Genomic DNA, 57,671 nt, shown 5'->3' with positions numbered 1-57,671 from the left:
TGGACGGTGTGGCGGCTGCCCGACGCCGTGATGCACGCCCGCCGCTTCACCGCGCGCACCCTGCGCAACTGGGGTGTGGAGGACGATCTGGACGTGGCCCTGCTGGTCACCTCCGAGCTGGTCACCAACGCCCTGGTGCACACCCGGGGCGAGGTGCGGCTGAGTCTGACGCTGACCGCGGACCGGCTGCGGATCGCGGTGAACGACATGTCGCCCCGCACCCCCGTCAAACCGGCCGCCGTGGACTGGGAGGCCACCGGCGGCCGGGGGCTGCTGCTCATCGAGGCCATGTCGCAGACCTGGGGCTCGGTGCCGCTGAGCGGGGGCAAGCAGGTGTGGGGTGAGATCTCGCTGTCGTCCCCGTGGGAGGAACGGCGGACGGAGGGGGCCACGCGGACCAGGGACAGGAGGACGAGTCGATGAGCCGTTCGTGGACGCACCTCCGGACGCATTCCCGTACGCACCCTTGTACGCCCGCCGATACGCCCGCGCGCATGCGCTCCCGCACGCGCTGCCGCACGAGCTCCCTGACGCGCGATCGCCTCCGTGCGGCCGTCGCCGTCGCGGCGGGTCTTGGGCTGGCCGTGTCCCTCGCCGCCTGCGGCAAGGCCGCCCAGGTCGGCGAGAGGGTCGGCACGGCCGGGACCCATCGCGCGGCCCTGCGGATCGGCCTGCTGCTCCCGGAGAACGAGATAGTGCGTTTCGAGCGGTTCGACAAGCCGCTGATCCAGAAGCGGGTCAAGGAGCTGTGCCCGCGCTGCACGGTGAACTACGCCAGCGCCCAGCACGATCCGGCCGCCCAGCGCTACCAGATCGAAGCGATGATCACGAACGGGGCCGATGTGCTCATTCTGGACGCGGTGGACACCAGGGCCGTCCGCCACTCCGTGATCCAGGCCCGCCGCGCCAACGTCCCCGTCGTCGCCTACGACCGCCTCGCCCAGGGGCCCATCTCCGGCTATGTCTCCTTCGACGGCGCGGAGGTCGGCAGGCTCCAGGGCAAGGCGCTGCTGAAGGCGCTGGGCCCGCATGCCGAGGACCGCCGGATCGTCATGATGAACGGCTCGTCGACCGACCCCAACGCGGGCTGGTTCGAACGGGGCGCGCGGTCCGTCCTCCGCGGCAAGGTCAAGATCGCCAAGTCCTACGAGACCGTCGCCTGGCGGCCGGAGAACGCCAACCGCAACATGACCGCCGCCATCGCCGCCCTCGGCCCCCACGGCATCGACGGCGTCCTCGCCGCCAACGACGGCCTGGCCGCGGGCGCCATCACCGCCATGAAGACGGCCCGGATCCGGCCGCTCCCCCCGGTCACCGGCCAGGACGCCGAGGCCGCGGGCATCCAGCGGATCCTCTCGGGCGAGCAGTACATGACCGTCTACAAGCCGTTCAAGCCCGAGGCGTACACCGCCGCGGAGATGGCCGTCGCGCTGGGGCAGGGCAAATCGCTCAACGGGATCGCGACGCGGCGGGTCGACAACGAGACCGTCCGTGGCATACCCGCGGTGCTGCTCAGGCCGGTGGCCGTGACCGTGCACAACATAAAGAGCACCGTCATCAAGGACCGTCTGTATCGCGTCGATCAGATATGCACCGAGAAGTATGCGGACGACTGCCGCAGGGCCGGGCTCATCGGCCCGGGCGGGTCGTAGTACGACGCGGAACGAATCGCATGACGGAATGAAGGGAGGAGCGGATGGCCCAACCGTCGGCCCCGCCCCTGCTGGCGCTGAGTGGCGTCTTCAAGCGCTTCGGCGCGGTCCAGGCGCTCACGGACGTCGAGCTGGAGATCCACGCCGGTGAGGTCATCGCCCTGGTGGGCGACAACGGCGCGGGAAAGTCCACTCTGGTCAAGGTGATCGCGGGCGTCGAACCGGCCGACACGGGCACCGTCGAATGGCGGGGCCACCCCGTCCATATCGGCCGCCCGCACGACGCCCAGCACCTGGGGATCGCCACCGTCTACCAGGACCTCGCGCTCTGCGACAACCTCGATGTCGTCGGCAATCTCTTCCTCGGCCGCGAGCTCAGCCGGATCGGCGTGCTGGACGAGGTGGAGATGGAGCGCCGTACCCGGGCCCTGCTGGCGACCCTCTCCATCCGCATCCCCGATGTGCGCCGGCCCGTCGTCTCCCTCTCCGGGGGCCAGCGGCAGACCGTCGCCATCTCCCGGGCGCTGCTCGGCGAACCGCGCCTGGTGATGCTGGACGAGCCCACCGCCGCCCTGGGCATCGAACAGACCGTCCAGGTCCTCGATCTGGTGGAGCGGCTCCGTGAGCGCGGGCTCGGGGTGCTGCTGATCAGTCACAACCTGGGCGATGTCAAGGCCGTCGCGGACTGGGTCGCGGTGCTGCGCCTGGGCCGTAACAACGGGTTCTTCGACGTCACCACCACCTCCCAGGAGCAGATCGTCTCCTCCATCACCGGCGCGTCCGACAACGCGGTGACGCGGCGTGTGGCGCGGGAAGGGGAGCTGTGAGCGTACCCGGTGGATCCACGGTGCGGGGGGCCGAGCGCTTCGCCGACGCGTTCGGGCGCAGACTGGGCGGCGGCACGATCGGCTCCGTCCCGGTCGTGCTCGGACTGCTCGCGATCTGGGCCGTCTTCCAGATCCTCAATCCGCACTTCCTCTCCCCGCGCAACCTCTCCAACCTCAGCGTGGACATCGTCGGCACCGGCATGCTCGCGCTCGGCGTGATCTTCGTCCTGCTGGTCGGCGAGATCGATCTGTCGGTGGGCTCGGTGAGCGGTCTGGCCTCCGCCCTGTACGCCGTGCTGAACGTCAACCTCGGCATGGCCGAGCCGCCCGCCATCGTCCTGGGCGTGCTCTGCGGTACGGCGGTCGGCTTCGTCCACGGCTTCTTCACCGCCGTGGTCGGCGTCCCCGCGTTCGTGGTCACCCTCGCCGGACTGCTGGGGTGGTACGGCCTGATGCTCTTCATCATGGGCACCTACGGCACCATCAACCTCAACGATCAGGGCCTGGTCGCCCAGTTGACCAACTACTACTTCTCCGATGTCGCCGCCGCCTACGCACTGGCGGCGCTCGGCACGGCCGGGTACTTCCTGACCGCCTGGCGGGGCGTCAAGCGCCGCCGCGCCGCCGGAGTGCCCACCCGACCCCCGGCCGTGATCGCCCTGCGCACGGGGGCGCTCGCGGTGATCGCCTTCGCCGCCGCGTATGTGCTCAACCGGTTCCAGGGCCTGCCGCTCGCCCTCCTGATCTTCCTGATCTTCCTGGTCGTCCTCGACTACGTCCTGCGCCGTACGACCTACGGGCGGATGATCTTCGCGCTGGGCGGCGGGGTCGAAGCGGCCCGCCGCGCCGGGATCAATGTGGCCTGGGTGCGGACCTCGGCGTTCATGATGTCGAGCACGATGGCCGCCATCGGCGGTCTGTTCCTGGCCTCCCGGATCAACTCGGTCAGCCAGACCTCGGTCACCACCGACCTGCTGATGAACGCCATCGCCGCGGCCGTCATCGGCGGCACCAGCCTCTTCGGCGGCCGCGGCAGCACCTGGTCCGCCCTGCTGGGTGTGCTGGTCATCCAGTCGATCGCCTCGGGTGTGGCGCTGATGGACATCCAGACCGCCGTGCAATTCATGATCACCGGCGGGGTGCTGCTGCTCGCCGTCGTGATCGACTCCCTCTCCCGCCGCGCACAGCGGGCCCACGGCCGGGCCTAGCGGGGACCGCCTGGCGCCCGGGACCGGTCCCGGGCGCCGGCGCGCACCATACGGGTCGGCCCACGTCCGTTCCGCGATGGGAAGCCACCAGGACGCTGGACCGGTCCGCCGACGCCGTACGGCGGACTGCGGGGCGAGTGGCGGCATCCGGGGTCGGGGGCCGAGACCGATCCGGACTGCGAGCCGACGGCCGGGCCCGGTCCGGCCGCCCTCGGGGTGCCCCCTCGGAAATTAGCCCGCGTCAATGTGTGCGTACGCACGTTCGATAATCATCGCCCGGGTCTCCCACGGGCCGGAGATGGGCCGCCGGGCTCGGGCGCGAAACGTCGCGCTCCTGGCGAGCTCATGGGCTGCCGTAAGCGGAATCGATCGGTCCTGGTAACCCGGTGTCCGCCGGCTCGCGGGGGCGCTGTGCCACGCTTGAGGCCGGTTCGCGCGCATGGTGCGGGCCGGTGACGTGAAGTGAGGCCGCGGCGTGCAGAAGCCCCGATGGAAGGTCGTGGGGGGAACCCTGCTGCGGGTGACGGCGGTGTGGGCGGTGTCCACGCTCACGATGCTGGCGCTCGCCGGGATCCTCCCGGACTTCCGCTTGAAGTCAGGCGACGGTGACAGCGCGACGCAGATCGCCATCACGGCGGCCAGCGGCGCGGGCGCCTTCGGTGTGCTCAGCGCGCTGGTGTGGCCGCTGCTCGTACGGGCGTTGCTGCTGATGCCCGCGCTGGTGCTGGGGCTGCTGGTGTTCGTGCTCAACGGCTCGATGCTGCTGCTCGCCCTCAGCCTGATCCCGGACGGGCGCGGTGCCGCCGAACCCGAGACCGCCGTCGTGGTCGCGGCCGTGATGTCCGCCGCGTCATCGGCGACCAGCACCTTCCTGACCGTGCGGGACGACGGCGCCTACCGGCGGCGGCTGGCGCGGCTGGCCGGGCGGCGCAGACGGCGGCTCGGTGAGGATGGGGGGAGCGAACAGCCCCCGGGGACGGTGTTCCTCCAGCTCGACGGGGTGGGGCACGCGGTGCTGAGGGAGGCGCTGCGGGAGCGCGACAACCGGCCCCCGGTGATGCCCGCCGTCGCGGGCTGGATCCGTGGCAGCCACAAGGTCACGCCCTGGCGCACCGACTGGTCCAGCCAGACCGGCGCCAGCCAACTCGGCATCCTGCACGGCTCCAACGAGGACGTGCCCGCCTTCCGCTGGTACGAGAAGAAGACCCGGGAGGTGATGGTGAGCAACCGGCCGACCAGCGCGGCGGTGCTTCAACGCCGCGCGGCCGCCCGGGCGGGACACGAGGGGCTCCTGACGATGGACGGGGCGAGCCGGGGCAACCTGTTCACCGGCGGCGCCGATCAGCTGGCCCTGGTCCTCTCGGTCGCCGCGCGGCGCGGTAAGCACAACCGCTCCCGCTCCGGATACTTCGCGTACTTCTCCGACCCCGCCAACGCGACCCGCACCGCCGTGTCGTTCCTGGCCGAGGTGGTCCGCGAGATCTGCCAGTCCACGCGTGCCAAGCTGCGCCGCGAGACGCCCCGGGTCAAACGGGGCGGGCTGTATCCGTTCATCCGGGCGTTCGCCACCGTCGTGGAGCGGGATGTGGTGGTGACGGCGGTGATGGGCGACATCCTCTCGGGCCGTACCGCGATCTACGCCGACCTGGTGGCGTACGACGAGGTGGCCCACCACTCGGGGCCGCGCAGCCGTGACGCCCGGCAGGTGCTCGCCCGGCTGGACCGCTCCATCGCGCTGATCGCCAAGGTCGCCGAGCACGCACCGCGCGATTACCGCATCGTGCTGCTGTCCGACCATGGGCAGAGCCCCGGCGAGACCTTCGCGGGGGCGTACGGGCTGCGGCTGGAGGACCTGGTGCGGGCCGGCTGCGGGCTGCCCGTCTCGCGGCGCGCCGGGCGGACCCCGAGCGGGGCCGAGGCGCGCGAGGCGGGGCGGGCGGCGCTGCACCGGCCGGAGAAGCCCGGGGCGGACGGGGAGGTGCGGTGCGCCGGACGGGGCGCCGCCGATGTCGTCAGCGCCCACGACACCGCCGTCTCCGTTCCGATCGTGCTCGCGTCCGGAAATCTGGGCCTGGTCTCCTTCCCCGATGTACCGGGGCGGATGAGCCGCGAACAGATCGACGCCCGCCACCCCGCGCTGCTGCGCACGCTCGCCGACCACCCCGGGGTGGGCTTCGTGCTCGTACGGTCCGAGGCGCACGGCGCGGTGGTCCTGGGCCCGCGCGGCGCCGAGCACCGGCTGGACACCGGGGAGGTCCTCGGGACGAGTCCGCTCACGGTCTTCGGCCCCGGTGCGGAGGCCGCCGTACGCCGTACCGCGCACTTCCGGAACGCCCCCGACATCATGGTCAACTCCGCCTATCACCCGGCGCGCGGCACGGTGCACGCCTTCGAGGAGCAGATCGGCTCGCACGGCGGGCTCGGCGGGGAGCAGGGGCACCCCTTTCTGCTGTGGCCCGCCGGGCTGACCCCGCCGGTGGCGGCGGGGGAGGAGCTGGTCGGGGCGGAGCAGGTGCACCGGGTGCTGCGGCGCTGGCTGGAGGAGGCGTACGGGCCCCAGGTGCCGGACAGGGAGACGGCGGCCGCGGGGGAGGCGTACGCATCGGCGGCGGAGGATGCCCCGGCGGCGGAGCAACCAGTGGCGGAGGGCCGGTCGGCGGAGGGGGCGACGGACGCCGAGGTGCCCGTCGACACCGGGCCGTCCAAGGCGTCCGGCGCGGCGCGCACCGTGCCGGATTCCCGGTGGGACGGCGCGCCCGCCGCACCGTTTACCGTGGTCAGCCGGGTGGTGCCGGATAAAACCCGCTGACTTCGACGCGGCACGGGAGCCGGGCGGCGGAGGGCTCGGACGCCGCGTCGTGTGGGCGCGCACCGCGATCATTCCGTGGACGCGGTTTCGGCGCCCGCCCGTATCGGGTGTAAGGAAGAGGTATGCGCGTTCCGCCCGACCTCACCCGTATCGGTGGGGATTCGCGGTCGAGCCGGGCGCTGTTCGCCGTCCCGCTCGTCATGATCCTCGCGGTCACGGTGATCGACCTCCACACACCGCAGAACGTCCACCTCGGCCCCTTTCTGATCGCGGCACCCGCGATCACCGCGTCCTTCGCGGGCGCGGGCGGAACCGCCGCGATCGGCTCCCTCGCGGTGGTGGCCCAGATCATCATCGGTGTGTTCCACGGCGGTCTGGAGACCTCCAACCACCAGGCGCAGATTGTCGCGCTGTTCTTGATATCCGGGCTGGTGACCAGCTTCCGCTATGCCACCGACCGGCACCGACGTCGGCTGAGACAGGTCCGTTCGGTGGCCGTGGCGGCGCAGGAGGTGCTGTTGCGGCCGCTCCCCGAACGGATCGGGGAGCTGAATATCGCCTCGCTGTATCTCGCGTCCGACGAGGAGGCCCAGATCGGCGGTGATCTGTACGCGGCCGTCCGCACCGAGCGGGCGACCCGACTCGTCATCGGGGACGTACGGGGGAAGGGGCTCGCCGCGGTCGGCGACGCCGCCGTGCTGATCGGGGCCTTCCAGGGGTCGGCCTACCACAATCTCTCACTGCCGGGCATCGCCACCCACCTGGGCAGCGCCATGTGCTGGAACTGGCAGCAGACCGGCGGTGACGAGCGGAAGTCCCTGGAGTCCTTCGTGACCGCGGTGATGCTGGACGTCTACGACGACGGCCCGGTGACCGGGATGGTGAACTGCGGACACCCCTCACCCCTGCTGCTCCACAAGGGCGAGATCGCGACGCTGGACGTGCGCGAGCCCGCGGTGCCGCTGGGCATGGAGCCGCCCGAGGAGGGCGACTTCCAGGTCGAGATGTTCCGCTTCGAGTACGGCGACCTTCTGGTGCTGCACACCGACGGCGTCGTGGAGGCCCGGGACGAGAGCGGCACCTTCTATCCGCTGCCCGAACGGCTCGCGTGCTGGAAGGGCGGCAGCCCGCAGTCGCTGGTGGACTATCTCCACGCCGATCTGCTCCGGCACACCGGCGGGGCCGTCAACGACGACGCGGCCATCGTGGTGATCGCCCGGTGTGCCTGGGCGCCGCCCGCTCCTCCTCCCGCTACCCGGTCGACTCGGAGATCTGGACACGCTCGCCGGAAGCCGTGGCGGCCTCCGGCGCCCGGCGGGACCAGCGGCCCGCGATGATCGCGCACACCATCAATTGCAGCTGGTGGAAGAGCATCAGCGGCAGGATCACCGGCCCGGCCGCGGCCCCGAACAGCACCGCGGCCATGGGCAACCCCGTGGCCAGGGATTTGTTGGAGCCGCAGAAGACGATGGTGACGCGGTCCTCCCGGCCGAAGCCCAGCCGCCGTGCGGCGAACGACGTCGTGGTGAGGGCCAGCCCCAGCACCGCCCCGGCCAGCCCCAGCAGCCCGAACAGCCGGGCCGGGGTGATCTGGTTCCAGAGGCCCTCCGTCATGCCCCGGCTGAACGCCGTATAGACCACCAGCAGGATCGAGCCCCGGTCCAGGAGGGCGAGCACCTTCTTGTGGCGGCCGATGAAGGACGCGGTCCAGCGGCGCAGCGCCTGCCCGGCCAGGAAGGGGAGCAGCAGCTGGGTGGCGATGGCCAGCAGCCCGTCGACCGAGAAGCGGACGTCCGAGCCGATCAGCCACGCCGCGAGCAGCGGGGTGACGATCATGCCGAGCAGGCTGGAGTACGTCCCCGCGCAGATGGCGGCCGGGACATTGCCCCGGGCGGTGGAGGTGAGCGCGACCGAGGACTGGACGGTCGAGGGCACGACACACAGGAAGAGCAGACCCGTGTAGAGCCGGTCGGTGAGGAGGAACGGGGCGAGGCCGCCCGCGGCCAGCCCCAGCAGCGGGAAGAGCACGAAGGTGCTCGCGCCCACCACCAGGTGCAGTCTCCACTGCCGCAGTCCGCCCAGCGCCTCACGGGTGGACAGCCGCGAACCGTAGAGGAAGAAGAGCAGCCCGATCGCGATGTCCGCGGCGCTGCCGACGGCCGTGGCCGCCGCCCCGCTCGCGGGCAGCAGCGCCGCCAGCGCGACCGTCCCGAGGAGGGCGGCGACATAGGGGTCCACCGCCCTCCCGAGCCGGCCCGGCCACGACAGTGGCCAGGACTTCCGCCGCATCTCAATCACCGCTTCCGGCCTGCCACGGGGGATGGCCGATCCGCGGCAGCACCCGATCCGCGCCGGCGATGTCGCCGGCCAGGATGTCGATGGCGCCGCCGCCCCCGTCGTGGTCGCTGCCCGCCGTGCCACGGCTCAGCAGCAGGGTGTTGAGGGTGCGGTCGACCTCCAGCCACGAGTCCGCACCGGAGTTGTCGATGACCACCAGACCGCTGTGCGGCCCGGTGACGAGCGCGGGGGTGCGGTCAGGCCCGCAGTCGTCCCGCCGAGTGCCGCCCGCGGGTGGGGTCGTGGCCGTGGCGGGGACCGCTGGGGCCGCGCACAGCAGACCCGCGGCGACCGCGAGGACGAACCCGGCCCTGGACGGGCGGGGCGAGCCGGACGGGCGGGGCGAGCCGGTGTCCTTGCCCGGCTTACGGTGGCGGCCGGGGCCGGGTTCGAGGAATGAGGGCATATCGCGCGGCCTCGGCTCAGACCCTGGCGGGACGAAGGATTCCATGGTGCCTGCTGATGTTCTTCTCCAGCAGCTCCGTGGCGCCCTTGACCCCGATGGATCCGGACTTCCGGGCGTCCGGCAGCCGCCCGTCCGCCGTTTTGAGATCGCTCAGCGCCCCGTCGATCGCCCCATGGGCGGCGAACAGACAGGGTGTGCTGTAGATGGCGACATCCACCCCCAGTTCGGTCAGCTCGGAGAGGGAGAGCCTCGGCGACTTCCCGCCCGCGATCTGGTTGAACAGCAGGGGTTTGTCGCCGATGACCGTGCGGACCTTGCGGATCCACTCCACGCTGCGCACCCCGTCCACGAGGACGACATCCGCTTCGGTCTCCGCCAGCGCGGCCGCCCGGCGCAGGATCTCGGACTCCTCGGTGGCGTCCGTCCGCGCCACCACCACCATGTCCTTCCTGCTGCTCAGCACCAGCTGGAGCTTTTCGAGGTACTCCTCGAGCGGCAGGATCAGCTTGCCGTCCGCGTGGCCGCAGCGGCGCGGGCGCCGCTGGTCCTCCAGGATCACCCCGGAAGCCCCGGTGCGCTCCAGCCGCTGCACCACATGGCAGGCGACCTCGGCGTCCACATAGCCGTCGTCGATGTCCACGAGCAGATGGTGTTCGGGGAAGGCGAGCCGCAGCCGCTCCACGAAGGCGAGCATGTCGGGCCAGGCGATGAAGCCGATATCGGGAAGCCCGTAATGCGATGCGGCGAACCCGAATCCGGATACGAAGAAGCCGTTGTAGTGCTGTGCGGCGATGGAGGCCGAGTACATGTCGTAGATGCCGATGAGAGGAGTAGTGGGAGGCGAACTGACGGCATTTCGGAGGGCATTGCCGTAGCGCATGATGTCCCCTTGAGTTCGGTGCCTTTCGGCATTGCGGCACGGTGTCACGTCTGCGCGGGATAGGTCTGGGGAAGGCCAAGAAACGGTAAAGCAACCCGCCGCGTTTTCCTGAAGATGCCCGGCCCTGCTCGGGCCGGGGTCGAACGTTCCTGGAGCGCCGTGGAGCTCTTTCCGCCCGGAAATGGCACGGCCCAGGTGCTCTCCTCCCTCACCTCCATTACCTGGGCGGTAATCGACCCCCGCGCCCGGCGGCGGCAGGGTTGAGGCATCGGGTTCCGGGCCGGCGCCCTCCGGTCCGGGATCCGATGCCAACCAGGGCATTTCAATGGAGGAGTGACCAGATGACGCAGTACGACACCGCCGTCGCCCGCTACTTCGAGGCATGGAACGCCAGCGGCCCCGAGGCCATCGCCAAGGCCGTCGCCGCGGCCTGGACCGAGGACGGCGGCTACACCGACCCGCTGGCCGAGGCGCGCGGCCATGAGCAGCTGGCCGCCGTCATCGCCGGGGCCCAGAAGCAGTTCCCCGGCTGCGAGTTCCGGCTCACCGGCGCCGTGGACGGCCACCACGACATGGCCCGCTTCAGCTGGGAGCTGGTCTCCACGGCCGACGGCTCCGCGCCGGTCGCCGCGACCGATGTGATCACCCTGGCCGAGGACGGCCGGATCCGCACCGTCCTCGGCTTTCTGGACCGGGTCCCTACGACCGGCTGAACCCGCCCAGGGCGGCGGCGGTCTCCGGGTCGGCCGGGAGGAAGGTCTCGATGGCCAGCTCGGAGACCGTGACGTCCATGGGGGTGTTGAAGGTCGCGATCGTCGAGATGAACGACAGCACCCGCCCGCCGTGCTCGATCATCATCGGCAGGGCGAAGGGCGGGGTGTCACCGGCGGTCGCCGTCTCCCGGCCACCGGTCTCGGGCAGCGGATAGGCGGCCACCTCGTCGTACAGCGCGCGCAGCGGCGAGGAGCGCATCAGCGCCAGCTGCCGGTCCATCTGGTCCAGCAGATGGCCACGCCATTCGCGGAGGTTGCGGATGCGCGGGGCGAGCCCCTCGGGGTGCAGGGTGAGGCGCATCGCGTTCAGCGGGGGTTTCAGCAGATGGTCCGCCACCCCCTCCAGGAGCGCCGCGATACCCCCGTTGGCCGCCAGCACCTGATAGGTGCCGTCCACCACCAGCGCGGGAAACGGCTCATAGCCGGTCAGCAGCCGCTCCAGGGATTCGCGCAGGGCGTTCATCGACGGGTCGTCCACCGACCGCTCCGGATAGTGCGGGGCGTAACCGGCGGCGATCAGCAGGGCGTTGCGCTCGCGGACGGGGACGTCGAGATGGTCGGCGAGCCGGAGCACCATCTCCTGGCTGGGCCGCGACCGGCCGGTCTCGATGAAGCTGATGTGACGTGCGGAGGAGTCGGCGCGCAGCGCGAGCTCCAGCTGGCTGATCCGGCGGCGGTCCCGCCACTCGCGCAGCAGTGTGCCCACCCGGGGCGGCGCGGCAGTCGTCATGAGCCGAAGGTAGCCGACGGCGAGCGGTGCCCATGGCAGGGTGGAGGGGCCACCGGTCACCCGCGACGAAGGGATGTGTCATGGCAGTCCAGCCGCTCACGGACCAGGAGATCCAGCGCCGTCTGGAGGCGCTTCCCGGCTGGTCGTTCGCGGACGACCGGCTCTCACGGACGTATGTCTTCAAGGGCCATCCGCAGGCGGCCGGGCTGGTGGCGGAGATCGCCACGATCCAGGAGGAGCTCGACCACCACTCCGATCTGACCCTCGGCTACAACAAGGTCGGCGTCTCGGTGAACACCCACAGCGTCGGCGGCAAGGTGACCGCGCTCGACTTCGAGCTCGCCGGCCGGATCGAGGAGATCGCCCCGCAGCACGGCGCCCGCGCCGACTGACCGGCCGTACGGACCCCAGAGGTCCGGGCTGACCTCGGAGGTCAGCCCCGGGCGTGCCGGAAGCGGGCCAGCCCCTCCTGGAGGTCCACGATCGGGTCGGGGTAGTCCAGCCGGTCCCGCTCGGCCTTCGGCAGCCGCCAGGGCGTATGGACGCCGGAGCCCGCCACCTCGGCCAGCTCCGGCACCCAGCGCCGCACATACGTGCCGTCCGGGTCGAACCGCCGGGCCTGCGCCAGCGGGTTGAGGACCCGGTTCGGCCGGGTGTCGGTGCCGGTGCCCGCCGCCCACTGCCAGTTCAGCTGGTTGTTGGCCACATCCCCGTCCACCAGCAGGTCCAGGAAGTGCCGGGCGCCGATCCGCCAGTCCTGGTAGAGCGTCTTGGTGAGGAAGCTCGCCACCAGCAGCCGCGCCCGGTTGTGCATCCAGCCCTCGTGGCGCAGCTGCCGCATCCCCGCGTCGACCAGCGGATAGCCGGTGCGCCCGGCCTTCCAGGCCGCGACCTCCGCGGTGTCCTCCCGCCACCGGTCGCCCCGCGGGCGGTAGTCGGCGTGCGCGGCGTCCGGCCGGGCGGCCAGCACCTGATGGTGGAAGTCCCGCCAGGCCAGCTGCCGTACGAAGGCGTCGGCGCCCGGTCCGCCCGCCTCCCGTGCCCGGTGCACCAGCTCCGCCGGGGACAGACAGCCGAAGTGCAGATACGGGGAGAGCCGGGAGGTGGCGTCGCCCGCCAGGTCGTCCTGCCGGTCGGCGTAACTCCTCAAGCCCGACCGCCACCAGGAGCGCATACGGCGGCGGCCCGCCGTCTCCCCGCCCTCGGGCAGCCCGGGGGAGGGGCTGCCCGGGGCGAGCGAGGTGACCGCCGCCACCGGCTCCGAGCGCGCCCCGGACGGCACATCGACCGTGCGCGGCGCGGTGAGCGGCTGCCGGAGCCCGGCCCGCTGCCAGGCGCGGAAGTACGGGGTGAAGACCGCGAAGTGGTCCTTGCCCGCCGGGGTCACCTCGCCCGGTTCGACCGCCGTCACCACCGCGCCGTGCACCCGCAGCCGCCGTCCGTCCGCCTCCAGCGCCTCGCGCAGCCGCCGCTCGCGGCGGGTGGCGTAGCCGCTCACCCCGCCCGCGATATGCACCTCGTCCGCGTCCGTCTGCCGCGCCGCCCGCAGGATCTCGGCCACCGCCTCGCCCTTGCGGACCACCAGCCGCCCACCGCGTCCGCGCAGGCCCGCGTCGAGGTCGGCCAGCGCGTCCGCCAGGAACGCCACCCGGTTGGGGACGGCGAACCCGGTCCCGGCCAGGTCGCGGTCCACGACGAATAGCGGAACGACCCGCTCCGCGGAGCCCGTCGCGCCGCGCAGCACGGGGTTGTCGGACAGCCGCAGATCGGAGGTGAAGACGGAGAGGGACGTGCTCATCCCTCTCCCTTACCTCACGCGGCCCCGCAGATCGGGGCATTTCACCCGATGTCGCCCGCTCGTGCCGAGGGGAACGGCACGCCGGGAGGAACGTCGTGCCGGGAGGAACGGCACGCCGGGGGTGATGTCACGCCGGGGGGAACGTCAACAGGACCAGCGGATCGCTCGTCGGTGCCTTCGACCCTCCGGCCGGTTCGATCGTCACCCCCATCGCCGACGCCTTCCCGACCGCCCCGCTGAGGACCGCCGCCGCGCTCCGGCCCGAGGAGTCCATCAGACCGGCCGGGCGCATGGTGCCGCCGTCGCTGAACCACAGCTGGTAGATCCGCCCGGCGGGCGGCTCGGGCAGCCCCGAGGCGAGGAAGGCCGCCTGGTTCAGCCCGTGCGAGACCACTACCGTGCCGGTCGAGCCGTCCGCCATCCGGCCGCTGCGGCTGCGCGCGTCGGGCGCGGCCAGCACCCGGGTCACCTCCTCCGCCGCGGCCACCCGCCGCTCGGAACGGTCGGCCGTGTCACGGGCGTCGGACGCCTCCCGGTACTGCCACACCGCGGCCCCGCCGAACGCGGCGGCCGCGGCCACACAGGCCGCCAGCGCGAAGCTCATCGCCCGCCGCCCGGTGCGCCGCCGGGGGCCGGCGTGGGACTCCCGGGCCTCCCGCGCCGCCACCCGGGGCGGCTCCTGGCGGACCGTGGCGATCCGCCGCATCACATCGTCCTTCATCGTCGGGGGCGGCGTCAGAGCCGTGGCCACCGCCAGCTTCGCGGCGGTCTCCCGCAGCTCCCGCACCTCCTGACGACAGGCGTCACAGACCGCCAGATGCCGCTCGAACTCGGTCAACTCCCGCCCCGACAGGGCGTACACCGCATACGCCCCGGTCAATGTGTGCAGATCCGCCCTGGTCATGCGCCGACCCCCATGCAGTCCCGGAGCCGGATGAGCCCGTCCCGGAGTCTGGTCTTCACGGTCCCGAGCGGCAGGGACAGCAATTCCGCCACCTCACGGTAGGAACGGCCCCGGTAGTAGGCGAGGGTCACCGACTGACGCTGGAGCTCGGTCAGCGTCCGCATGCACCGCCGCACCTGCTCGCGTTCGAGCCTGGCCTCCACCTGCTCGGTCACCTCTTCGAACGCCGGGGTACGGGAGAGCAGCGCGGCGCGCTCCTCGCGGTCGGAGGCGGCCTGCGCCGAGCGCACCCGGTCCACGGCGCGCCGGTGTGCCACCGTCATGATCCAGGCCATGGCGCTGCCCCGGCCCGGTTCGAACCGCGCCGCGGACCGCCACACCTCGACCAGGACCTCCTGGGTGACCTCCTCGGCCTGGGCCGGGTCGCGCAGCAGACTGCGCGTCAGCCCCAGGACGGGCCCGCTGACGGCGTCGTAGAGGGCTCCGAACGCGTTCTGGTCCCCCCGGGCCACCATCTGGAGCAGCTCTTCGAGGTCCGGTCCGCGCGCGGCCGGTCCGCCGATGTACACGGGTTCTCTCACAAGCCGTCCTTCCGGGAACGATGCGGCGCACACGGGGGTGTCGTACCTCATTCGTCGCCCGGACGGGTCCGGATTGGTCAAGGTGCTCCGAACACATCAAGGTGTGCCGGACACGCGCTACGGGGCTGCGGACACGCGCCGCGGGTGTGCGGACACGCGCGAGGCCACCGGCGGCCCGCTCGGCCGCGGCGGCCTCGGCGCCCCGGCGCCCCGGCGTCAGTCAGTGGTGAGGGTGAGCCCGTAGGTCGTCAGGATCGGGTTCACCGGCTGGTAGTACGTCGTTCCGCCGACGGTGCAGTTGCCGGAGCCGCCGGAGGTGACGCCCTGCGCCTCGCTGCCCGAGATGTACGGGCCGCCGGAGTCACCCGGTTCGGCGCAGACGTTGGTGCGGGTGACGCCCCTGACCGTGCCCTGGGGATACTGCACGCTGGTGTCGTGCTGCTGGATGGTGCCGCAGTGCCAGCCGGTCGTCGAGCCGGAGCGGCAGACGGACGAGCCCACCGGCGCCGCCTGCGAGCCGGTGACGGTGACATTGGCGCCCGCGGGGCCGATCACCCACGGCTGCGGAGTCCAGTCGGCGTTGGTGGACACCCATGCGTAGTCACTGCCGGGGAAGGTGGAGCCCTGGAAGCTGCCCTGGGCCACCCGGTTGAAGCCGGTGGTGGTGTCGCCCGGACTGCCGCAGTGGCCGGCGGTGACAAAGCCGTTCCGCTCGCCCTGGGCCACCGGGAAGCCGATCGAGCAGCGGCCGGCGTCGTTGATGTAGAACGCCTCGCCGCCGCGCAGGTCGTACAGCGGGCCCGGCCGCTCGGCCGACTCCACCACCCGTACGACCTCCCGGTCCGCACCGCTCGCGGCGACGAACGCGGCCGCCTCGTCGGGCTTGGCCGACTGCACCACGACGCTGTTGCTCTTGACGTCGACATACCAGGCGGAGGCGACATCGGCCGCCGGGGGCCGCTCCGAGGCGGCGCGGTCCAGGGCCTCCTTGGCGTCGGTGAGGGCCTTGAGGTTGTGCTTGACGACGGCGGCCTTGGCGCCCCCGGCCGTGATGGTGCCGCTCTGCTGCTCGTCGGTGGTGGCGACGGTGAGCTCGGCGGTGTTGCCGGACACCCACGCGCCGCCGTAGGTGCTGCCCAGGCTCTTGCGCAGGCCCGGTTCGGCGGCCCCGGCCCGGAACTCGTTGGATATCCGCATCCGTGCCTCATCGGCCGTCAGGCCCAGATCGCGCTGCATCGAGGCCAGCATCTCGGGGGGCACCTCCCTCCGGGGCCGGGGGGAGGGTTCACCGGGATCAGCCACCGCGGGTATGCCGTTCCCCAGGAAGAGGGCGGCTATCGCGATGGTGCAACCGGCGGCCAACTCGAGGCCGTGACGGCGTCTGCGGGACATCTTCGGTCTCCTCGGCTAGGGAAGTGGTCACGCTGTGTACCCATCTGGGCGCCAAGCGTAATTGCCGGGGACGTGCCTCGCTCGGTGGGCCGCATCGGCCCCGTATCGGGGGTCATGCGCCCGGGATATGCCACGACGCGGCCGGGGGCGACCGACGTGACCACGGGTCCATCACCGCGACGCGGATACGGGTCCGCCCCGCCGCGGGGCACGCGACGGGGCGGACGGCGGAGCCGGTGGAGCGCTCGGGCGCACCCGGGCGCTCGGGCTCACCCGTTGAAGGTCTCGGGGTCGAAGCCCAGACGGACGCCGGTCCCGAGGGAGTCGATCGCCGCGAGGTCCTCGGAGTCCAGCTGGAAGTCGAAGACGTCGATGTTCTCCTTGATCCGCGACGGGGTCACGGACTTGGGGATCACCACGTTGCCGAGGTCCAGATGCCAGCGCAGCACCACCTGGGCCGGGGACTTCCCGTGCTTCTCGGCGATCGCCGCCAGCTTCGGGTCCTCCAGCAGGCCCTTGCCCTGGCCGAGCGGGGACCACGCCTCGGTGGCGATCTCATGGCGGGCGTTGAAGGCGCGCAGCTCCGCCTGCGGCAGCTGCGGGTGCAGCTCGATCTGGTCGATCACCGGGACGATCGAGGTCTCGGAGAGCAGCCGCTGGATGTGGGCGGGGTGGAAGTTGGACAGGCCGATGGCCTTGGCGCGGCCCTCGGCGTAGATCTTCTCGAACGCCTTCCACGAGTCCACGTACTTGTCGACCGCGGGCAACGGCCAGTGGATCAGATAGAGGTCCACATACTCCAGACCCAGCTTGGTCAGCGAGGTGTCGAAGGCGCGCAGGGCCGAGTCGTACCCCTGGTCGCCGTTCTGGAGCTTGGTGGTGATGAACAGCTCGTCGCGTGCGATGCCCGACGCGGCGAGCCCCTTCCCCGTGCCCTCCTCGTTGCCGTATATGGCGGCGGTGTCGATGCTGCGGTACCCGGCGTCCAGCGCGTTGCGCACCGCGACCTGTGCCTCGTCGTCCGGGATCTGCCAGACACCGAAGCCGAGCTGCGGCATCCGTACGCCGTTGTTGAGCGTGATGAAGGGGACGTTGCTCACGAGCAGTCGATCCTTACGTCGGATGTGGATTACATGCTTCCAACATTCACAACGATCAACGGTCGGCCCTCATTCCCACGGGCCCGCCTACCAGGCCCGCCCGCGCAGGACCACCACCCCGTTCCCGTCCGCCCCGATGCGCTCCGCCGCCCGCCGCGCCGCCTGTGCCAGCGTGGGCACCTCGCCCAGCAGGGCGTAGAGCCCGTCCGCGAAGGCCGCCGAGGCCGCGCCGTCCAGCGGGCCGCGATGGGCGACGACCACCTCGGCCGCACGGGCGAAGAGCGCCGCCAGGGGCGCGCCGTCGGGGCAGCCGAGCACCACACCGAGCAGCGGGGCGCCGGTCAGCCGGCGGTACGCGGTCAGCAGCTCGGCCAGGCGGGCGGCGGGTGTGCGATACGCCTGCCCGTCGCCGTCCTCGAAGACCAGTGTGTGCCCCTCGCGGCGGCAGACCAGATGCAGCACATCCGGGCGTACGGTGAGGATCCGCCGCAGATCGGCGGCGGCCGCGGCGGGGCACCGGTCCACCGTGAGGACGCCCCGCGCGGCCCGCCGGACCGCGGCTAACTCCTGGGCGCCCGGGGCGGCGCCGGTCACCAGCACCCGCCGGACACCGCCTCCGCCCGGCTCCCGTACCGCGGCGCGGAACACCTCGTTGTGCGGATAGGTGGCACAGGCGGCGGCCAGGACGCGCAGTCTGCCGTCCGCGACCCGGTCCGCGGCCACCGCGTCGGCCACCGCGGACCAGAACTCGGCGGCGGTGGTGGCCGCCGGGATGTGCTCGGTGGGGAAGCCCGCCCTGCGCAGCAGTGCCACGGCGGACGAGCCGGGCGGGAAGACCCGCGTCAACTCCCCGATCTCCTCGGTCGTCAGCGCCGGATGCCCGTCCCCGTCCTGGCCGTCCACCGTTCCCTGTCGCTCCTTGCCTGTGCTCGTACCGCTTGTGCCCCCCGTTCCGTCTCCCCGTCTCCCCGTTCCCCCGTTCCGCCTCCGCGTGTGGCGCCTCTACTGAAGCGCGGCCAGCCGCAGGGGTTCGTCGAGCTCCTCCCGGAAGCGGTGCAGGGTGTGCCCCTCGCGCACCGTCGCGCCCACCGCGACCGCCGCCCGGCTCACCGCCCCGCGTGGTGCCCGTACCACCATGGCCAGCCGGTACGTACCACCGATGCGCACCGCCGAGGTGTGCCGGATCTCCCAGCCCGGGTCGGAGCGCAGCTCGCGCCGCGCCTCCAGGCAGATCCGCTCACCGTACGCGGTGCGGGCACCGTCGTGGAATCCGAGCCGGGGGCCGAGGTGGGCCGCGTGGGCCGGTGCGGTGGCCTTCGCATCCGCGGTGAGCTGGCGCGGGGTCATGGACCAGGCCACCGGCTGGAAGACCGCGGTGCCCCGCCGCACCGGTTCGGCCGTGAGGGTGACATCGAGATTGACCGAGTGCAGTGCGGGGTCCGGCGCGTCCCGGGCGCAGGTCACCGACAGGTGCACCAGGTGGTAGACGGCGTTGTCCGCCTCGGTTCGGAGGAAGTCCAGGAGTTCCGGATCCGGTCCGACGAGCTCCGTGGTCACCGGTAAGGCCACCGGCCCGCCCAGGATCACCCGTCCGGCCAGCCTCGGGCCGCTGGGCTGGGGTTTTTCCTCGGACATCAGTGCCAGTTCGCGTTCGGGAAGTTCGGGGAGAATGACGTCGATCATTTCGTGCCCCCTTCGCGGCTCAGGTTTGGTACAGCGCCTCGACCTCGACGGCGTACGCCTGTTCGATGGCCTTTCGCTTCAGTTTCAGCGAAGGCGTCAGCAGACCATGCTCCTCGGAGAACTGCGCGGCAAGTATCCGGAAGGTACGAATCGACTCCGCCTGGGAGACGGTGGTGTTCGCCGCGACCACCGCACGCCGGATCTCGGTCTCCAGATCGGGGTCCCGGACCAGGTCGCCCGGTGGCATCTCCGGTTTGCCGCGCATCGTCAGCCAGTGTGCGACCGCCTCCGGGTCCAGCGTGACCAGCGCCGCGATATACGGACGGTCGTTGCCGACCACCAGGCACTGGGCGACCAGCGGATGCGCCCGCACCCGCTCCTCCAGGCCCACCGGGGAGACGGTCTTGCCGCTCGAGGTCACCAGGATCTCCTTCTTCCGCCCGGTGATCGTGAGGTAGCCGTCCTCGTCCAGCGTGCCCAGATCGCCGGTGGCGAGCCAGCCGTCGCGCAGCACCGCGTCGGTGGCCTTGGGATCGCCGAGGTAGCCCTCGAAGACCTGGCCGCCGCGCACCCACACCTCGCCGTCGTCGGCCAGATGCACCGTGGTGCCGGGTATCGGCACCCCGACCGTGCCGAAGCGGGTCTGCTCGGGCGGGTTGGCGGTGGCGGCGGCGGTGGACTCGGTGAGGCCGTAGCCCTCGTAGATGGTCACGCCCGCGCCCGCGAAGAACAGCCCGAGCCGCCGCTCCATCCCCGAACCGCCCGACATGGCGTGCCGGACCCGGCCGCCCATCGCGGCGCGCACCTTGCCGTACACGGTCTTCTCGAAGAACTGGTGCTGCATGCGCAGGGCGGCGCTCGGCCCCGGCCCGGTGCCGAACGCCTTGGCCTCCTGCGCCTCCGCGTACCGCACCGCCACGTCCACGGCCCTCTCGAAGATCCCGGACTTGCCCTCCGTCTCGGCCTTGCGGCGGGCCGCCGCGAACACCTTCTCGAAGATGTACGGCACCGCGAGGATGAAGGTCGGCCGGAAGGTCTTCAGATCGGGCAGCAGCGCGGCGGCCGAGAGCTTGGGCTGGTGCCCGAGCTTGACCTTGCCGCGGATGGAGGCGACTTCGACCATCCGGCCGAAGACATGGGCGAGCGGGAGGAAGAGCAGGGTGGCGGCCTCGTCGTTCCGCTTGGAGTGGAAGGCCACCTCGTAGCGCTCGACGATGTTGTCGCACTCGGCCATCAGATTGGAGTGGGTGATCACACAGCCCTTGGGCCGGCCGGTGGTGCCCGAGGTGTAGATGATGGTCGCGGGATGCTCGGGGGTCACGGCCAGCCGGTGCCGTTCGACCGTGTCGTCCTCGATCGACTCCCCGTCGGCCAGCAGCTCCTCCAGCGCCCCCGCGTCCAGCTGCCACAGGCGCCTGAGATGCGGCAGCCGGCCGACCACCGAGCCGACCGTCATCGCGTGGTCCTCATGCTCCACCACACAGGCGGAGACCCCCGCGTCATGCAGCATCCAGCAGACCTGCTCGGCGGAGGAGGTGGGGTACAGCGGGACGCTCGTGGCGCCCACGGTCCACAGCGCGAAGTCGAAGAGCGTCCATTCGTAGCGGGTGCGGGACATGATGGCGACCCGGTCGCCGAAGCGGACCCCGTGGGCCAGCAGCCCCTTGGCGAGCGCCGTCACCTCGTCCCGGAACCGGCCCGCGGACACGTCCTCCCAGCGTTCGTCCGCGGTCTTGCGCGCCAGCGCCACCCGGAGGGGGTCGGAGTCCGCATGGTCGAAGACGGCATCCGCCAGTCCTCCGGCCTGAGGCGGCGTCGCCAACGGGGGGACGGTGAACTCGCGCAATACCTTGCTCCTTGAAGCCGCTGGGCACAGCGCCGCGACCGTACCCGATCCGGCCCCGATACGGGAGAGGTGTTTTGTGCCCGGAACGCACGGAATGCCGGGCGGGCGGGGAGGTGAAAGGTGGTCAATCAGGCGCCGACGAGGGCGGATTGCGTGGAGTCTGCTCCTATGCGCCGCGTGTGTGGCTTATATGTAACGGTCTTCTGCACGAAATCTCTCCGATCGCGGCACCGGCCCCGCCAGGATCGCGGCGGCGAGTCGCTCCGCGGCGGCGTGCGAGGCACCGTCCCGCTGCCGCTTTCCGTACAGCAGTACGAAATCCACCGGGCCGAGGTCGGGCAGCCCGGCCCGTTCGGGGACCGGCGCCAGGCCGGGCGGAATCAGGCCATGGGTGTGTGCCATCACCCCGAGCCCGGCGCGTGCCGCCGCGACCAGCCCGTTGAGACTGCCGCTGGTGCACACGATCCGCCATGACCTGCCGTGCCGCTCCAGCACATCCAGCGCGCGGGCCCGGGTCAGCCCGGGTGGCGGGAAGACGATCAGGGGGAGCGGACGGTCCGGATCCAGCCGCAGCCGTTCGGCGCCGATCCACACCAGCCGGTCCCGCCACACCAGCTGCCCGCCCGGCCGCTCATCCGACCGCTTGGCCAGCACCAGATCCAGCTTGCCCGCCTCCAGCCGCTCATGCAGGGTGCCGGACAGCTCGACGGTGAGCTCCAGGTCCACCTCGGGGTGGTCGCGCCGGAACCCCTCCAGGATCTCCGGCAGCCGCGTCACCACGAAGTCCTCCGAGGCGCCGAAGCGCAGCCGGCCGCGCAGCCGGGTGCCCCGGAACCAGCTCGCCGCCCGCTCGTTCGCCTCCAGGATGGAGCGGGCGAACCCCAGCATCGCCTCGCCGTCCTCGGTCAGCTCCACCCCATGGGTGTCACGCGCGAACAGCTGCCGCCCCACGGCCGCCTCCAGCTTGCGCACCTGCTGGCTCACGGTGGACTGGCGCACTCCGAGCCGGTCGGCGGCCTGGGTGAAGCTGAGGGTCTGGGACACCGCGAGAAACGTCCGGAGCTGGGCGGGGTCGTACATGCGGCCACTGTACGCCGGGGCCATCACGGAACGCGATGGCAGTCAGAGCGGTGTACAGGATTCCCGATGGCTCTGATCGGGAGCATGATGAACGGGGCCCCGTCCGTGTCCGAAACGCCAGCCGAGAAAGAGCGAGAAAGAGAACGAATGCCCAGCCCGCACCGCCCGCACCGCCCGCACCGCCCGCGTCTGCGCAAGATCGCCCTTCCCTCCTGGCTCCCGCTGGACGGTTTCATCCTCGGACTCGTCGGCACCGTGGCGCTCGCCGCGCTGCTCCCGGTCAGCGGCCGGGCCGCCACCGTCACCGACGGGGCCACCACGGTCGCGGTCGCCTTCCTCTTCTTCCTCTACGGCGCCCGGCTCTCCACCCGCGAGGCGCTGGACGGAGTGCGCCACTGGCGGCTCCATCTGACCGTGCTGGTGTGCACCTTCGTCATCTTCCCGGCCCTCGGCCTGGCCGCGCGCGGGCTGGTGCCGTACGTACTGACCCATCCCCTCTACACCGGGCTGCTCTTCCTGTGCCTGGTGCCCTCCACGGTTCAGTCCTCCATCGCCTTCACCTCGATCGCCCGGGGCAATGTCGCCGCCGCGATCTGCGCGGGCTCCTTCTCCAGTCTGCTCGGCGTGGTCGTCACCCCGGTGCTGGTCGCGCTGTTGCTGGGCGGCAGCGGGGGCGGTTTCTCGGCCGACTCGATGGTCAAGATCGGGCTTCAGCTGCTGGCCCCCTTCCTCGCCGGTCAGCTGCTGCGCCGCTGGATCGGCGGCTTCATCTCCCGCCATCGGTCGGTGCTGCGGCTCGTCGACCGCGGCTCGGTGCTGCTCGTGGTCTACGCGGCGTTCAGCGAGGGCATGACCCGGGGCATCTGGCACCAGGTCACCCCGGCCCGGCTGGCGATCCTCCTCGGCGTCGAGGCGGTCCTGCTCACGGTGATGCTCACGCTCACCTCGTACGGCTCGCGGAAGCTGGGCTTCGTCCGGGAGGACCGGATCACCATCGTCTTCGCGGGGTCGAAGAAGAGCCTGGCCGCCGGGCTGCCGATGGCGAGTGTGCTCTTCGGCGCCCAGGCGAGCCTGGCGGTGCTGCCGCTGATGCTCTTCCACCAGATGCAGCTGATGGTCTGCGCGGTGCTGGCCCGCCGCTACGCGGCGCGGGCGCCGGAGGCGGTGGAGACGGGGGCGGGCACGGGCACGGGAGCCGAAGGGCGGCCGGGGACTCGGGCTCGTACGGACGGCGCGGAGAGCGCGGACACCGCGCTGACCCGCGTCTGACGTCGGCTTTCGCCGGGCGGGCTTTCGGAGGTCGGGCCCTCCGGTGGTCGGGCCTCCTGCGGCTGGGCTTTCGGCGGGCGGCGGCTTGTGGGCGGGCGTTGTCAGACCCCTCTGGGAGCATCCGGGCATGACGACGCCGACGCTTCAGCTGACCATCGACTGTGCCGAGCCACGCCGGATGGTGGCCTTCTGGTCCGAGGCCCTGGGCTATGTGCCCGAGCCCCCGCCGGGCGGCCATGCCACCTGGCGGGAGTACTGGGCGGATATGGGGGTGCCCGCGGCGGAGCTGCCCCCCGGGGCCGGGGAGACCCCGGAGTCCATCGTGGATCCGGAGGGGCAGGGTCCGCGGGTGTGGTTCCAGCAGGTTCCGGAGTCCAAGGTCACCAAGAACCGGCTTCATCTCGATCTGAAGGTGGGCGGTGGGCGTGATGTGCCCCTCGCGGTCCGCACCGAGCGCGTCACCGCGACCGTGGACCGGCTGAAGGGGGCCGGGGCCACGATCCTGCGGATCATGGACGAGCCGGAGATGGAGTATTACGGGGTGGTGCTCCAGGACCCGGAGGGCAATGAGTTCTGTGTGGTGTGACGGTGTGACGGTGTTGTCCGGTATGCGGCTCCGCCGGAGCGCTTAGGGGTGGGATGACCGCACGCGGTCCAGGGGGAGGCGGACGAGGGGGCCGGAGTGGGAGCCGTCGAGCGGGGCGTTGAACTCGCGGACGCGCCGCAGCTCGGTGTCGGTCAGGGCACGGGCGTACAGACGGAACTCATCGAGATCGCCCGTCATATGGGAGCGGCTGTCCACGGCCTGGCCGAGGTGGAGGCCGAAGGGCGCGGTGCGGCTCACGGTGCCCGGGGCGTCGGGGGCGGTGACGGCGGTGCCGCCGTCCACGGTGAGGGAGAGCCGGCCGCCGCCGCGGACCAGGGCGAGGTGGTGCCACTGCCCGTCGTTGTACGCGGCGTCGGTGGACACCGAGGCGTTGGTGAAGGTGGCGAAGCCGTTGACCGTGGTCATCAGCGCCCGGATCCGGTTGCTACTGGGCTCACCGCGCAGCCAGACCTGCGGCTGTTTGTTGCCGATGCCGCCCATCCAGAGGAATGGATGCTGCCCGGAGGCGGCCGAGTAGCGGAACCACAGGCTCACGGTGAAGTCGCGGGTGCCCAGCGGCAGCGCGTTCCGGTATGGGACGCGTACCGCGTCGTCCGTGCCGTCGAAGGACAGCGCCCCGTCGAAGCGGCCGTCGGCGCGTGTCGCCGCGCCGCCGAGCACGGTCGCGGACCGGGCGCCGGACGCGCGGTCGTCGGTGGTGGGGGCGGGCGGCCGGCGGGAGCCCAGCCAATCCTCGGTGAAGCGGGCGAAGCGGATCTCGTCACGGGCGTCCACCGCACCGCCCTCGTACAGCAGCCCCACCGTGTCGGGTGAGATCGCCACCATGTCGGAGTAGCCGGACCAGTCGGTGGTGACGACCTTGCCGCGCTCGACACCGTCCCAGGTGCGGGCCTCGTCCCAGGAGGAGCGGACCATCATGGTGCGGCGGCGGTCGGGGTCGGCGGGGGCGGAGAAGAGCAGCCGGCTGTGGCCGTCGCGGGCCGGGTCGCGCAGCCGCAGGATCGACCCCTGCACCTGGGGGGTGGGCAGATCGGGGATGGTGCGGAACGGCCCGGTGAAGCTCTGGCCGCCGTCCCGGCTGATGGCGTAGTCGCGGTGGCCCAGATCGGTGCCGTCCTGCTCCCGTCCGCTGACGTAGATCGATCCGTCGGCGCGCTCCACCAGCGTCATCTCGGACGGCTTCTGGCGGAAGGTGCCGTCCTCGGCGAGCGGATAGGTGTCCACCGCGCCGATGCGCCAGCGGTTGCCGCCGTCGTCGCTGTAGGCGAGCGCGGCGTGGTTGTGGGTGATGCGGCCGCCGCTGAAGCTCTCGGTGTTGAGGGTGAAGACCAGCCGGCCCTTGTGCCGGCCGCGCTGGAGCTGGATGCCGTGGACGGGGCCGGTGGCGTACCAGGAGTTCCACTCCGGCGGCATCAGCGAGGAGCTCATATCGCGCGGGGCCGACCAGGTGGCGCCGTTGTCGTCGCTGTACTGGAGGTGCGGGCTGCGGTCACAGGGGACGTCACAGCTCTGGGAGTCGTCGCGGCCGGTGTTGTACGTGCTGGCGAGCACGATGCGGCCGGTGCGCATGTCCACGACGGGCGCGGGGTTGCCGTGGGTGTCCCCCTCGCCCTCGTTGATCACCTGGAGCGGGCCCCAGGTGCGGCCGCCGTCGGTGGAGCGCTTGAGCACCAGATCGATGTCCCCGGCGTCGCCGCAGTTGTCGACCCGGCCCTCGGCGAAGGCGAGCAGGGTGCCGTCCTTGGCCTTGACGACCGCCGGAATCCGGAAGCAGGAGTAGCCGTGTTCCTGGGCGGACTTGAAGAGGACCTGTTGTTCGAAGCCGGAGTCGGCACGGGCCGCGGACGCGGTGGAATCCGTGTCCGCGGCCCGTACCGGAAGCGGGATCAGGGCCAGCGCCGCGGCGGTGAGGAGCACGACGGCGCGGCGCCGCCAAGGTCTGGTGCCGGAGCGCGGTGGTCTGCTGCGGGGACGTGTGCGGAGAACTGACGCCATGGTCACGGCCTGCCCTTCAGACTGCCTCGTTGAGGCATCGGCATCTGGACGTCGAGACCGTCGGGCATCACGCCATGAGGCATGACGCCATCAGGACATCAAGACATCCCATGTCTCACACATGACTGCGGCTGAAAGTGTCTCGTCCTGTGGTCGCCCGGACAAGGACCGTGCGTCATATCCTCGTGACACTGGGCCAGTTGGGGTGCGGGCGGGGCGCGAGAGGGCGGCTGCCCGCCCCCCGGGGTCCTGCCCCTGAGCCCATCTCCGGGCCCGCCCCTGGGCCCCGGCGTTCAGCCCGCCTCCGGGCCCGGCCCGGGACGCGTACCTGAGCCCGCTTCCGGATCCGCCCCTGGGCCGCGCCCCCGCTTCGGTCAGCTCATGGCCGACTGACCGGCCGTGATGACACTGTCCAGCAGCGAGCGGGACAGCTCGAGCTCCTCGATGGCCGAGGTCATCCGGTCCCGCTCCACCCGCAGTTCGTCCAGCAGATTCGGGCAGGTGGGCACGAGGTGCTCGGCGTCGGTGCGGAAACAGGGCAGGATCTGGGCGATGGTCGCCGTCGACAGCCCGGCGGCCAGCAGCGCGCGGATGCGCCGCACCGCCGCCACATCGGACGCGTGGTACTCCCGATAGCCGCTGGGCAGCCGCTCGGGACGGAGGAGGCCCTGCTTTTCGTAGTAGCGCAGCAGCCGTTCGCTCACCCCGGTGCGGCGGGACAGCTCGCCGATCCGCATGGGCCCTCCTCCTCGCGCCCGGAACTCTCCAACGGATGTCAGAGTTTACGGCTTCGGACACCGTCGCACAGAACGCGGTCGGTGAGGCCCTGAAGGGCCGCCTCGGCCCGGAGCACCTGCGCGTCGTCGGCGGTCTTGCCGGTGGAGCTGATGGTCACCGAGCGCCGCCCGCCCTCGGTGAAGCCGGTGCGCACCGTGGCCCCTTCGAGGTCGCCGCCGTGGCCCCAGCGGTAGCCCCCGCAGCTGAGCGGCTGCCGCATCAGCCCGAGCCCGTACTGGGCGTGGGGGAACGCCACCTCGAAGTCCTCCGCGACGGGGACGGTCCGGCGCATCTCGGCCAGCTGCGCCGGGGGCAGCAGACGGCCGCTCAGCAGTGCGCTGAAGAACCGGTCCAGATCGCGGTCGGTGCTGATGAGCGAACCGGCCGCACCGCCCCAGGAGACGTTCCGGAGCGTGGTGTCCAACCAGGTGCTGGAGCCGGGGAAGCGCTGATACGTATGTGCGTACGGGGCCTTCAGCCGTGGATCGTCCCCGGGCTCCGAGGTGCCGGTCAGGCCCAGCGGGCGGATGATCCGGTCGCGGATCTCCTCCGGCCACGGGTTTCCGGTGACCTTCTGGATGATCATTCCGGCGAGGACAAAGCCGGGGTTGGAGTAGTTCCAGTCGGGCTTCGGGTCATCGGCCGGGGCGGGCGGGAAGTCGGGCCGGTGCTTCATCGCCCCGGCGACCACCTGCTCGGGGGAGACATGGTCGAACCGGGTCCGGTCGAAGTCCGCCGCCGACTCGCCGGTGTCGTCGCTGTAGGCGTAGTTGTAGATGCCGCTGGTGTGCTGGAGCAGATTCCTGACGGTGATCCGGCGGCCGTCGTTGCCGTTGCCACTCACCACACCCGGCAGCCACTTGTCCACCGGGTCGCTCAGCGAGAGCCGCCCCTCGGCCACCAGTTGGAGGGCGACCGTGGCCACGAAGGACTTGGTGACGCTCGCGGCCCGGTAGTGCGCCCCGTACGGCATGGGACGGCCGGTGTACAGCTCCGCCTCGCCCGCGCGGGCCTGGATCCGGCGGTCCCCGTCACGCACCTCCACCGTGACGCCGATGAAACCGGCGTCCTCCAGGGTCCGGGCCACCGCGCGGCGCAGCTCGTCCTCGCTGAGCCCGCGGTCGGTGGAACTGGCCGAGTCGGCGGAGCCGTAGGAGTCGGTGGACGGCGAGGTGGCGGACGAGGCGGCGTCGGCTTGCGGTGTCGTGGAGGCGGTGGCGGAGGTGGCGGCGGCCGGGACCGCGGCCGCACCGCCGACGAGTGCGGCGGTGACGGCGGCGGCCATGACGAGGCATAAACGACGGCGTTTCATGGGTGCGTTCATGTCTCATCAGCTTCCGGGTGCGGCGGTACCCCGGCCATGCGGCAGGCCCCCGTGTTCAGGTGGGGGCAGCCCCATGGCCGGGCTCGAGTTGAGCGGTCCGCGGTCCGCGGCCCGCGGCCCATGGCCGGGGCCCGGCCGGGTGCTGGCCATGGGGCCGCCCCGGGCGCCCGGGGCGGCGGTCAGGCCGGGGAGCCGGGCGGTCAGGCCGAAGAGCCGCTGTCCACCACGAGATCCGTGCCGACCACGGCGCCCGCCTCCGGTGAGGAGAGATAGAGCACGGCCGCCGCGATCTCGTCCGCCTCCGCGACCCGGCCCAGGGGAGTCTCGGTCTTCGCCCGCTCGGCGCGGTCGGTCTCGGTCTCACCGGGCCGCAGCGACATGGGGCCGTCTGAGGCGCCGGGGCTGACCGCGTTGATCCGGATGCCCTGGTGGATATGGTCGAGCGCGGCGATCCGGGTCAGTGTGGCGACCGCCGCCTTGGAGGTGCTGTAGGCACCGAGGCCCGAAACCCGGACGTGGGCGCCGAGGTTGGAGGAGACATTGACGATGGCCCCGCCGCCATTGTCCTTCATATGCGCGATCTGGTGCTTCATGGCCAGCCAGACACCGGTGACATTGGTGCGCAGCACCGCGTCCCAGTCCTCCTCGCTGACCTCCCCGACCGGCCCGTTGCCACGCAGTATCCCGGCGTTGTTGACGGCGATGTCCAGCCCGCCGAAGCGGGTGACGGCCGCTTCCACCAGCTTCCGCAGCTGCCCGGAGTCGGTCACATCGGCGGTCACCGCGACGGCCCGGCCATCGGCGGCCTCGATGAGGCGGACCGTCTCGGCCAGAGTGGATTCGGTGCGCCCCGCGGCCACCACGGAGGCGCCTTCGGCGGCGAAGGCGAGCGCGATGGCACGGCCGAGGCCGGTGCCCGCTCCGGTGACGAGGGCGGTCTTTCCGGTGAAGCGGTTCACAGCATGGCTCCTTGAGGACGAGAGGAGGGACGGGGCGGACGGCTCCGCCGGACGCGGAGGTTCAGGGTGGCGACGAGGGCGAGCGCGGCTCCCGTCGCGGCGAAGGAGACGGCATCGCCGCCGAAGGTGAGCACGATGGCGAAGAACACGGTCGGGCCCAGCTCCATCGCGGTGTTCAGCACCCCGCCCGCGAGCCCGGTCCGCTCATGCGGCACCCCGTGGGTGGTGAGCACGGCGGCCCCGGCGAAGGAGGCGGCGGCGCCGGCGGGGAGCAGCACCAGCCCCGGCAGCAGCGCGGAGGCGTACGGGGTGTGCGGGTCCAGCCCGGTGAGGGCGAGCAGGACCAGTCCCCCCGCGGCCGTGGCCAGCCCGGCGGCGGTGACCACCCGCGGGCCGAAGCGGGCTATCAGCGGCCCGGCCGCCCGCCCGGAGGCGAGCAGGGCGATGGCGAATGGCACAAAGGCGGCCGAGGTACGCAGCGGTGACCAGTCACGGTCCTGCTGGAGGTGGAGCGAGAGAGTCACAAAGGTCATCGCGGTGCCGCAGGCGCTGAGCGCGATGGCCGCGAGGGCGAGGGCCCGCCGCCGGTCCAGCAGGAAGCGGGGCGGCAGCAGCGGATCGCCCGCCCGGCCCTCGGCGTACCAGAACGCGATGAGCAGTGCGGCCCCGATCAGCAGGGGCACCAGCACCCCGGCCGACGACCATGGCAGCGCGTCGGTGACCACGAGCCCGTAACTCGCCAGCGTGATCCCGGCGGTGGCCAGCAGCGCGCCCGGCAGATCGAGCGTCCGGCCCCGGCTCGGTGCGCTGTCCGGCAGCAGCCTGGGCGCGAGGATGAGCGCGGCCACGGCCACCGCCAGCGGTACGGCGAAGCTCCAGCGCCAGGACAGCAGGGCGGCTATCACACCGGAGAGCAGATTGCCCGCGGTCGCGCCGAGCACCGAGAGCCCGCCCCAGGTGGCCATCGCCCTGCCGTAGGCCCCGGGGGCGGGGAAGACGGCGCGCAGCACGGCCATGGCGGCGGGCGCGACCAGGGCCGCCCCCGCGCCCTGGGCGAACCGGGCCATGAGCAGTGTCCCGATGCCGGGGGCGAACGGGGCGGCGGCCGAGGCGGCGGCGAAGAGGATGAGCCCGGCGGTGAGGGCGCGCCGCCCGCCGTAGCGGTCGGAGAGGCGTCCGCCGAAGAGCAGCAGCCCGGCGAAGGCCAGCCCATAGGCGGCGCTGAGGAGGATCAGATCGGCCCGCTCCAGACCGAAGGCACGGCCGATCTCGGGCAGCGGTACGGCGATGGCCGCGAGCGTGAAGATCAGGGTGATCTGGACGGCGCCGAGCAGGGCGAAGGCGCGGCGAGGGTGCGGCGTGGCGATGGCGGTTGCGATGGCGGTTGTGGTGGTGCCGGTGTCGCACGGTGCCGGGGTGTCGGCGACGGTCATCTCTCCCCCAATATTTGACCGATCGTTTTAATATGCGGGCATAAGAAAGGGCTCTGTCTGGGAAAACGTCAGGCCGGAAACGTCAAGCCGGAGAAGCCGACTCGGAAAGGCCGGTCGGAGGCGTCAGCCGGCCCGTAAAGATCAATCCAGCAGTGCCAGCGCCTGCTCCGCCGCGTCCCGCACCCGGGCCGGGTCGTCCGACGCCTTGCCGACCACCCGCAGCCCTTGCAGCAGCACGAACAACATCCGCGCCAGCGCCCGCGGATCGCGGTCCTCGGGGAGCTCTCCCTGCGCCTGGGCCCGTATCAGCGCCGAGTGCAGCGGGGTCTCCACGCGGTCCCAGCTCAGCTCCACCCGGCGGGCCGCCGCCGGGTCGTGCGGGGCCAGCTCGGCCGCCGTGTTGGTCACCAGACAGCCGGCCAGCCGCTTCTCCGGGGAGGCGGCCTCCGCGGCGAAACGGCGCACCACGGCCCGCACCGCGGGCAGCGCCGGGCCCGGCTGGGACAGCTCGGCCAGCAGATAGGGGTCGTGTGTCTCCGCATAGCGGTCCATGGCCTTCAGATACAGCTCGTGCTTGCTGCCGAAGGTCGCGTAGATACTGGCGCGGCCGATGCCGAGGTGGTCGACGAGGTGTGCCATCGAGGTCGCTTCATAGCCGCGCTGCCAGAACAGCTCGAGAGCCGACTGGAGGGCGGCCTCTGGATCGAATTCCTTCGTTCTGGCCATGGCCCGACCCTAGCACCTAACCAGAACGAGCGGTCAAGAACACTTTCGAGTGAAGGCCCGGATCTTGAACATGTGTTCGAGGGTCGGTAGGGTCCGGCCGACGCAGGGGGCGCTCCCCGTCGGCCGGACCGCCGACCCGTGCAGCGGGCGGGCCGCTCAGGCCCCGCCGACCGCTGTCCGCAGGGCGAGCCGCTGCTCGCCCGCGTACACGTTCATCGAGGTGCCGCGGAGAAAGCCGACCAGGGTGAGCCCCGTCTCCGCCGCCAGATCCACCGCCAGCGAGGAGGGCGCCGACACCGCGGCCAGCACCGGGATCCCCGCCATCACCGCCTTCTGCGCCAGCTCGAAGGAGGCGCGTCCGGAAACCATCAGCACCGACCCCGAAAGCGGCAGCAGACCCTGCTGGAGCGCCCGCCCCACCAGCTTGTCCACCGCGTTGTGCCGGCCCACGTCCTCCCGCAGGTCCAGCAGCTCACCGTCCGGGGTGAACAGCGCCGCCGCGTGCAGACCGCCGGTCCGGTCGAAGACGCGCTGCGCCGCCCGGAGCCGGTCCGGGAGCGCCGAGAGCGTCTCCGGCTCGATCCGGACCGGAGAGCCCGCGCCGTCCCGCCCGTCGCCGAACCCGTCCTCGAGCGGCCAGCGCGCGGTCGTCCGCACCGCGTCCAGGCTGGCCTTGCCGCACAGACCGCAGGACGACGTCGTATAGACATTGCGCTCGAGGGTGATGTCCGGGACCGGCACGCCAGGGGCCAGCGTCACATCCACCACGTTGTAGGTGTTGGAGCCGTCCTGGGTCGCGCCCGCGCAGTAGACGATGTTCGCCAGCTCGTCCGCGCGCCCGAGGACGCCCTCGCTCACCAGGAACCCGGCGGCGAGGGCGAAGTCGTCGCCCGGAGTGCGCATGGTGATCGCCAGTGGTTTGCCGTTCAGCCGGATCTCGAGCGGCTCCTCCGCCACGAGAGTGTCCGGCCGGGTGCTGACCGCCCCGTCCCGGATGCGGATGACGCGGCGTCGCTCGGTGACCCGTCCCATGTCGATCAGTCCCGGTTCTGTGCGTGGTTCTGTACGTGCTGGTACCCGAAACGGCCCTTGATGCACAGGTTCCCATGCGTGACGGGATTGTCGTGCGGCGAGGTGACCTTCACGATCTCGTTCTCCTGCACATGGAGGGTGAGGTTGCAGCCCACACCACAATAGGCGCACACCGTCGTGGTCTCCGTCTGCGCCGACTCGTCCCACGTCCCGGCCGCCCGCATGTCGAACTCGCTCTTGAAGCTCAGCGCGCCGGTCGGGCACACCTCGATGCAGTTGCCGCAGTAGACACACGCGGAGTCGGTGAGGGGCGCCTCGTGCTCGGTGGAGATACGGGCGTCGAAGCCGCGGCCCGCGACCGCGATCGCGAAGGTGTTCTGCCACTGCTCGCCGCACGCGTCCACGCACTTGTAGCAGAGAATGCATTTGTCGTAATCCCGGACGTACAGGTCGTTGTCGACCTTCGGCTCCTCGTCCATCCGGGCGGCATCCGCGCCGAAGCGGTCCGGCTCGGCCCCGTACTCCTCGATCCACTCCGCGGCGCGCGGCGTGGTCGACAGATCGGTCGAGGAGGCCAGCAGCTCCAGGACGACCTTACGGCTGTGCCGGGCCCGCTCGGTGTCCGTGCGCACCTCCATGCCCTGCTCCACCCGGCGGGAGCAGGCCGGGGCGAGGGTGCGGGAGCCCTCCACCTCCACCACGCACACCCGGCAGGCGTTCTTCGGGGTGAGCGTGTCGCCCTGACACAGGGTCGGGATGTCCTTGCCCTCGGCGCGGCACGCGTCCAGCAGGGTGCTGCCCTCCGGGGCGCGGACCGGCTCGCCGTCCAGGGTGAGGTCGACCAGCCGGCGCGGGGGTCGCAGTGGTATCGCGGTCACTTGAAGGCTCCCAGGCGGTCGATGGCGGACTCCACGGCGTTCCAGGCGGTCTGGCCCAGACCGCAGATCGAGGCGTCCCGCATGGCCTGGCCGACCTCGCGCAGCAGCGCGATGTCCCCGGCCGCGGCGGCGCCCGTGCGGTCCTTGAGCCGGTGCAGCGCCTCCTCCTGCCTTACGGTGCCCACCCGGCAGGGGACGCACTGGCCGCAGGACTCGTCGCGGAAGAACTCCGCGATGCGCAGCAGGACGCGGGGCAGCTCGACCCCGTCGTCCAGCACCAGCACCACCCCCGAGCCGAGCGTGGTGCCCGCGGCGCGCGTGCCCTCGAAGGTCAGCGGGACGTCCAGTTCGTCGGGGCGTACGAAACCGCCCGCCGCGCCGCCGAGCAGCACCGCGCGCAGGGTCTCGGGCGGCCCCGCGAGCTCCAGCAGCTCCCGCAGCGTCGCCCCGAACGGCAGCTCGTAGACGCCGGGGCGGGCGACCGTGCCGGAGACGCAGAACAGCTTGGTGCCGGTGGAGGTGCCGGTGCCGGTGCGCGCATATGCCTGCGCGCCCTCGATCAGGATCGGCAACACATTGACCAGCGTCTCCACGTTGTTGACCGCGGTCGGCTTGCCGAACAGCCCCTTCTCGACCGGGAAGGGCGGTTTGCTGCGCGGTTCGCCGCGCCGCCCCTCGATCGAGTTGAAGATCGCGGTCTCCTCGCCGCAGATGTACGCGCCCGCGCCGCGCCGGATCTCGATGTCGAACGCGAACCCCTGGCCCATGACGTCCTCACCGAGGAAGCCGCGGGCCCGCGCCTGGTCGATGGCGGTGCGCAGCCGGTGCAGCGCCCGGGGGTACTCACCGCGCAGATACAGATAGCCGCGGTGCGCCCCGGTCGCGTAGCCCGCAATGGTCATGGCCTCGATCAGGGCGTAGGGGTCGCCCTCCAGCAGGACCCGGTCCTTGAAGGTGCCCGGTTCGCTCTCGTCGGCGTTGCAGACCAGATAGTGCGGATGGTCGGGCTGCTGGGCGGTGGCCGACCACTTCCGCCCGGTCGGGAACGCGGCTCCGCCCCGCCCGACCAGCCCCGCCTCGGTGACCTCCCGGATCACCCCGGCGGGCCCCAGCGCGAACGCGCGCCGCAGGGCGGCGTATCCGCCGTGGGCGCGGTAGTCGTCGAGCGACCCCGGATCCACCACCCCGACCCGGCGCAGCAGCACCAGGCCGTCGGCGCCGGACTGGGGGACCGCGGCCACCGCGGGCGGCTCGGCGGCCGCGTCGTGCGGCGCCGACGCCGCGTCGGCGATCGCCCCGGCGGTGGCGGGGGCCACGACCGCGGTCCGAGGTGTCTCGCCCGCGCGGAGCGCCAGGGCCGCCGGGGCGCGTTCGCACAGGCCCAGGCACGGGCTGGGCTGCCAGACGGCCCCGGAGCCCGCGGAGCCCGCCGGGCCCAGCTCCCGTTCGAGCTCCGCGCACACCTGAGCCGAGCCCCGGGTCGCGCACGCCAGATCCGTACAGACGTGGACGACGGTCGCCGGACGGGGTTTCACCGCGAACATCGCGTAGAAGGTCGCGACCCCGTAGCCCTCCGCCGGGGGGACCGTCAGCCGGCGGCACAGATAGTCCAGGCCGCCCTCGCTGATCCAGCCCACCCGGTCGTTGAGCGCGTGCAGCCCCGGCAACAGCAGATCGCGCCGCTCGCGTGCCTCGCGGCCGCCGCGTGCCCAGCGCAGATCGGTGTCCGTTCGGTCGTCCGCGCCCTCCCAGGCGGACCCGGGCGGGCCGAGCAGCGCGTCGATCGCCGCCCGCTCCTCGTCGGTGGGCTTGCTGTCACCGAACCGCAGATCCACGATCAGCTCCTTACGGCGGTCACGGGAATCTTCTCGATCCTTATGGCGGACGCCTTGAACTCGGCCGTCCCGGCGATCGGGCAGTTGGCCTCGATCGTCAGGGAGTTGGTGTCCACCTCGTCGGGGAAGTGCATGGTCATGAAGGCGAGCCCCGGCCGCAGCCCGGGTTCGATCCACACCGGCGCCACCACCGAGCCGCGCCGCGAGGTGATCCGCACTCGCTCCTCGGCCTCCACGCGGTAGCGGGCCGCGTCCTCCGGGCACAGCTCGACGTACTCGCCGCGCCGCAGCGGGGAGGCGAAACCCCCGCTCTGCACCCCGGTGTTGTACGAGTCCAGGCGCCGTCCCGTGGTGAGCCGGATCGGAAAGGCGTCATCGGTCAGATCGACCGGCGGATCGTGCTTCACCGGGCCGAAGGGGGCGCGGGCGCCGCGCCGCTCCGAATCGCTCTCCCACAGCCGGCCGTGCAGATAGGTGGGTTCGAGGCGGTCGGTGCTCGGGCAGGGCCACTGGATGCCCTGGTGCTCCTCCAGCCGGTCGTAGGTCATGCCGAAGTGGTCGGGGGAGACGGCGCGCAGCTCGTTCCAGACCTCCTCCGAGCCCTCGAACTTCCAGTCGTGGCCGAGCCGCCGCGCCAGCTCGCAGATGATGTCGATGTCCTCGCGCGCCTCGCCCGGCGGCTCCACGGCCTTCCGCACCCGCTGGACGCGGCGCTCGCTGTTGGTGGTGGTGCCCTCCGTCTCGCACCAGGCGGCGGTCGCCGGGAGCACCACATCGGCCAGCTCGGCGGTCTTGGTGAGGAAGATGTCCTGGACCACCAGGTGCTCCAGCGACTCCAGCCGCCGGACGGCCTGTTCGGTATCGGCCTCGGACTGGGCCGGGTTCTCGCCGATGCAGTAGACGGCGCGCAGCTCGCCCGCCTCCATGGCCTCGAACATCTCGGTGAGGTTCAGCCCGTACCGCGGCTGGATGACGACATCCCAGGCGCGCTCGAACTTGGTGCGGATGGGCGGGTCCAGGATGTCCTGGAAGCCGGGCAGCCGGTTGGGGATGGCGCCCATGTCGCCGCCGCCCTGGACGTTGTTCTGGCCGCGCAGCGGCTGGAGCCCGGAGCCGTACCGGCCGACATGGCCGGTCAGCAGGGACAGATTGATCAGCGCCCGGACGTTGTCGGTGCCGTTGTGGTGCTCGGTGATGCCGAGGGTCCAGCACAGCTGGGCGCGCTCGGCGGTGGCGTAGGCGTGCGCGAGATCGCGGATGGCGTCGGCCGGGACGCCGGTGACCTGCTCCGCGACGCTCAGCGTCCAGGGCTCCACATGGGCCGCGTACTCCTCGAAGCCACTGGTCGAGCGCTCGATGAAGGCTCGGTTGGCGAGCCCCGCGTGAATGATCTCGCGGCCCACGGCGTGGGCGAGCGGGATGTCGGTGCCCACGTTGAGCCCCAGCCAGCTCTCGGCCCATTCGGCGGTCGAGGTGCGGCGCGGATCGACGGCGTACATCCGGGCGCCGTTCCTGATGCCTTTGAGGACGTGGTGGAAGAAGATCGGGTGCGCGAAGCGGGCGTTGGAGCCCCACATCACGATGAGGTCGGTGTCCTCGACCTCCCCGTACGACGACGTCCCGCCGCCCGAGCCGAAGACGGCCGACAGCCCCGCCACGCTGGGTGCGTGGCAGGTGCGGTTGCAGGAGTCGACGTTGTTGGTGCCGATCACCACCCGGGTGAACTTCTGCGCCACGTAGTTCATCTCGTTGGTGGCGCGGGCGCAGGAGAACATGCCGAAGGCGTCGGGCCCGTGGGCCGCCGTCACGGCACGGAATCCGGCGGTGGCCCGGGTGAGCGCCTCGTCCCAGGAGGCCCGGCGGAGTTCACCGCTCACCGAGTCCCGCACCAGGGGGTGGGTGAGCCGCGGGTACTGCTTCTGTTGTCGGTTGCGTTGGCGGTTACGGGCCACGACGGGCTCCTTACGGCGGTCACGCCGTCATGCGGCGTCCGGAAGGCCGGCGCCGGTGCTGGTCGCCGAGAGCAGATCGGCGAGGGCGTGCACGGCGCGCAGGGTGGGCACGGGGGTGCCGGTGAGACCGGCGAGTTCGACGACGGCGGCGAGCAGTACGTCGAGTTCGAGTGGCTTGCCCTTCTCCAGGTCCTGGAGAGTCGAGGTCTTGTGGTCGCCGACGCGTTCGGCGCCGGCCAGCCGCCGCTCGATGGAGATGGCGGGGTGGCAGCCGACGGCTGCGGCGACGGCGAGCGTCTCCCGCATCATCGCCTCGACGAGCGCGCGGGTGTCGGAGTGGCGGCAGATCTGGCCCATGGTGGCGCGGGCGAGGGCGCTGATCGGGTTGAAGGAGATGTTGCCGAGCAGCTTGATCCAGATGTCCTTGCGCAGATCGTGCTCGACGGGGCATTTGAGCCCGCCCGCGCACATCGCCTCGCTGAACTCGAGGCAGCGCCGGGAGACGCTGCCGTCGGGCTCGCCGATGGAGAAGCGGGTGCCCTCTAAGTGGCGTACGACGCCGGGCGCTTCGATCTCGGTGGCCACGTAGACGACACAGCCGATCGCGCGTCTTCGGGGGAGCGTGGCCGAGACCGCGCCGCCCGGGTCGATGGATTCGATCCGGCGGTCGGCCAACGGGCCGTCGAGCCCGTGGAAATACCACCAGGGGATTCCGTTCTGGGCCGCGATGACGGCCGTACGGTCATGGAGCAGGGGGTGTACGAGCGGCCCGCACGCCGCGTACGAGGTGGCCTTCAGGCCCAGGAAGACATAATCGACCGGGCCGATGTCGGCCGGATCGTCGGTGGCCGCCGGGTGCGCGGTGAAGTCGAGGTCCGGACGGGGGCTGCGCACCACCACGCCGCCCGCCCGCAGCGCCGCCAGATGCGGGCCGCGGGCGAGCAGATGGACCTCGGCGCCCGCGCGGTGCAGCGCGGCTCCGACGAAGGCGCCGATCGCACCGGCACCGACTACTGCGACTTTCATGGTGGGGACTCTCCGTTCGGTTGAGGGGACCGAGCGTGTGAGTGTCGTCGACTGAATATTGAATACAGTATACCCGCGAGGGGGGTCAAGGAGTCGGACGACGACACCTCAACCCCCGCTGGAGCGGGCTCAGCCGGTGAAGAGCTGGGTGGCCTTACGGATCAGCTCATAGACCCCGTAGCCGAAGGGCAGCACCACCCAGGCCCAGACGGCCACGGTCAGCGCGGTGCGGTTCCCGGTCGGTTCACTCATCGGTCTCCTCCCTTCTCGGCGGGCGCCGCCTCCGCCTCGGCCGCCGCGGCGGGGGCCGGTTCGTGGAAGCGCGGATGGACCGGACGTACCAGCTCATTGGCGATGAAGCCGACGACCAGCAGCGCGATCATGATGGTGAGCGACAGCGAGTACAGCCCGGGGCCGGTCTTCCCCGCCTCCTCCTGGTGGTCGGCCACCTTGTTGACGATGTACGGGCCGAGGACTCCGGCCACCGACCACGCGGTGAGCAGCCGGCCGTGGATCGCGCCCACCTGATAGGTGCCGAACAGGTCCTTCAGATACGCCGGAACGGTCGCGAAGCCGCCGCCGTAGAAGGAGAGGATGACCAGCGCGCACACCACGAACAGCGGCTTGGAGGAGTCCCCGAGCTGGGCGATGGCCAGATACATCAGCGCGCCCACGCCCAGATAGATCCGGTACATGTTCTTCCGGCCGATGAGGTCGGAGGTGGACGACCACACCAGCCGTCCGGTCATGTTGGCCGCCGACAGCAGGGCGACGAAACCGGCCGCCGCGGTGGCGGACACGGGGGTGTCGGTGTCCTTGAAGTAGTCGCCGATCATGGGCGCGGCCTTCTCCAGGATGCCGATGCCCGCCGTCACGTTCATGCACAGCACCACCCACAGGCACCAGAACTGCGGGGTGCGCAGGGCGTTGCGCGCGGAGACATCGGCCGTGCTGACCATGTGCCCCTGCTCCAGCGGCGGCTCCCAGCCGGCGGGCCGCCAGCCCTCCGGCGGTACGCGCACCAGCAGCACGCCCAGGGCCATGAAGACCCCGTAGGTCAGGCCGTGGACCAGGAAGGTGGTGGCGATGCCGCCGTTGTCGGTGCCGAAGCGCTCCATCAGCCAGCTCGACCACGGCGAGGCGATCAGCGCGCCGCCGCCGAAGCCCATGATGGCGATGCCGGTGGCCATGCCGGGCCGGTCGGGGAACCATTTCATGAGCGTGGAGACGGGCGAGATGTAGCCGATGCCGAGGCCGATCCCGCCGATGAAGCCGTAGCCGAGGACGACCAGCCAGTACTGGCTGGTGGCGGCGCCGAGCGAGGCGACGAGGAAGCCGGAGGAGAAGCAGACGAGGGAGACGAACATCGCCCAGCGGGGCCCGTTGCGCTCGACGAGCGTCCCGCCGAAGGCGGCGGACAGGCCGAGCATCACGATGCCCAGCTGGAAGGGGAGCGCGCTGGCCGTGCCCGAGAGGTCCATCGAGGACTCCAGGGGCGGCTTGAACACGCTCCAGGCGTAAGCCTGGCCGATGGAGAGGTGGACGGACAGCGCGGCGGGCGGCACCAGCCACCGGCTCCAGCCCGGTGGGGCCAAGGTGCGTGAGCGATGCAACGGTCCGACACGATCATTGGTGAGCATGTGCCCGGACTTTAAGGATTCAACGAGTCAATGACTAGACGTGAAAGCACCTGGGATGTGTCAGTCGCGTGGATGGGATGGGTAAACTGTAGACAATAACCAATTCCTGCACCAGGTGAACGACGAGCCAAAGGGGGCGCGATGCTGTCCAGGGGACTGCCGCAGGGCGCGGTACCGAAGCTGGAGCGGCCCGGACCGCTCCGCGAGCGCGTCTACGAGGCGCTGCTCGAACTCATCACCACCCGCGCCCTCCGTCCCGGCCAGCACCTCGTCGAGAGCGAGCTCGCCGGACAGCTGGGAGTCTCCCGCCAGCCGGTGCGCGAGGCCCTCCAGCGGCTCAACACCGAAGGCTGGGTCGATCTGCGGCCCGCGCAGGGTGCGTTCGTCCACGAGCCCACCGAGGAGGACGCCGATCAGCTCCTCACGGTGCGCACCCTGCTCGAGGCCGAGGCCGCCCGGCTGGCCGCCGCCGGGGCCGACGCGGCCGGTGTCGCCGCGCTGGAGGACCTGTGCGCCAAGGGCGAGCGCGCGGTGCTGGACGACGATGTGGACGGCGCGGTCGCGGCCAACGCCGAATTCCACGCCAAGGTGATGGAGCTCGCCGGAAACGCGGTCCTGTCCGAGCTGGCCGCCCAGGTGGACCGCAGGGTCCGCTGGTACTACACCCCGGTCGCCCGGCAGCGCGGCAAGCAGTCCTGGATCGAGCACCGCGAGCTGATCGCGGCCATCACCACCGGTGACGAACACCGCGCCACCGCCATCATGCGCGCCCACACCGAACACACCCGCCGCACCTACCACGAGCGCGAGCGGTCCTGACCCGTCCCCGCGACGTCACCCGCCGGTGCCCGGCGACCCGTTCCCGCGACGTCACCCCTGAGCGACGTCCATGCGGTCGACCGCTTCCTTGGCCTCCTTCAGACCGGCGTCGGTGAGCTCCCGGTAGACCTTGATGGCCTCGATCTTCTTGCCCTCCCGCACCAGGGCCGCCACCCGCTCGAGTCCGGGCTCGGCCACCTCGATGTCCAGGTGGCCGAGGATCAGATCCAGCTTGCGCTCGATCCGGTCCGCCCTGCGGTGCAGCTTCTGAATCCTCGACTCCAGCAGCGGATACTGAAGGACGAGGGCCACGATCGCGATGTACGCCGCTATCTCCATGATCGCCGATCGTAGTGGCCGAACTCTTTCGCCGGACGCCCACTCCTGAGCGGGCGCTCGCACGTGCTGTCCCGAAATCTACTCGGCTTTGTCCTGTGGCAGGAGAAAGTCATGGCCAATTGCGGCGCAAGTTCTTCCCACCCCCGACAACCGCTGCTACGTTCCCCGTGAAAGCCCGGCCACGTGGATGCCGATGACGGCGGGAGGGGCAGCGTGAGGCGCATGACGGCACGACCGGCGAACGCACATCAGGCGCGACTGCTCCGCCTGTTGCGTGACGGCGGCCCCAACTCCCGTGCTCAGCTGGGCGATGAGATCGACCTTTCGCGTTCGAAGCTGGCCGTGGAGATCGACCGGCTGCTGGAGACCGGGCTGGTCGTCGCGGACGGGCTCGCGGCCTCTCGGGGCGGGCGGCGGTCGCACAACATCCGGCTCGCGCCGGGGCTGCGGCTGCTCGGTGTGGACATCGGCGCCACCTCCGTGGACGTCGCCGTGACCAATGCCGAACTGGAGATTCTCGGCCACCTCAACCAGCCCATGGATGTGCGCGAGGGACCCGTCGCGGTCTTCGAGCAGGTGCTGGACATGGCCGCGAAGCTCCGGGCCTCCGGCGTGGCCGAGGGGTTCGACGGGGCGGGCATAGGAGTGCCGGGCCCGGTGCGGTTCCCCGAGGGCGTGCCCGTGGCACCGCCGATCATGCCGGGGTGGGACGGCTTCCCCGTACGGGAGGCGCTCAGCCAGGAGCTCGGCTGCCCGGTCATGGTCGACAACGATGTGAACCTCATGGCGATGGGGGAGCAGCACGCCGGAGTCGCCCGTTCCGTCAATGACTTCCTCTGCGTGAAGATCGGCACCGGTATCGGCTGCGGGATCGTCGTCGGCGGTGAGGTCTACCGCGGTACGACGGGCAGCGCGGGCGACATCGGCCATATCCAGGCCGAACCCGATGGCCGCCCCTGCGCCTGCGGCAACCACGGCTGTCTGGAGGCGTACTTCGGCGGCGCGGCGCTGGCCCGTGACGCCGAGGAGGCCGCCCGCGACGGCCGGTCCCCCGAACTCGCCGCCCGGCTCGAGGAAGTCGGCAGCCTCGCCGCCACGGACGTCGCGGCCGCGGCGTCGGCGGGCGACGCGACCGCCCTCGACCTCATCAGGGAGGGCGGCACCCGTACGGGCCAGGTCATCGCCGGGCTCGTCAGCTTCTTCAACCCCGGTCTGGTGGTCATCGGCGGCGGTGTCACCGGGCTCGGCCATACCCTGCTCGCCGCCATACGGACCCAGGTCTACCGCCAGTCCCTGCCCCTGGCCACCGGAAACCTCCCCATCGTGCTGGGCGAACTCGGCCCGGCCGCCGGGGTCACCGGCGCGGCCCGCCTGATCAGCGACCACCTCTTCTCACCGGCATGACGGCCTGAGGGCCTGCGGGCTCGAGGGCCTGCGGGCTCGAGGGCCTGCGGGCTCGAGGGCCTGCGGGCTTGACGCCCGATGACCTGACGGCCCGATGACATAACGGCCCGACGGCCCGACCCCGCCCGGTCAAGGCCGGGCCGTACCTCGGCACAGCGCAGCAGCACGGCAGCACGGCATCCGCACCGCCCCTCGGCGTACGCCACGCCGAGGCACGAGCCGCACCACCCGGCACCACCGAGCCGCACCACCCCGCACCGAGCCGCACCACCGAGCCGCCCCTCCGGGTCGCGCCGTACCCCGTCGCGCCCCGCACCGCACCACCGCACCGCTTCAGCGCACCACCGAGCCACACCGCGCGCCCCGCGCCGCGGCTCCCGCACGCCCAGCGACCCGCACCCGACCCGCCCCGCACCCGCACCCGCACCGAGCGAAACTGCCGAGGAGGCCCGCCATGGCACCGGCACCACCCGACCCGCGCCCGCTCCTCACCATGTCCGCGATCACCAAGTCCTTCCCCGGCGTACGGGCCCTCGACGGCGTCGACCTCGATGTCGAAGCGGGTGAGGTGCACTGTCTGCTCGGCCAGAACGGCGCGGGCAAGTCCACCCTCATCAAGGTCGTCGCCGGGGCGCATCAGCCCGACAGCGGTGAGATCCTCTGGAAGGGCACACCGGTCACCCTCAAGTCGCCCGTGGCCGCCATGCGGCTGGGGATCGCCACCATCTACCAGGAGCTCGACCTGGTGGAGGGGCTGTCCGTCGCCGAGAACGTCTTCCTCGGCCATGAGATGGCCACCGGCGGCTTCGTCCGCTCCCGGGCGGCCCGCACCGCCACCGCCGCGCTCCTCACCCGGCTCGGGCACCCCGAGATCGACCCGGGGCGGCTGGTCGGGGAGCTCTCCGCGGCCGGGCAGCAGATCGTCTCGATGGCCCGCGCGCTCTCCCATGACGTCCAGCTGATTGTGATGGACGAGCCGTCCGCGGCCCTCGACCCGGACGAGGTCGACAACCTCTTCCGCATCGTCGGCGATCTCACCGCCGCGGGGGTCGCGGTCGTCTACATCTCGCACCGGCTGGAGGAGATCCGCCGGATCGGCGACCGCGTCACCGTGCTCAAGGACGGCCGTGCCGCGGCCCGTGGGCTGGCCGCCCGCACCACCCCCACCCGCGAGATCGTGGCCCTGATGACGGGCCGGGACGTGGAGTACGCGTTCCCGCGCCGCACCACCGCCGCCCCGATCGCCACCGCCACGCCCGTGCTGCGGCTGGACAACCTCGGCAGGGCCGGGGAGTTCGACCCGATCGACCTCGAAGTGGCGCCCGGTGAGATCGTCGGGCTGGCCGGGCTCGTCGGCTCCGGGCGGTCCGAGATCCTGGAGACCGTCTACGGCGCCCGCCGCCCCACCTCGGGCCGGGTCCTGGTGGACGGCCGCCCGCTGCGCACCGGCAGCGTGACCGCCGCCGTGCGCGCCGGGCTCGGCCTCGCCCCCGAGGAGCGCAAGGCGCAGGCGCTGCTGATGCTGGAGTCCGTCACCCGCAATGTGTCGGTCTCCTCGCTGACCCGCTTCTCCCGCGGCGGCTGGGTGGACCGCGGCGCGGAGCGTGCGGCGGCCCGCCGGTGCGTCCGCGATCTGTCGCTGCACCCCGACGATCCGGAGCGGCCGGTGCGGACCCTGTCCGGCGGCAATCAGCAGAAGGCCGTACTGGCCCGCTGGCTGCTGCGCGGCTGCCGGGTGCTGCTGCTGGACGAGCCGACGCGCGGGGTGGACGTCGGCGCCCGCGCCGAGCTGTACGCGGTGATCCGCCGACTCGCCGACGACGGCATGGCCGTCCTCCTCGTCTCCAGCGAACTGCCCGAAGTCCTGGGCCTCGCCGACCGGGTGCTGGTGCTCCGCGAGGGCCGCGTCGTCCATACGGCGCCCGCGCGCGAACTGGACGAGCACCGCGTCCTCGATCTCGTCATGGAAGGGAGCCCGTCGTGAATTCACCCGGGAGCAGGCCGGCGTCCCGCCCCCCGGCCGACCCCGCCCCGGTACCGGGCGCGGGCGCCACGCTGACGGCCGGTCCGGTCGGCAAACCGCCGGCCGGCCGCACCGACACCGATCCCCTGAGCAGGCTGCGGCGCCTGGCCGACCTGCGCAACCTCTCCCTCGTCGGGGTGCTGGCGGTGCTGATCGCCGTCGGCGGTTTCACCAAGCCCGATGAGTTCCTCAGCACCGACAACCTCCAGCTCGTGCTCACCCAGGCGTCCGTCATCGGCGTCGTCACCGTCGGCGTGACCTTCGTCATCACCAGCGGCGGCATCGATCTGTCGGTGGGCGCGATGGTCGCCCTCGCCTCGGTGTGGGCCACCACGCTCGCCACCCAGGACTACGGGCTCGGCGGCATCCTGCTCTGCGCGGTCCTGGTGGGGCTCGGCTGCGGACTGGTCAACGGGGTGCTCATCGCGTACGGCGGGATGGTCCCGTTCATCGCCACCCTCGCGATGCTCGCCTCCGCCCGCGGTCTGGCCCTCCAGATCAGCGACGGCAAGACCCAGGTCGTGACCGTCAACCAGGTCCTGGACCTCGGGCTCCCGGACTCCTACATCCTCGGCATACCGCCGCTGGTGATGATCTTCGCGGCCGTCACCGTCGTGGGCTGGCTGGTGCTCAACCGCACGACGTTCGGCCGGCGCACCGTGGCCATCGGCGGCAACGCGGAGGCGGCGCGGCTCGCGGGCATCGACGTCAAGCGGCAGCGGCTGATGCTGTATCTGCTCTCCGGGCTGTGCTGCGGTGTCGCCGCCTTCATGCTGGTCGTCCTCACCGGCTCGGGCCAGAACACCAACGGCAATCTCTACGAACTCGACGCCATCGCCGCCGCGATCATCGGCGGCACGCTGCTCAGCGGCGGCCGCGGCACCATCACCGGCTCCGTCCTCGGCGTCCTCGTCTTCACCACCATCACCAATCTGTTCGCCCTGAACAACCTTCAGAGCGATGTCCAGCAGATCGCCAAGGGCGCGATCATCGTCGCCGCCGTCCTGGTACAGAAGGGTCGTTCGACGCCATGAGGTATGCCAAGAGCTCCTCCACCACCAGTCGCAGAAATCTGCTCATGGGCACCGCCGCGGCGGGCGCGCTGTTCGCCGCCGGGTGTACCAGCAACGAGAACAACGATGACGGCGACAACGCCAAACAGGCCGCGAACACCGCCAATGACAAGCCCGGTAAGGCGGTCACCATCGGCTTCGCCGGGCCCCAGGCCGACCACGGCTGGCTCAACGCCATCAACGAGCAGGCCAAGCGGCGCGCCAAGGAGTACAAGGACGTCACGCTGGAGGCCACCGAGGGCTCCAACGACACCGCCCAGCAGATCGGCCAGATCGAGACCCTCATCAACAAGAAGGTCGACGTCCTGGTGATCCTGCCCGCCGACGGCAAGGCGCTCACCCAGGTGGGGCTCAAGGCCATGCGGGCGGGTATCCCGGTGGTCAACCTCGACCGGATCTTCGCCTCCCCGCAGGCGTACCGCTGCTGGATCGGCGGCGACAACTACGGCATGGGCCTCAACGCCGGGCGCTATATCGGCGAGCAGCTCAAGGGCAAGAAGAACGCCAAGGTCATCGAGTTGGCGGGGATCGACAACCTGGAGCTGACCCGGCAGCGCACCGAGGGCTTCAACGACGCCCTGAAGAACTACCCGAACATCAAGAAGGTCGGCCGCCAGGCCGCGGAGTTCACCGTCGAGTCGGGCCAGGCGAAGATGGCCCAGCTGCTCCAGGCCCACTCCGACTTCGACGCCCTGTGGAACCACGACGACGACCAGGGCGTCGGCGCCGAGCGCGCCATCAAGCAGGCCGGGCGCGATGACTTCCTCATGGTCGGCGGCGCGGGCGCCAAGCGCGCCATGGACGCCATCAAGGCCGACAACAGCGTGCTGAAAGCCACCGTGCTCTACCCGCCCACCATGGCCGCCTCCGCCATCGACCTCGCCCGCGCGCTCGGCCAGGGCAAGGGCGTCGGCGGTCTCGCGGAGCTGGAGATCCCGGCTTCCCTCACCCTCTACTCCGCCGTCGTCACCAAGGACAACGTGGACGAATACCTCCCCACGGGATTCAGCTGAGCCCGATTGAGGGCCAGACCCCCCACCTCGCGTCGGTTTGCGATCGTCAGAAGGAGTCCCATGGAAAGTCCTGAAGCGAAGACGCTCGGCGTCGGCATGGTCGGCTACGCCTTCATGGGCGCCGCCCACTCCCAGGGCTGGCGTACCGTCGGCCGTGTCTTCGACCTCCCCGCGCGCCCCGTGATGTCCGCCATCTGCGGGCGCGACGCGGACGCCGTACGGACCGCCGCGGACCGGCACGGCTGGGCCGCCGCCGAAACCGACTGGCGGGCGATGATCGCCCGTGACGATGTGCAGCTGGTCGACGTCTGCACCCCAGGCGACAGCCATGCCGAGATCGCCATCGCGGCCCTGGAGGCGGGCAAGCACGTGCTGTGCGAGAAGCCGCTCGCCAACTCCGTGACCGAGGCGGAGGCCATGGTGGAGGCGGCGCGGCGGGCGAGCGAGCGCGGACAGGTGGCGATGGTGGGCTTCAACTACCGCCGCGCGCCCGCGATCGCGTACGCCCGCCGGATGGTGGCGGACGGGCGGATCGGCGTGCTGCGGCATGTGCGGGTCACCTATCTCCAGGACTGGATCGTCGACCCGGAGTTCCCCCTGGTGTGGCGCCTGCGGCGGGAGTACGCGGGCTCCGGCGCGCTCGGCGACCTGGGGTCGCACATCGTCGACCTGGCGCAGCATCTGGCGGGGGAGCGGCTGATCGGTGTCTCGGCGCTCACCGAGACGTTCATCCGGGAGCGGCCGCTGCCCGCGGGCGCGGTGGCCGGGCTCGGCGGCTCCGGCTCGGGCGGAGCGGCCCGCGGACCGGTCACGGTCGATGACGCGGCGCTGTTCACCGGGCGGTTCGGCTCAGGTGCGGTGGCGTCGTTCGAGGCCAGCCGGTTCGCCGCGGGCCGTAAGAACTCGCTCAGGATCGAGCTCAACGGCGATCGCGGCTCGCTCGCCTTCGATCTGGAGCGGCTCAACGAGCTGTCCTTCCACGACCACACCGAGCCCGCCGCCGACTCCGGCTTCCGCCGGATCCTGGTGACCGAGCCCGAGCACCCCTACCTAGACGCGTGGTGGCCGCCCGGCCACGCCCTCGGCTACGAGCACACCTTCGTCCACCAGGCGCGGGACATGGTGCTCGCGGTGACCGAGGGGACCGGCCCCGAGCCGTCCTTCGAGGACGGGCTCCAGGTGCAGCGGGTGCTCGCCGCCGTCGAGGACAGCGCGGAGAAGAACTGCGTCTACACCCCCGTACCCGCCTGAGGAGGAGGCCGGAATGCCCAGACCCTTCACGCTCTTCACCGGCCAGTGGGCCGACCTTCCCCTGGAGGAGGTCTGCCGGCTCGCCCGCGACTTCGGCTACGACGGACTGGAACTCGCCTGCTGGGGCGACCACTTCGAGGTGGACCGGGCCATCGGTGAGCCCGGCTATCTGGACGGGCGGCGCCGGCTGCTCGAGAAGTACGGCCTCAAGTGCTGGGCCATCTCCAACCACCTGGTCGGCCAGGCCGTGTGCGACTCACCCATCGACGAGCGCCACCAGGCCATCCTGCCCGCCAGGATCTGGGGCGACGGCGAGGCGGAGGGGGTCCGGCGGCGGGCCGCCGCCGAGATCGCCGACACGGCCCGCGCGGCGGCCGCCTTCGGCGTCCGTACCGTCATCGGCTTCACCGGCTCGTCCATCTGGCATCTGGTGGCGATGTTCCCGCCGGTGGTGCCGGGGATGATCGAGCGGGGCTACGAGGACTTCGCCGAGCGCTGGAACCCGATCCTGGACGTCTTCGACGCCGAGGGCGTGCGCTTCGCCCACGAGGTGCACCCCAGCGAGATCGCCTACGACTACTGGACCACCCACCGGGCCCTGGAGGCCGTCGGCCACCGCCCCGCCTTCGGGCTCAACTTCGACCCCAGCCACTTCGTCTGGCAGGACCTGGACCCCGTCGGCTTCCTGTGGGACTTCCGGGACCGGATCTACCACGTCGACTGCAAGGAGGCCCGGAAGCGGCTGGACGGCCGCAACGGGCGCCTCGGCTCCCATCTGCCCTGGGGCGACCCCCGCCGCGGCTGGGACTTCGTCTCGGCGGGCCATGGCGATGTGCCGTGGGAGGACGTGTTCCGGATGCTGCGGTCGATCGGATACGACGGCCCGGTGTCGGTCGAATGGGAGGACGCCGGGATGGACCGGCTCACCGGCGCCCCGGAGGCGCTGTCCCGGCTGAAGCACTTCGACTTCGACCCGCCGACGGCGTCGTTCGACGCGGCCTTCGGCGGCGGGGAGAAGTAGCCCGGCCCGTTCGGCGATCGAGGACCCGCCCGCAAGGCCACTGGGTGGGGGACCGCACACCGCGCCCCCACCCAGCTTTGTCCTGCTCGTGGATGAAGAAGATCTGTTTTATGTCAAAGGGGTTTCCGTACTGGACAAACCCCGCTACGGTCCTTGAGATGTACCGGTCACATGGGGCCCCTCGCCCCGCACCGGTCATCCCGGCGCGACGGCGCGCGCCTGTGCCAGTCACGGCGGCCTGACGGCCCGCCCGTACCCCCCCTCTTTCCACGGAGGATCAGCGTGCACAGGAAAAGGCTTCGACTGCGCGGTCCCCTCGCGCTCGTCACGAGCGCACTGCTCGTCGGCGCGGGGCTCGCGTTCACCGCTCCCCAGGCGGGCGCGGATCAAGCGGATCAACCCGCCCCGGCCGCCGAGCAGTTCCAGCAGGTGACCCTCGCCAAGGGCGTGGAGGAGACCGGCGAGCCCATGACGCTCGCGGTGCTCCCCGACCGCTCCGTGCTGCACACCTCGCGCGACGGCACCCTGTGGCTGACCGATGCCACGGGCGAGACCAAGATGTCCGGCAAGCTGCCGGTCTACTCGCACGACGAAGAAGGGCTCCAGGGCGTCGGTGTCGACCCCGGCTTCTCCGACAACCGCGCCATCTACCTCTACTACGCGCCCCCGCTCGACACCCCCGCAGGTGACGCCCCCACCACGGGCACGGCCGCCGACTTCGCGAAGTTCGACGGCGTCAACCGCCTCTCCCGGTTCACCCTCGACGCCGACGGCACGCTGAACACCGGCAGCGAGAAGAAGGTCCTCGACGTGCCCGCGAACCGTGGCATCTGCTGCCACGTCGGCGGGGACATCGACTTCGACGCCGATGGCAACCTGTACTTGTCCACCGGTGACGACAGCAACCCGTTCGAGTCCGACGGCTTCACCCCCATCGACGAGCGGGACAACCGCAACCCGGCCTTCGACGCCCGGCGCTCCGCGGGCAACTCCAACGATCTGCGCGGCAAGGTCCTCCGGATCAAGGTGGCCGACGACGGCTCCTACACCGTCCCGGACGGCAACCTCTTCGCGCCCGGCACCGAGAAGACCCGGCCCGAGATCTACGCGATGGGCTTCCGCAACCCCTTCCGGATCAGTGTCGACAAGCCGACCGGCACGGTCTACGTCGGCGACTACGGACCGGACGCGGGCGCCGCCAACCCCGAGCGCGGCCCCGGCGGCGCGGTCGAGTTCGCCCGGGTGACCAAGGCCGGCAACTTCGGCTGGCCTTACTGCATCGCCGACAACAAGCCGTACCGCGACTACGACTTCGCCACCGGCACCTCGGGGCCCGCCTTCGACTGCGCCGCGCCCGAGAACACCTCGCGGTACAACACCGGGCTCACCGAGCTGCCGCCCGCCCAGCCCGCCTGGATCCCGTACGACAACAACTCCGTGCCCGAGTTCGGCTCCGGTTCCGAATCGCCGATGGCCGGGCCGGTCTACCGCTACGACGCCTCGCTGGACTCCCCGGTGAAGTTCCCCGAGGCGTACGACGGGAACTTCTTCGCGGGCGAGTTCGGCCGCCAGTGGATCAAGCGGATCGAGCAGGACGCCGACGGCACCGTGCAGAAGATCAACGACTTCCCGTGGTCCGGCACCCAGGTCATGGACTCCGCCTTCGGCCCCGACGGCGCGCTGTACGTCCTGGACTACGGCCTCGGCTACTTCAACGGCGACGAGCACTCCGCGCTCTACCGGATCGAGAACGCCACCGGCGGACGCTCGCCCATCGCCGAGGCGAGCGCCGACCGCACCTCCGGCAAGGCGCCGATGAAGGTCAACTTCTCCTCGGCGGGCACCTCGGACGCCGACGGCGACACCCTCACCTTCAGCTGGGACTTCGGCGACGGCACCACGTCGAGCGCCGCCAACCCCTCCCACACCTACCGTAAGAACGGCACCTACACCGCGACGCTCACCGTCAAGGACCCCACCGACCGCACCGCCAGCGCCACTGTCCACCTCACGGTCGGCAACACCGCGCCCACGGTGACGCTGCAACTGCCCGGCGACGGCCAGCTGTTCGCCTTCGGCGACGAGGTCCCGTTCAAGGTCCAGGTGACCGACCCGGAGGACGGCACCGTCGACTGCGCCAAGGTCAAGGTCACCTACATCCTCGGCCATGACAGCCACGGCCACCCCGTCACCTCGGCGAACGGCTGCTCCGGCACCATCAAGACCAACGCCGACGGCGAGCACGACCCCAACGCCAACATCTTCGGGGTCTTCGACGCCGAGTACACCGACGGCGGCGGTGGCGGCCAGCCGCCGCTGACCGCCCACGACCAGAGCATCGTCCAGCCCAAGCACCGGCAGGCCGAACACTACGACGACAGCCAGGGCGTCTCGGTGATCAACCACACCCCGGCCAACGGCGGCAAGACGGTCGGCAACATCGAAAACGGCGACTGGATCTCCTTCGCCCCGTATCTGCTGGACAACGCCAAGGACTTCACCGCACGGGTCTCCTCGGCGGGGGCCGGCGGCACCCTGGAGATCCGCAGCGGGTCCCCGACCGGACGGCTGCTCGGCAGCGTGACCGTGCCGGTGACCGGCGACTGGGAGACCTTCCAGGACGTCAAGACGACGCTGCGGGGCACCCCGGCCCGCAGCACCACGCTGTGCCTCGTCTTCAAGGGCGGTGCGGGAGCGCTCTTCGACGTGGACGACTTCACGATCGGCACCGGCTGAGGCGTTCAGGCGCCCAGGCGCTGACGCGTTGACGAACGGGGCCGGGGGCGGCCACTGCGGCCGCCCCCGGCCCGGAGGAAGGAGCACGACGGATATGCACCCGCACTCTTCTCCGCACTCCAGACCCCACTCCCGGCGCGGGGCACGCCTCGCCGCGGTCGGGGCCACTTTGCTGCTCGCTCTGGCGGCCCTGCCCGCCGCCGCGTCGGGGGCCGCCACCTCCGGCGCCGACTCCGCCGCGGAGCCGTCCGGCCGCGTCCTGGTCTTCTCCAAGACGGCCGGATTCCGCCACGACTCGATCCCCGACGGCATCGCCGCCATCGAGGAACTCGGTGCCCAGGGCGGCTTCGCCGTCGACGCCACCGAGGACGGCGCCGCCTTCACCAGCGACAACCTCGCCCGCTACGACGCCGTCGTCTTCCTCTCCACGACCGGCGACGTCCTGGACGCCGCCCAGCAGTCGGCGTTCGAGGGCTATGTGAAGGCGGGCGGCGGCTACGCCGGCGTCCACGCGGCCGCCGACACCGAATACGACTGGCCCTTCTACGAGGGCCTGGCCGGGGCGTACTTCCAGTCCCACCCCGCGATCCAGCAGGCCACCGTGGACGTCGAGGACCGCGCCAACCCCGCGACCGCGCATCTGGCGCCGACGTGGGAGCGCACGGACGAGTGGTACAACTACCGCACCAACCCCCGGGAGCGGGTGCGGGTCCTCGCCACGCTCGACGAGTCCTCGTACCAGGGCGGTGGGATGGGCGAGGACCACCCCATCTCCTGGTGCCAGGAGTACCAGGGCGGCCGCGCCTTCTACACCGGCTTCGGCCACACCAAGGAGTCCTACGCCGACCCCGCCTTCCGTCAGCACCTGCTCGGCGGCATCCGCTACGCCACCGGCGCCGCACACGCCGACTGCCGTCCCGAACAGGGCTACCGCCCGCTCTTCGACGGCACCTCGACGGACGGCTGGAAGCAGGCGGGCCCCGGGGCCTTCACCCTCGACACCTCGTCCGGGACGCTCACCTCGACGGGCGGCATGGGCATGCTCTGGTACGAGGCGAGCGAGCTGCACTCGTACTCGCTCAAGCTGGACTGGAAGATGGCGGGCGACGACAACTCCGGCGTCTTCGTGGGCTTCCCGGCCTCCGACGACCCCTGGTCGGCGGTCGACAACGGCTACGAGGTGCAGATCGACGCCACGGACACCCCCGACCGCACCACGGGCTCGGTCTACGGCTTCCAGTCCGCGGACCTCGCCAAGCGGGACGCGGCGCTGAACCCGCCGGGGGAGTGGAACACCTACGAGATCCGTGTGCAGGGCGAGCGGCTGCGGATCTGGCTCAACGGCGTGAAGATCAACGACTACACCAACCGGGACCCGGCGCGCAGCCTGCGGCAGGGCTACGTCGGCATCCAGAACCACGGGGACGGGGACGAGGTCTCCTTCCGCGACATCCGCGTCAAGGAGCTGCCGGCGAAGGGCGGCGGCCACCACAACCACCACGACGGCTAGGCGCCCCCGTTCGCCGTCCCGACGGCCCGAGGGGAGCCGTGGGGGCGGCGTGGCGGCGGGCAGGAGTACGCCGCCTCCTCCCGCCGCCACCCCAAGCCACCACCAGGGTCCGGGCCCCGGGACTCCCGGACCCCGGCCGCCCCGGGGCTCCCCAGCCCCGGGGCCCGGCCGCCTCGGGACCCGAGCGCACGGGCCTCGGGGCGGCACGGCCCCGGGTTCCGATGCCCGGAGTCGGGGAAGCCCTGGCTCTGGGGCCCGGGTTCGGGCTCCGGCTCCCGGGCCGGAGCTGGGACCCCAGGGCCCGGGTTCCGGCCCGGCTTCGGCCACGGCCGCGGGCGTGGGCCAGAGCTCCGGGTTCGGGGTCCGGTCCTTGGCCCCGTAGCCGCTGCCGGGCCCCGCCCGGACGGTGGCGGTCCGCCGCCCCGCACGACCGCCGCACTCGCACCACCGCAGTGCCCGCACGGACCGACCGACCAGCCGACAGGACCCGCGGGGCCCACTCGCCGGACCCGCCCTCACCCACCCGCCCCGACACCCGTACGACACGAGCGAACCGGTGCCGCACACGTATCGCCGCCGCGGACGCGGATCCGCGGTGGCCGAACCACATGCGCAACCCACCCCCATCCGGGAGGCAGCCAGTGACCACCCGTCCCGACGACATCACCCCACTCCGCGACGCACCCCGTACGGGGGTCTGGCTCATCGGCGCTCGCGGTTCCGTCGCCACCACCGCCGTGGCGGGCTGTGCCGCCGTCGCCGGGGGGTTGCAGCCGGCGACCGGAATGGTCACCGAGACCGCGCCGTTCGCGGACAGCGGCCTTCCCGCGCTCGCCGATCTCGTCTTCGGCGGGCATGACACCGCCACGACCCCGCTGCCCAAGCGGGCCGAGGCGCTGGCCGCCGACGGGGTGCTGCCGCACGGGCTGCCCGCCGCCGTGCGTGCCGAACTCGCCGCCGCCGACGCGGCCGTCCGCCACGGCGGGCCGCAGCCCGGCGACGGCCGCGGTGAGGAGGAGCTGATCGCGGCCTTCGCGGCCGACCTCACCGACTTCATCCATACGCACGGGCTGGCCCGCGCCGTCGTCGTCAACGTCGCCTCCACCGAAGCGGCCCCCGAGGACGGCGAAACCCTGCCGCCCAGCTCCCTCTACGCGGCCGCCGCGCTGCGGGCCGGATGTCCGTACGTCAACTTCACGCCGTCCGCCGGGCTCCACCACCCCCGGTTGCGCGAGCGCGCCGAGCGCTCCGGTCTGCCGTACGCGGGGCGCGACGGCAAGACGGGGCAGACGCTGCTGCGGTCCGTCCTCGCGCCGATGTTCGCACAGCGGGCGCTGGCGGTACGGAGCTGGTCCGGTACGAACCTCCTCGGCGGTGGCGACGGCGCCGCCCTCGCCGACCCGGGCGCCGCGGCGGCGAAGAACGCGGGGAAGGCACGGGTCCTCAGCGACACCCTCGGCGAACTCCCCGACGGTGAGCTGCACATCGACAACGTGAGCGCGCTCGGCGACTGGAAGACCGCCTGGGACCACATCTCCTTCGAGGGCTTCCTCGGCTCGCGGATGATCCTCCAGACCATCTGGCAGGGCTGTGACTCGGCCCTCGCCGCACCGCTCGTCCTCGATCTGGCCCGGCTGACCGCCCGCGCCCATGAGACCGGCCTCGCCGGGCCGCTCCCCGAACTCGGCTTCTACTTCAAGGACCCGGACGGCGGCCCGGCCGCCCTCGCCGACCAGTACGCGGCGCTCGTCGGCTTCGCCGGGCGGCTGCGGGGCCGGGCATGACGCGGGCGGCGGGGAAGGAGCGGGGCGGCTGGGGGAGCTGGGGGGACTGGGCCGAACTGCTCAGGGTGTCGGCCCTGTTCACCGTGCCCGGTGACGCCCTGGCGGGCGCGGCCGCGGCCCGGAGCCGCCCCAACCGGGGCACGGCGCTCGCGGTCTGCGCCTCGCTGTGCCTGTACGAGGCGGGCATGGCGCTCAACGACTGGGCGGACCGGGACATCGACGCCGTGGAACGCCCCGGGCGCCCGCTGCCGTCGGGCCGTATCGCCCCGGCCGCCGCGCTGACCGCCGCGACCGGGCTGACCGCCGCCGGGCTGCTCTGCGCCGCGGCCGCGGGCCGCCCGGCCCTCGCCACGGGAACGGCCCTGGCGGGCGCGGTGTGGGCGTACGACCTGGGGTTGAAGAACACCCCCGCGGGCCCGTCCGCCATGGCCGCCGCCCGCGCGCTCGACCTCCTCCTCGGCGCCACGGCCTCCGCCCCCGCCGCCGCGCGCTCCGCACTGCGCCCGGCCGCCGTCCTGGGCGCCCACACCCTCGCGGTGACCACGGTCTCCCGCCACGAGGCCGTCGGCGGCTCCTCGGCGGCTCCCCTCGGCGCCCTCGCGACGGGAGCGGCGATCGCCTGGGCCGCCACCAGGCGCCCGGCGCCCGCTTCGGGGCGCGGTCCTGAAGCGGGCCATGGCGCGCCGGCCGCGGCTGCGGACGGGGCCACCAGCGGCGCTCCGGTGGGAGCCGTGGCCGCCGGTGGCGCCTTCGCCGCCCTCTCCAGGGAGCTCTCCCGCGCGGGCCTGCGCCGCGGTGGTCCGGTTCGGCGACTCGCCAGGGCCCTGGTCGCCCCGGCTTCTTCGGGCCAGGGCAACCGCCCTGGTCGGCGGTGGGTCCCTCGGCGCGCCGTCGCACCGGCGGGCCTGGTCCCCGCCGTTGACGCGGCGCTCGGCGGTGGGGCCGTCCCGGGGCGTGGTCCGGTGATCGGTGGCGCCGTGGGCCGGGGCCCGGCCAACGGGTGGAGCCGGAGCGCGGCGGCCAGGGTCCGGGCGGCAGCCTCGCCCGGGACCGCCGTGCCCAGCCCGGCGGCCGTCACCCACGAGCTCGCGCGGGGCAAGGGCGTACGGGCGGGGCGCGGCACTCCGGCGAAGTGGCTCGGCGCGGCGGTCGTGGCGGGCACCGGGCATGGCGGTCCGCCGGGCGGACCCGGGGCACGGCGCGGTGGTGCCGCGAGGCGGTTCGTTACGGCGGCCATCGGTGGCGGTGCGCCGGGCGGACCGCGTGCCGCAGCAGGGTTGCCCCTGACCGCCGCCCCGCGCGCAGCGGCGGCCGAGCGTACGCGTCCGGTCAGTCGCATCGCGGCCGTCGCCGGGGCCGGCCTCGCGGGTGGCCGTGCCGGGGCCGCGCCGCCCCGGAGCACCGGGACCTCCGCCTTGCCCGGCGCGGCCACCGGCCGCCTCGCGGCCCTTGCCGGGGTCGCCCTCGCGGGCGGGTACCTGGCCACGGTCGCCCGGCCGTTGGCGCATGCCGCGCTCAACCCCTCCCCGTACTTCCTCCAGCGCGCCGTCGGCAGCGGCATCCGCGCGATGATCCCGCTTCAGGCCGTGCTCGCCTCCCGCGCCGGGGCGCACCGTACGGCGGCGGGGCTGCTCGCGCTCATGCCCGTGGCCCGCCGGCTGTCGAGAAAGGTCAGCGCGACATGAGCCGCCCCAACCCGGAGTCCCTGCGCTTCGCCTACGGCACCAACGGTCTGACCGACCTCCGCCTGGGCGACGCCCTCGCCCTGCTCGCCGACCTCGGCTACGACGGCGTCTCGCTGACCCTCGACCATATGCATCTCGACCCGCTCGCCCCTGACCTCACCGCCCGTACCCGCCGCATCGCCCGCGACCTCGAACGGCTCCGCCTCGGGGTCGCGATCGAGACCGGTGCGCGGTACGTGCTCGACGCCCGGCGCAAGCACCACCCCACCCTGCTCGACCCGGACCCCGAGGCGCGGGGCGCCCGGATCGATCTGCTGCTGCGGGCCGTACGGGTGGCGGCCGAAATCGGGGCACCGGCCGTGCACTGCTTCAGCGGGGTGCTGCCGCCCGGCGAGCCCGAGGAGACGGCGTGGCGGCGGCTGGCCGACGCCATCGAACCGGTGGTCGTCGCCGCCGAGGCGGCGGGCGTGGCCCTCGCGATCGAGCCCGAGCCGGGGCATCTCCTCGCCGACCTCGCCGGATTCCACCGGCTGCGGACGGCGCTGGGCGATCCGGCCGCACTCGGCCTCACCCTCGACATCGGCCACTGCCAGTGCCTGGAGCCCGCCCCGCCCGTCGAGTGCGTGCGCGCGGCTGCGCCTTGGACGCGGCATGTGCAGATCGAGGACATGCGGCGCGGGGTGCATGAGCATCTGCCGTTCGGCGAGGGGGAGATCGACTTCCCGCCGGTCCTGGAGGCGCTGCGCGCCACGGGGTACCGGGGGCTGGTCGGCGTGGAGCTGCCCCGCCACTCCCACGCCGGTCCCGAACTGGCCCGCACCTCGCTGCGGTTCCTCCGGGAGGCGGAACGTGCCGCGATCGAGGGAGGCGTCCGATGCTGACCGTGACCGAACTCCGCGCCGCCGTGGAGCGGTGCCTGGACGAGACGGGACGCGCCTGGCTGGACAGGGCCCTGACGGACGCAGCGAAAACGGGCCCGCGGCAGGCCGACTCCGCCTCGGCCGGGGGTGCTTCTGCCTCCGCCGGAGGTGTTTCCGGTCCGGCTCAGGGTGATTTCGTCCCCGCCGGAGGTGTTTCTGCCTCCGCCGAGGGTGTTTCCGCCGCTGCCGGAGGTGTCTCTGCCCCCGCCCAGGGGGATTCCGCGCCCGTCCGAGGTGCTTCTGCCCCCGCCCAGGGTGCTTCCGGCCCCGCCCAAGCCGCTTCCAGCCCGGCTCCGGGCGGCTCCCGCCCCGCCCGCTGGGAGCTGGACTTCGCCTCCGCGGGTCGCCACGTCCGTGCCACTCGACCCGCGACCGCGCAACCCGCCACCACCCCGCCCGTCACCGGCCAGCCTGCTGTCACCGGCCACCCCGCCGCCACCGCCCCGCCCGATGCCCCCGCCACCGCACCGACTGCCACCGCACCGACCACCGCCACCCCGCCCGACGCTCCCGTCGAGACGGCTACTCCCGCTGGGACGGCTACTCCCGCTGGGACGGCTACTCCCGCTGGGACGGCTACTCCCGCTGGGACGGCTACTCCCGCTGGGACGGCTACTCCCGCTGGGACGGCTAC

The 57,671-nt window shown here is 72.1% G+C and carries 48 protein-coding genes and 1 pseudogene (1 of these 49 running past the window's edge); 22 read left to right on the top strand and 27 right to left on the bottom strand.

All coding sequences use genetic code 11. The features are described 5' to 3' along the window. From AB0E24_RS10560 to AB0E24_RS10535, 6 genes are all read left to right on the top strand, one after another. Positions 1–423, top strand: the final stretch of a protein-coding gene (locus tag AB0E24_RS10560) for a SpoIIE family protein phosphatase (RefSeq protein ID WP_147967304.1). Its footprint begins 2,034 nt before the window's first position; 423 of the gene's 2,457 nt are visible here — the last part of the coding sequence; the start codon falls outside the window, past its left edge; the stop codon is at positions 421–423. Between the two features lie 71 nt (positions 424–494). Next, entirely contained in the window at positions 495–1,652 is a 1,158-nt protein-coding gene (locus AB0E24_RS10555; protein ID WP_359376039.1) for a substrate-binding domain-containing protein, read from the top strand. Between the two features lie 44 nt (positions 1,653–1,696). Next, entirely contained in the window at positions 1,697–2,479 is a 783-nt protein-coding gene (locus AB0E24_RS10550) for an ATP-binding cassette domain-containing protein (protein ID WP_069866990.1), read from the top strand. Continuing rightward, a complete protein-coding gene (locus AB0E24_RS10545; protein ID WP_079259435.1) occupies positions 2,476–3,687 on the top strand; it encodes a sugar ABC transporter permease in 1,212 nt (403 codons plus the stop codon). The genes AB0E24_RS10550 and AB0E24_RS10545 overlap by 4 nt, the downstream gene beginning before the upstream one ends. A gap of 475 nt (positions 3,688–4,162) precedes the next feature. Then, positions 4,163–6,496, top strand: a complete 2,334-nt coding sequence (locus tag AB0E24_RS10540) for a phage holin family protein (protein ID WP_359376037.1) — start codon at positions 4,163–4,165, stop codon at positions 6,494–6,496. Positions 6,497–6,618: 122 nt separating this feature from the next. Beyond that, on the top strand, positions 6,619–7,833 hold the full coding sequence (locus AB0E24_RS10535; protein WP_359376035.1) for a PP2C family protein-serine/threonine phosphatase: 1,215 nt from the start codon (positions 6,619–6,621) through the stop codon (positions 7,831–7,833). Here the strand turns inward: AB0E24_RS10535 and AB0E24_RS10530 are convergent. From AB0E24_RS10530 to AB0E24_RS10520, 3 genes are read right to left on the bottom strand one after another with little or no spacing between them, the layout of a single operon-like run. Then, a complete protein-coding gene (locus tag AB0E24_RS10530; protein ID WP_359376033.1) occupies positions 7,748–8,785 on the bottom strand; it encodes a bile acid:sodium symporter family protein in 1,038 nt (345 codons plus the stop codon). The two genes, AB0E24_RS10535 and AB0E24_RS10530, sit on opposite strands and share 86 nt — an antisense overlap. Position 8,786: 1 nt before the next feature. Further along, positions 8,787–9,239, bottom strand: coding sequence for a hypothetical protein (locus AB0E24_RS10525; protein WP_359376031.1), 453 nt, complete (start codon positions 9,237–9,239; stop codon positions 8,787–8,789). A gap of 16 nt (positions 9,240–9,255) precedes the next feature. After that, entirely contained in the window at positions 9,256–10,119 is an 864-nt protein-coding gene (locus AB0E24_RS10520; RefSeq protein ID WP_069866985.1) for an isocitrate lyase/PEP mutase family protein, read from the bottom strand. Positions 10,120–10,460: 341 nt separating this feature from the next. On the opposite strand from AB0E24_RS10520, the gene AB0E24_RS10515 reads away from it, so the two are divergent. After that, positions 10,461–10,832, top strand: a complete 372-nt coding sequence (locus AB0E24_RS10515) for a nuclear transport factor 2 family protein (protein WP_100805788.1) — start codon at positions 10,461–10,463, stop codon at positions 10,830–10,832. Here the strand turns inward: AB0E24_RS10515 and AB0E24_RS10510 are convergent. Continuing rightward, complete coding sequence (locus tag AB0E24_RS10510) at positions 10,819–11,622, bottom strand: helix-turn-helix domain-containing protein (RefSeq protein ID WP_147967299.1); 804 nt, start codon at positions 11,620–11,622, stop codon at positions 10,819–10,821. The two genes, AB0E24_RS10515 and AB0E24_RS10510, sit on opposite strands and share 14 nt — an antisense overlap. A gap of 80 nt (positions 11,623–11,702) precedes the next feature. Between AB0E24_RS10510 and AB0E24_RS10505 the strand changes: the two genes are divergently transcribed. Beyond that, entirely contained in the window at positions 11,703–12,014 is a 312-nt protein-coding gene (locus AB0E24_RS10505; RefSeq protein ID WP_347211311.1) for a 4a-hydroxytetrahydrobiopterin dehydratase, read from the top strand. A gap of 41 nt (positions 12,015–12,055) precedes the next feature. Here AB0E24_RS10505 and AB0E24_RS10500 read toward each other — a convergent pair whose 3' ends face one another. From AB0E24_RS10500 to AB0E24_RS10460, 9 genes are all read right to left on the bottom strand, one after another. Further along, entirely contained in the window at positions 12,056–13,420 is a 1,365-nt protein-coding gene (locus tag AB0E24_RS10500; protein ID WP_359376028.1) for a cryptochrome/photolyase family protein, read from the bottom strand. A 127-nt stretch (positions 13,421–13,547) separates the two neighbouring features. Further along, positions 13,548–14,324 (bottom strand): anti-sigma factor, encoded by a 777-nt coding sequence (locus AB0E24_RS10495; RefSeq protein ID WP_359376026.1) that lies wholly within the window; start codon positions 14,322–14,324, stop codon positions 13,548–13,550. Further along, complete coding sequence (locus AB0E24_RS10490; protein WP_359376024.1) at positions 14,321–14,905, bottom strand: sigma-70 family RNA polymerase sigma factor; 585 nt, start codon at positions 14,903–14,905, stop codon at positions 14,321–14,323. The genes AB0E24_RS10495 and AB0E24_RS10490 overlap by 4 nt, the downstream gene beginning before the upstream one ends. 216 nt (positions 14,906–15,121) lie before the next feature. After that, positions 15,122–16,297, bottom strand: coding sequence for a S1 family peptidase (locus tag AB0E24_RS10485; RefSeq protein WP_102936957.1), 1,176 nt, complete (start codon positions 16,295–16,297; stop codon positions 15,122–15,124). A 269-nt stretch (positions 16,298–16,566) separates the two neighbouring features. Continuing rightward, complete coding sequence (locus AB0E24_RS10480) at positions 16,567–17,397, bottom strand: aldo/keto reductase (protein ID WP_313905929.1); 831 nt, start codon at positions 17,395–17,397, stop codon at positions 16,567–16,569. A gap of 87 nt (positions 17,398–17,484) precedes the next feature. Further along, positions 17,485–18,300 (bottom strand): effector-associated domain EAD1-containing protein, encoded by an 816-nt coding sequence (locus AB0E24_RS10475; protein WP_359376021.1) that lies wholly within the window; start codon positions 18,298–18,300, stop codon positions 17,485–17,487. 99 nt (positions 18,301–18,399) lie between these two features. Beyond that, positions 18,400–19,080, bottom strand: a complete 681-nt coding sequence (locus AB0E24_RS10470; protein WP_069866976.1) for a hypothetical protein — start codon at positions 19,078–19,080, stop codon at positions 18,400–18,402. 19 nt (positions 19,081–19,099) lie between these two features. Further along, a complete protein-coding gene (locus AB0E24_RS10465) occupies positions 19,100–20,926 on the bottom strand; it encodes an AMP-dependent synthetase/ligase (RefSeq protein WP_079153161.1) in 1,827 nt (608 codons plus the stop codon). 186 nt (positions 20,927–21,112) lie between these two features. After that, positions 21,113–22,006, bottom strand: a complete 894-nt coding sequence (locus AB0E24_RS10460; RefSeq protein WP_069867197.1) for a LysR substrate-binding domain-containing protein — start codon at positions 22,004–22,006, stop codon at positions 21,113–21,115. A gap of 147 nt (positions 22,007–22,153) precedes the next feature. On the opposite strand from AB0E24_RS10460, the gene AB0E24_RS10455 reads away from it, so the two are divergent. Together AB0E24_RS10455 and AB0E24_RS10450 are read left to right on the top strand one after the other, a co-directional pair. Beyond that, complete coding sequence (locus tag AB0E24_RS10455; protein ID WP_359376016.1) at positions 22,154–23,275, top strand: bile acid:sodium symporter family protein; 1,122 nt, start codon at positions 22,154–22,156, stop codon at positions 23,273–23,275. 127 nt (positions 23,276–23,402) lie between these two features. Beyond that, positions 23,403–23,861, top strand: a complete 459-nt coding sequence (locus AB0E24_RS10450) for a VOC family protein (RefSeq protein WP_079259445.1) — start codon at positions 23,403–23,405, stop codon at positions 23,859–23,861. Between the two features lie 42 nt (positions 23,862–23,903). On the opposite strand, the gene AB0E24_RS10445 is transcribed toward AB0E24_RS10450, so the two are convergent. The 13 genes from AB0E24_RS10445 to AB0E24_RS10385 form a co-directional block, all read right to left on the bottom strand. Continuing rightward, positions 23,904–25,877 (bottom strand): sialidase family protein, encoded by a 1,974-nt coding sequence (locus AB0E24_RS10445; protein WP_283883348.1) that lies wholly within the window; start codon positions 25,875–25,877, stop codon positions 23,904–23,906. A gap of 374 nt (positions 25,878–26,251) precedes the next feature. Then, positions 26,252–26,614 (bottom strand): MerR family transcriptional regulator, encoded by a 363-nt coding sequence (locus tag AB0E24_RS10440; protein ID WP_069866973.1) that lies wholly within the window; start codon positions 26,612–26,614, stop codon positions 26,252–26,254. A gap of 38 nt (positions 26,615–26,652) precedes the next feature. Further along, positions 26,653–27,978, bottom strand: a complete 1,326-nt coding sequence (locus AB0E24_RS10435; RefSeq protein WP_359376013.1) for a serine hydrolase domain-containing protein — start codon at positions 27,976–27,978, stop codon at positions 26,653–26,655. Between the two features lie 200 nt (positions 27,979–28,178). Continuing rightward, the gene (locus AB0E24_RS10430; RefSeq protein WP_079259448.1) at positions 28,179–28,937 is read right to left on the bottom strand and encodes an SDR family NAD(P)-dependent oxidoreductase; all 759 of its coding nucleotides are present in this window, start codon (positions 28,935–28,937) and stop codon (positions 28,179–28,181) included. Next, complete coding sequence (locus tag AB0E24_RS10425; protein WP_283883343.1) at positions 28,934–30,370, bottom strand: MFS transporter; 1,437 nt, start codon at positions 30,368–30,370, stop codon at positions 28,934–28,936. The genes AB0E24_RS10430 and AB0E24_RS10425 overlap by 4 nt, the downstream gene beginning before the upstream one ends. Before the next feature lie 141 nt (positions 30,371–30,511). Further along, entirely contained in the window at positions 30,512–31,096 is a 585-nt protein-coding gene (locus AB0E24_RS10420; RefSeq protein ID WP_079259450.1) for a TetR/AcrR family transcriptional regulator, read from the bottom strand. 156 nt (positions 31,097–31,252) lie between these two features. Next, positions 31,253–32,128, bottom strand: coding sequence for a formate dehydrogenase accessory sulfurtransferase FdhD (gene fdhD / locus AB0E24_RS10415; RefSeq protein WP_174885269.1), 876 nt, complete (start codon positions 32,126–32,128; stop codon positions 31,253–31,255). A gap of 5 nt (positions 32,129–32,133) precedes the next feature. Continuing rightward, positions 32,134–33,006: a 2Fe-2S iron-sulfur cluster-binding protein gene (locus AB0E24_RS10410; protein WP_069866967.1), complete on the bottom strand. Its 873-nt coding sequence runs from the start codon at positions 33,004–33,006 to the stop codon at positions 32,134–32,136. Further along, a complete protein-coding gene (locus AB0E24_RS10405; protein WP_283883340.1) occupies positions 33,003–34,841 on the bottom strand; it encodes an NAD(P)H-dependent oxidoreductase subunit E in 1,839 nt (612 codons plus the stop codon). Before AB0E24_RS10405 ends, AB0E24_RS10410 begins: the two co-directional genes overlap by 4 nt. A 2-nt stretch (positions 34,842–34,843) precedes the next feature. Further along, positions 34,844–36,793 (bottom strand): molybdopterin oxidoreductase family protein, encoded by a 1,950-nt coding sequence (locus AB0E24_RS10400; protein ID WP_093699975.1) that lies wholly within the window; start codon positions 36,791–36,793, stop codon positions 34,844–34,846. A gap of 27 nt (positions 36,794–36,820) precedes the next feature. Further along, the gene (locus AB0E24_RS10395; RefSeq protein WP_069866964.1) at positions 36,821–37,819 is read right to left on the bottom strand and encodes a 2-dehydropantoate 2-reductase; all 999 of its coding nucleotides are present in this window, start codon (positions 37,817–37,819) and stop codon (positions 36,821–36,823) included. 129 nt (positions 37,820–37,948) lie between these two features. Continuing rightward, entirely contained in the window at positions 37,949–38,071 is a 123-nt protein-coding gene (locus AB0E24_RS10390) for an MFS transporter small subunit (RefSeq protein ID WP_256114259.1), read from the bottom strand. Further along, positions 38,068–39,459 (bottom strand): L-lactate MFS transporter, encoded by a 1,392-nt coding sequence (locus AB0E24_RS10385; RefSeq protein WP_069866963.1) that lies wholly within the window; start codon positions 39,457–39,459, stop codon positions 38,068–38,070. Before AB0E24_RS10385 ends, AB0E24_RS10390 begins: the two co-directional genes overlap by 4 nt. Before the next feature lie 141 nt (positions 39,460–39,600). Here AB0E24_RS10385 and AB0E24_RS10380 point away from each other — a divergent pair, with 141 nt between their 5' ends. After that, entirely contained in the window at positions 39,601–40,278 is a 678-nt protein-coding gene (locus AB0E24_RS10380) for a GntR family transcriptional regulator (protein ID WP_069866962.1), read from the top strand. A gap of 51 nt (positions 40,279–40,329) precedes the next feature. On the opposite strand, the gene AB0E24_RS10375 is transcribed toward AB0E24_RS10380, so the two are convergent. Further along, positions 40,330–40,617 carry a ribosomal protein L7/L12 gene (locus AB0E24_RS10375; protein ID WP_069866961.1) on the bottom strand — a complete coding sequence of 96 codons (288 nt, stop codon included), beginning with the start codon at positions 40,615–40,617 and terminating at the stop codon, positions 40,330–40,332. A 222-nt stretch (positions 40,618–40,839) separates the two neighbouring features. On the opposite strand from AB0E24_RS10375, the gene AB0E24_RS10370 reads away from it, so the two are divergent. The 11 genes and pseudogenes from AB0E24_RS10370 (at position 40,840) to AB0E24_RS10320 (ending at position 56,998) form a co-directional block, all read left to right on the top strand. Next, on the top strand, positions 40,840–42,021 hold the full coding sequence (locus AB0E24_RS10370; RefSeq protein WP_069866960.1) for an ROK family transcriptional regulator: 1,182 nt from the start codon (positions 40,840–40,842) through the stop codon (positions 42,019–42,021). A 454-nt stretch (positions 42,022–42,475) separates the two neighbouring features. Continuing rightward, on the top strand, positions 42,476–44,005 hold the full coding sequence (locus AB0E24_RS10365) for a sugar ABC transporter ATP-binding protein (RefSeq protein WP_079259458.1): 1,530 nt from the start codon (positions 42,476–42,478) through the stop codon (positions 44,003–44,005). Beyond that, positions 44,002–45,078 (top strand): ABC transporter permease, encoded by a 1,077-nt coding sequence (locus AB0E24_RS10360; protein WP_069866958.1) that lies wholly within the window; start codon positions 44,002–44,004, stop codon positions 45,076–45,078. The genes AB0E24_RS10365 and AB0E24_RS10360 overlap by 4 nt, the downstream gene beginning before the upstream one ends. After that, complete coding sequence (locus tag AB0E24_RS10355) at positions 45,075–46,130, top strand: substrate-binding domain-containing protein (protein ID WP_069866957.1); 1,056 nt, start codon at positions 45,075–45,077, stop codon at positions 46,128–46,130. The genes AB0E24_RS10360 and AB0E24_RS10355 overlap by 4 nt, the downstream gene beginning before the upstream one ends. 60 nt (positions 46,131–46,190) lie before the next feature. Continuing rightward, a complete protein-coding gene (locus AB0E24_RS10350; RefSeq protein WP_079259459.1) occupies positions 46,191–47,381 on the top strand; it encodes a Gfo/Idh/MocA family protein in 1,191 nt (396 codons plus the stop codon). Positions 47,382–47,394: 13 nt separating this feature from the next. Further along, a complete protein-coding gene (locus tag AB0E24_RS10345; RefSeq protein ID WP_069866955.1) occupies positions 47,395–48,402 on the top strand; it encodes a sugar phosphate isomerase/epimerase family protein in 1,008 nt (335 codons plus the stop codon). Between the two features lie 282 nt (positions 48,403–48,684). Then, positions 48,685–51,138, top strand: coding sequence for a PQQ-dependent sugar dehydrogenase (locus AB0E24_RS10340; protein WP_250849432.1), 2,454 nt, complete (start codon positions 48,685–48,687; stop codon positions 51,136–51,138). 94 nt (positions 51,139–51,232) lie between these two features. Next, positions 51,233–52,648, top strand: a complete 1,416-nt coding sequence (locus AB0E24_RS10335) for a ThuA domain-containing protein (RefSeq protein ID WP_079153158.1) — start codon at positions 51,233–51,235, stop codon at positions 52,646–52,648. A gap of 641 nt (positions 52,649–53,289) precedes the next feature. Next, on the top strand, positions 53,290–54,432 hold the full coding sequence (locus AB0E24_RS10330) for an inositol-3-phosphate synthase (protein ID WP_359376002.1): 1,143 nt from the start codon (positions 53,290–53,292) through the stop codon (positions 54,430–54,432). Continuing rightward, positions 54,429–55,193 (top strand): annotated as a pseudogene (locus tag AB0E24_RS45980) (SCO3242 family prenyltransferase); the annotation flags it as partial. The gene AB0E24_RS10330 and the pseudogene AB0E24_RS45980, both read left to right, overlap by 4 nt. A 920-nt stretch (positions 55,194–56,113) precedes the next feature. Continuing rightward, complete coding sequence (locus tag AB0E24_RS10320; RefSeq protein WP_359375998.1) at positions 56,114–56,998, top strand: sugar phosphate isomerase/epimerase family protein; 885 nt, start codon at positions 56,114–56,116, stop codon at positions 56,996–56,998. The last annotated feature ends 673 nt before the right edge of the window (positions 56,999–57,671 follow it).

Source organism: Streptomyces malaysiensis subsp. malaysiensis (genome assembly GCF_040653035.1).
In the GTDB taxonomy this organism is placed as follows: Bacteria; Actinomycetota; Actinomycetes; order Streptomycetales; family Streptomycetaceae; genus Streptomyces; species Streptomyces malaysiensis.
The sequence above is the reverse complement of the archived record's forward strand: the minus strand, read 5'-3'. Positions and strand labels throughout refer to the sequence as shown.

Coding starts and splice junctions, on each gene's coding strand:
- AB0E24_RS10555 (WP_359376039.1), top strand. CDS start 495: ATGCGCTCCCGCACGCGCTGCCGCACGAGCTCCCTGACGCGCGATCGC.
- AB0E24_RS10550 (WP_069866990.1), top strand. CDS start 1,697: ATGGCCCAACCGTCGGCCCCGCCCCTGCTGGCGCTGAGTGGCGTCTTC.
- AB0E24_RS10535 (WP_359376035.1), top strand. CDS start 6,619: ATGCGCGTTCCGCCCGACCTCACCCGTATCGGTGGGGATTCGCGGTCG.
- AB0E24_RS10530 (WP_359376033.1), bottom strand. CDS start 8,785: ATGCGGCGGAAGTCCTGGCCACTGTCGTGGCCGGGCCGGCTCGGGAGG.
- AB0E24_RS10525 (WP_359376031.1), bottom strand. CDS start 9,239: ATGCCCTCATTCCTCGAACCCGGCCCCGGCCGCCACCGTAAGCCGGGC.
- AB0E24_RS10520 (WP_069866985.1), bottom strand. CDS start 10,119: ATGCGCTACGGCAATGCCCTCCGAAATGCCGTCAGTTCGCCTCCCACT.
- AB0E24_RS10515 (WP_100805788.1), top strand. CDS start 10,461: ATGACGCAGTACGACACCGCCGTCGCCCGCTACTTCGAGGCATGGAAC.
- AB0E24_RS10510 (WP_147967299.1), bottom strand. CDS start 11,622: ATGACGACTGCCGCGCCGCCCCGGGTGGGCACACTGCTGCGCGAGTGG.
- AB0E24_RS10505 (WP_347211311.1), top strand. CDS start 11,703: ATGGCAGTCCAGCCGCTCACGGACCAGGAGATCCAGCGCCGTCTGGAG.
- AB0E24_RS10500 (WP_359376028.1), bottom strand. CDS start 13,420: ATGAGCACGTCCCTCTCCGTCTTCACCTCCGATCTGCGGCTGTCCGAC.
- AB0E24_RS10495 (WP_359376026.1), bottom strand. CDS start 14,324: ATGACCAGGGCGGATCTGCACACATTGACCGGGGCGTATGCGGTGTAC.
- AB0E24_RS10485 (WP_102936957.1), bottom strand. CDS start 16,297: ATGTCCCGCAGACGCCGTCACGGCCTCGAGTTGGCCGCCGGTTGCACC.
- AB0E24_RS10470 (WP_069866976.1), bottom strand. CDS start 19,080: ATGATCGACGTCATTCTCCCCGAACTTCCCGAACGCGAACTGGCACTG.
- AB0E24_RS10460 (WP_069867197.1), bottom strand. CDS start 22,006: ATGTACGACCCCGCCCAGCTCCGGACGTTTCTCGCGGTGTCCCAGACC.
- AB0E24_RS10455 (WP_359376016.1), top strand. CDS start 22,154: ATGCCCAGCCCGCACCGCCCGCACCGCCCGCACCGCCCGCGTCTGCGC.
- AB0E24_RS10450 (WP_079259445.1), top strand. CDS start 23,403: ATGACGACGCCGACGCTTCAGCTGACCATCGACTGTGCCGAGCCACGC.
- AB0E24_RS10445 (WP_283883348.1), bottom strand. CDS start 25,877: ATGGCGTCAGTTCTCCGCACACGTCCCCGCAGCAGACCACCGCGCTCC.
- AB0E24_RS10440 (WP_069866973.1), bottom strand. CDS start 26,614: ATGCGGATCGGCGAGCTGTCCCGCCGCACCGGGGTGAGCGAACGGCTG.
- AB0E24_RS10435 (WP_359376013.1), bottom strand. CDS start 27,978: ATGAACGCACCCATGAAACGCCGTCGTTTATGCCTCGTCATGGCCGCC.
- AB0E24_RS10425 (WP_283883343.1), bottom strand. CDS start 30,370: ATGACCGTCGCCGACACCCCGGCACCGTGCGACACCGGCACCACCACA.
- AB0E24_RS10420 (WP_079259450.1), bottom strand. CDS start 31,096: ATGGCCAGAACGAAGGAATTCGATCCAGAGGCCGCCCTCCAGTCGGCT.
- fdhD (WP_174885269.1), bottom strand. CDS start 32,128: ATGGGACGGGTCACCGAGCGACGCCGCGTCATCCGCATCCGGGACGGG.
- AB0E24_RS10395 (WP_069866964.1), bottom strand. CDS start 37,819: ATGAAAGTCGCAGTAGTCGGTGCCGGTGCGATCGGCGCCTTCGTCGGA.
- AB0E24_RS10390 (WP_256114259.1), bottom strand. CDS start 38,071: ATGAGTGAACCGACCGGGAACCGCACCGCGCTGACCGTGGCCGTCTGG.
- AB0E24_RS10385 (WP_069866963.1), bottom strand. CDS start 39,459: ATGCTCACCAATGATCGTGTCGGACCGTTGCATCGCTCACGCACCTTG.
- AB0E24_RS10380 (WP_069866962.1), top strand. CDS start 39,601: ATGCTGTCCAGGGGACTGCCGCAGGGCGCGGTACCGAAGCTGGAGCGG.
- AB0E24_RS10375 (WP_069866961.1), bottom strand. CDS start 40,617: ATGGAGATAGCGGCGTACATCGCGATCGTGGCCCTCGTCCTTCAGTAT.
- AB0E24_RS10370 (WP_069866960.1), top strand. CDS start 40,840: ATGACGGCACGACCGGCGAACGCACATCAGGCGCGACTGCTCCGCCTG.
- AB0E24_RS10365 (WP_079259458.1), top strand. CDS start 42,476: ATGGCACCGGCACCACCCGACCCGCGCCCGCTCCTCACCATGTCCGCG.
- AB0E24_RS10355 (WP_069866957.1), top strand. CDS start 45,075: ATGAGGTATGCCAAGAGCTCCTCCACCACCAGTCGCAGAAATCTGCTC.
- AB0E24_RS10350 (WP_079259459.1), top strand. CDS start 46,191: ATGGAAAGTCCTGAAGCGAAGACGCTCGGCGTCGGCATGGTCGGCTAC.
- AB0E24_RS10345 (WP_069866955.1), top strand. CDS start 47,395: ATGCCCAGACCCTTCACGCTCTTCACCGGCCAGTGGGCCGACCTTCCC.
- AB0E24_RS10335 (WP_079153158.1), top strand. CDS start 51,233: ATGCACCCGCACTCTTCTCCGCACTCCAGACCCCACTCCCGGCGCGGG.
- AB0E24_RS10320 (WP_359375998.1), top strand. CDS start 56,114: ATGAGCCGCCCCAACCCGGAGTCCCTGCGCTTCGCCTACGGCACCAAC.